The sequence below is a fragment of the Alcanivorax jadensis T9 genome (assembly GCF_000756655.1).
GTDB lineage: Bacteria > Pseudomonadota > Gammaproteobacteria > Pseudomonadales > Alcanivoracaceae > Alcanivorax > Alcanivorax jadensis.
The window spans coordinates 458,339-516,009 of the sequence record NZ_ARXU01000001.1 but is presented as its reverse complement, the minus strand read 5'-3'; the positions used below and the strand labels follow the sequence as shown (position 1 = coordinate 516,009).

Here is a 57,671-nt window from a genome sequence, read left to right as displayed (position 1 = left end):
AAAAGTGGACACCTTGTGTGGTCTATTTGCAGCAAAATCATTCGCTTACAGATTTTCGGCCTATTGACCTGCTTTAACCTAGCGTTCAAGATAGCGGCTCTTTCGCGGGGGTGGACCCGGCAACGGCGTCAATTATCGCCTCCTTCTACATGTCACCCAATGGAACATTCCGAGGATCCTATGAAGGTTCTTGTACCCATCAAGCGAGTCGTTGATTACAACGTCAAGGTTCGCGTGAAGGCTGACAACACTGGTGTTGATCTCGCCAATGTCAAAATGGCCATGAACCCCTTTTGTGAAATCGCTGTAGAAGAAGCGGTACGTCTGAAAGAGAAGGGTGTGGTTACCGAAATCGTTGCTGTTTCCATCGGTCCCAAGACCGCTCAGGAACAACTGCGTACTGCCATGGCTCTGGGCGCTGACCGCTCTATCCTGGTAGAAACTGACGAAGACGTTCAGCCGCTGGGCATCGCCAAAGCGCTGAAAGCCATCGTTGACGAAGAGAAGCCTGAGCTGGTTATTCTGGGCAAGCAGGCTATCGACGGCGACAACAACCAGACCGGCCAGATGCTGGCTGCGTTGACCGGTATGCCGCAGGGCACTTTCGCGTCTGAAGTGGACGTGGCCGACGGTAAAGTGAAGGTTACCCGTGAAATCGACGGCGGCCTGCAGACTGTTGAGCTGAACCTGCCGGCAGTGGTTACCACTGACCTGCGCCTGAACGAGCCGCGTTACGCGTCTCTGCCAAACATCATGAAAGCCAAGAAGAAGCCGCTGGATACCAAAACAGCCGCTGATCTGGGCGTTGACCTGACTCCGCGTGTGACCACTGTCAGTGTGGAAGCTCCGGCCGAGCGTCAGGCTGGCATCATCGTTGGCTCCGTTGACGAGCTGGTCGAGAAACTGAAGAACGAAGCGAAGGTGATCTGATGAGTGTATTAGTTTACGCCGAACACGATAACGCCGCGCTCAACAAGGTCACCCTGAGTGTGGTTGCTGCTGCCAAAGAGATCGGCGGCGACATCACTGTGCTGGTAGCCGGTAAAGGCTGTGGCGCTGTTGCTGAAGAAGCGGCCAAGATTGATGGCGTTTCCAAGGTACTGTGCGCTGACAACGATGCTTACGAGCATCAGCTGGCCGAAAACATTGGCGATCTGGTTGCCGAAGTCGGCGCCGATTACAGCCACATCCTGGCTGCTGCCACCACCACCGGCAAGAACTTCGCGCCCCGCGCCGCTGCTCTGCTGGACGTGGCCCAGATTTCCGAAATCTCCGACGTGGTCGACGCTGATACCTTCAAGCGCCCGATCTACGCCGGTAACGCTATCGCTACCGTTAAGTGTGGCGATGCGAAGAAAGTGATCACCGTACGTGGTACTTCCTTCGATGGCGTTGCAGCAGAAGGCGGTTCCGCCTCTGTTGAGAACTTGGACGTTGTTAAAGACGCTGGCATCTCCTCCTTCGTGGGTGAAGAGCTGGCCAAGTCTGACCGTCCCGAGCTGACCTCTGCCGAGATCGTGATCTCCGGTGGTCGTGGCATGGGTAACGGTGAGAACTTTGAAATCCTGTACAAGCTGGCTGACAAGCTGGGCGCTGGCGTGGGTGCATCCCGTGCTGCCGTCGACGCAGGTTTCGTACCCAACGACATGCAGGTCGGTCAGACCGGTAAAATCGTTGCGCCGAACCTGTACGTTGCTGTGGGCATCTCCGGTGCCATTCAGCATCTGGCCGGCATGAAAGACTCCAAGGTCATCGTTGCTATCAACAAGGACGAAGAAGCCCCCATCTTCCAGGTGGCGGACTACGGCCTGGTGGCTGACCTGTTCGAAGCAGTACCGGAGCTGGACGGCAAGCTGTAAAAAGCCTGCTTCCCGCACCAACAAAAAACCCGGCCTTGTGCCGGGTTTTTTGTTTTCAGGTACAAGCTGCGCTCAATGGAGTGGCGAAAACCCAAACGTTACGCGAAATAATGAACTCCTACGAAGCCGCTGTAGGAGTTCCTCTTGAGGGACGAACCGAGCGACAGCGAGGAAAACGGTTCAGATGCCGCAAACGTACCTGGACCTGTCTTTGTCCCTTGGGAATTGTAAATCACTCCCTTCGGTCGTCTCGCTTCGAGAGGTTCGTCCCCTGGAAGGGAATTATTCGCTGCGCTCACCCTGCGGGCCGCCCTGGCGGGCGTTACTCCGCTACGCTACGTTCCTACTGGTGTCTTGAACTTCGTCAGGACAGACAAAGCTGAAAGCGGGAGCAAAAAATGTTTTCGGGAAAAACCGCGTTAATTACCGGCGCCTCCAGCGGCATCGGTGAACAGATGGCGAGGCAACTGGCTGCTGTGGGCTGCAACCTGATTCTGGTAGCACGGCGCACTGAGCGGCTCGATTCTCTTGCCGGGGAGTTGGCGTCGGTCACCGTTGATGTGATTACCGCTGATCTGTCTGATCCGCAAGCGGCCGAGGCGGTGTATGCCCAGACGCAGGCAGCCGGGCGGCAGGTGGATATTCTCATCAACAATGCGGGTTTTGGTTTCCAGAAGCCGCTGTTGTCTCTACCGGTAGCGGATCAGCTGGGCATGGTCGATGTAAACGTGCGCAGCCTGCTGGCGCTGACTCAGCGGTTTGCCGCGCCCATGGCGCAACGGGGCCAGGGCTGGGTGCTCAATGTGAGCTCGGTGTCTGCCTGGTTTCCGATCCCGGGCATGGCCACCTATGCAGCCAGCAAGGCCTGTGTGCTGCATCTGAGTCGTGCTCTCCACGAAGAACTCAAGCCAGCGGGCATTGTGGTGACGGCACTGTGCCCCGGCGGCACCCGCACCGAGTTTTCGTCCATCGCCCGTGAGCGGATGGACCCGGATCTGGAAAAAGCCATGATGCCTGCGGACGTAGTGGCAGCGGCCGGGCTGAAGGCGCTGGCCAGTGGGAAAGCGGTGGTGGTTCCCGGTGCCTTGTATCGAATCATGGTCTCTTTGGTGCGGGTATTGCCTGCTAGCTGGGTGACGCGTTTGGCGGGAAGGGTCATGGGGCGTCATCACTGATGCCGCTCTCAATTTCCGCTGAGCGTAGGGTGCACTGAGCCTACGTAAACTTAACCGAGGTTGGCGATATCTTCCGCAATGGCCAGTGCCGCCGTCAGCCCGGGTGATTCAATGCCGAGCAGGTTGATCATGCCTTTGATGCCGTGCTCCTTTTCTCCCTGTATCAGAAAATCCCGATAGGGTTCTCCTTCCATAAACAGCTTGGGGCGGATGCCGGCGTAGGCAGGGGTGAGTCTGTCGGCGTCCAGGCTTGGCCAGTAGCGTCGTATCGCTTCTTCGAATTGCGGTAGCCGGGTGATGTTGACCTGGTAATCCCTGTGCTTGATCCATTCCACATCCGGGCCGAAGCGGGCATTGCCGGCCTGGTCTACGGTGAGGTGAATACCCAGTCCGTCTGCTTCCGGTAGCGGGTAGACCAGCCTCCGGGTGGGGCTGCCCCCGCTGAGGGAAAAATAGTTGCCTCGGGCCAGCCGCTGTTCGGGAATCTTTTCTGCGGGAAAGCCGTTGCAGTCTTTCAGCAAGGGAACGGCATGGAGGCCTGCGGCATTGATCAAGTGCTGGCAACGGAGTTCAAAGGTTGTGTCGTCACTTTCTACCTGCAGCAGGAAATCCCCTGGGCCACAGTCAATCCGCTGCACCCGGTGCCGATAACAGAGCAGGGCATGCTGGCGCTCCGCTTCCTGAGCCAGTATTGAAAGGAAGGCATGGCTATCAAGGATGCCGCTGTGCTCGCTGAGCAGGGCTTCACTGGCCTGTAACCATGGCTCCTGCTGACGCAGCCATGACTGGTTGCACCGATGCAGTCCTGTGGCGCCACTCTCCATCGCGTTACGGTACAGATTGTCCAGCGCCTCTTGCTGGCTCTGTGAGGCGACGATCAGCTTGCCGCACTGCTGATAGGGAATCTGTTGTTCCTGGCAGTACTGGTACAGCAGGGCGTTGCCACGCAGGCACAGGCGAGCTTTCAGGGAATCTGGCGGGTAGTAGAGGCCAGCGTGGATGACTTCGCTGTTGCGGGAAGAAAGATGTTCGCCGAAACGGCTTTCCTGCTCGAGCAATACAACAGATCTGGAGGGTGCAAGTTCACTGGCGATGGCCAGGCCAATGACGCCAGCGCCGATGATGACGGTGTCGGTGGTTTCCCGTGGTTGCACTTAGTTTAGCTCATAAATAATGACGCCCTCAGTCTGAGGGCGTCATGGGTAGCGAACAAGGGCCTGTGGCTTAATCGTCCACGTTGTCGTAGAACATGTAGCGAGACGTTTCGTATTGCCCGCGAGCCAGTTTGAACAGCCGCTCGAAGACTTCCGGGTGCTTTGCAGCCACGTCCTGTTTGGGGGTGTCGCTATGCAGATCATGCAAGGTGGCGTTGCTGCCATCCGCATTCATGCGGACCAGAAAATCTTTCGTGACCATGCCGTAGATGGGGCTGGGGCCTTCTTGCAATACCACAAAATTGGCGCGGTCTCCTTCCGGAGCGGGAATCTGGAAATCCCGACCCAGGGTGGTGTTGCGGTAGTTGAGTCCCAGCATACCGGCAACGGTGGGTAGCACATCAACCAGGCCCACCGACTCCTCAATCACTCTGGGTTTCAGGTAGCGGGGAGCATAAATGATGTGCGGCACATGATGACTTTCCAGCCCCAGCTGATCCATGGCCGGCATGTGGGGCAGGGTGGTGATGCGGTTGCTGTGATCACCAAAGAACACAAAGATGGTGTTGTCGAAATAATCACTTTCCCGGGCCCATTTCATGTACTCGCCCACGTTGTAATCCAGTAGCCGTACCGCGTTGAACTGGGCGGCGCTGCGGAAGCCGTATTTGGCCAACTGCTCATCGGACAGGTCCGTGCGTGGCTGGAAGTCACCGTTATTGTCCGGGATGGTGAAAGGCCGGTGGTTACCGGCGGTCTGGATGAAGGCAAAGAACGGCTGATCATCCGGCAGGTCGGCGAGAATCTGGTTGGATTCGCGGAACAGGTTCAGGTCGGAAATGCCCCACACGTCCACGTCCGGCGATTGCCAGTCACCTTCCTGATATAGCTCCAGATCATCAATGGTTTGTTGCACCAGGCCGTCAATGTTGGCCCAGCCGGCATTGCCACCAATGAAATAGAAATTCCGGTAGCCCTCGAATTCATTCAGCACCGTCCGCTGGTGGCTCGTAAGCGGGTTGCGGCTGGCGCTTTCGGTGGGAGCCACATCAGGGATGCCGGTAAAGGTGGCCCAGATAGTCTTGGCGGTGCCAGTCACTGGCACATAGAAATTTTCGAAGCGCCAGCCATCACGTCCCAGCTGGTCCAGATTGGGGCTGCTTTCCACCGGCAAGCCGTAGCTGCTGACACGGCTTGCACCCAGAGATTCCAGCATCACAAAAACCACATTCGGCGGGCGCTCATGGTCAAGCTTGTGACTCTGCACCTCCACCGTTCGTACGAAATTGAGATCCTGACGCTGATCCTCGGGAATGCCGAGATGATCAGCAATGAGCGGGTAATACTCGGCGACCTGTTCCTTGTCGAAAGGGGACACGGGAATCAGCAGGGTGTCGCGAAAGTAGAGGACCGGGTTCAAACCCAGGGCGCCGATGGCCCGGTCGCCGGACACAAAGGCTTCACTCCAGCGCAGCGGAATGGGGTTAAGGATGTTGATGTTGCTGACCCGGCCAAGAATGGCAAAGAAGAACAGGGTAAAGCAGACCAGAAAACCGACGGTGGCCTGGAATCCGGAGATGCCGGCAGCCGTCCGCTGCAGCAGTTTGCGTTCGGCGATACGAGCGAGCCAGTAACTGCCGGCCACGCCGGCAACCAGGCCAAGGGTAATCCAGATCACCGGGTAGCTTTCCCACACCATCAGGGTGGAATCCCGAGTGTCCTGCATGAAGCGCAGGGCGGTAACGTTTAGCCGTTCACCGAGATAGGCGTAATGGCCAAAGTCGAGAATATAGGTGAGACCTAGCAGAGCCAGCGCAATGATCAGATAGCCATGGGCAAGGAGACGCATCAGGCGGCTGTTAAGCAGATTGAAGCGCGGCAGATAGGCCAGTGCAGCCAGGGGAAGCATCAGCAGCAGGGCCAGACGCAGATCAAAGCGCAGACCGATACCCAGGGCGCTGAGAATGGCGCCGGTTTCATAATCCGGGTTACCCGGTACCTCGGAGAAGCCAAAATAGAAAATGGCCCGCAGGATGACCATCAGGCTGAAGAAGAGCGCTGTCATGGCCAAAAGATAGTGCAGACGTCGGGATTTCAACCAGGTCATGCCGATTACTCCGTACTGGCGGAACTGAAAAAACAGGCGCCTATGCTACCGGGAAGGGCCAGTTCGCGCATGGCCAAATCACCACTTTTGCCGGATATTTGCACAAATTCCAGCAGGATGTCTTAGCCGGCTTGGCCAATGACGGGTTAATGGCTTTCACCCATCGCGTTGCAGTGTTATTAAAGGCATTCGCTGACGGGAGACGGAAATGAATTTTGACGAGATCCTGGCCACGGTGGATGGCCAGGGGAATGGCATGATGCCGGAAGGTTGGGGCCAGGGCCGTGCCCTGTTTGGTGGGCTGGTAGGTGCCGTGTTGTTTGATCACCTGGAGAAAACCGTCGCCGCGGGCAGAACGTTGCGCAGTTTTTCCCTGTCCTTTGTGGCGCCCATGGCGCCGGGGCCGATCAGTCTACACAGTGAGGTGTTCCGGGAAGGAAAATCGGTGATGCAGGCTATGGTGTCGGCCCGTCAGGAAGGGCAGGTGGTGGCCGCCATGCTGGTGAGCCTGGGCGGGGCCCGGGAGTCTCGTGTGATCGTGGCGCCGCCGGCAGCGCCGACCCTGCCGGCGCCGGATCGTTGTATCGAGCTGCCCTTCATTGCCGGTCTGACGCCGGATTTTCTGCAGCACTTCCAGATGCGTTATGCCGATGGCATGCCTCCTTTCAGTGGCAGTGAAGTGCCCGATTTTAGTGGCTACATGGGCTTTCGCACGCCACCGCAGGTCATGAGCACGGCGGCGTTGATCGCGCTGGTCGATACCTGGCCGCCGTCGGTGTTGCCCATGTTGAAGAAGCCGGCCCCGGCCAGTTCGTTGACCTGGACCATGGAGCTGCTCGACGATCCGCTCTCGCGCCCTGCGGATACCCTGTGGCAGTATCGGGTAAAGACGGACCAGAGCAGTGACGGTTACGGTCAGAGTCAGGCGACAATCTGGGACGGGGAAGGCAAAGCGGTGGCGCTGAGCCGCCAGACATTTACGGTATTTGCATGAAAACAGAATTACCGCCGATCAAGGCGAGAACCCTGGGTGAAAGAGTGCCACGACGGGGGCATTGGCTGCTCGCCGGCCTGGGCCGGGTGATTCTTTCGGCCATGGGATGGCGGATCGTCGGCACACTGCCCAATGTGGAGCGCGCGGTTCTGGCGGTAGCGCCGCACACCTCCAATATGGATGGTGTGGTGGGTATCAGTGCGATTCAGTGCCTGCGAATCCATGTGAAGTTCATGGCTAAACACACCCTGTTCGAGGGGCGCCTTGGCAAGCTGATGGTCTGGCTGGGCGGGATACCGGTAAACCGGGACAGTGCCGACGATGTGGTGGATCAGACTACCTCTGTGATGCGGCAAAAACCGTTCTGGCTGGGCATTGCACCGGAAGGGACACGGGAAGGGGCAGAGCGTTGGAAAACTGGCTTCTACCGGATAGCCGAACAGATGCAGATCCCCATTGTGGTGATCGGTTTCTGTTACCAGCGTCGTCAGGTTCGCATTGTTGGCAGCTTCATGCCCACCGGTGACATGGAGCAGGACATGGCCAGGATTGTGCAGGCACTGGCGGATATCGTGCCGCGCCGCCCGGAGCGCTTGTCCGCCCCGTTGCTGGAGCTTCGACAAAAGAATCAGGCCTGAGCAGTGTTGTCTTGCTCGTCCAGGCGGCTGAGAAACTGTTGGCGGCGCTGGGCCGATTGCAAGGCAAAGGCCAGTGGCCGGTGCAACTCGTTGAGCAGGGCCTCATCGGCGTCAGAAAACGGTTGAGAGCCGGCCACTTCCACGATACCCAACGCAAACTCTCCCTGATGTATTGGCCACAGTAGCAGGGTGGCGGGTTTGCGTTTGCCTTCCCCGACTTCCAGATCCAGATAGCCTTCCGGCACGGTATGCTGCTGTATCAGCAGTTTCTGGTTCAGCGCTGCGCCGAGCAGGGTTTCATCCTGGGGGAATTTGCGGCGTTCCGAGGCGCTGGCATTGAGCCCCCAGCTAGCCTGCCGGACCAGTTCCTGCTCTTCCAGGGTGTAGGCGGCGCCGGCTTTCGCGCCGATCTGTTCTATCAGATAGCCAAGCACCCGTTCGAGAAGCTGCGCCGGTGTCAGGTTGCCGGCAATCCGTTCCAGAAACAGGTTGAGCTGCTGTTGGCGCAGGGTGTCCTTTTCCGCCTGTTCCCGCCAGCGGGCCAGCTGCGAGGATTCACTTTCCAGCAGCAGATTGTTGGCAAAATTGCGTCGGGCACTGACATCCAGAATGTAGCCATTGAGCGCACAGATAATCAGCGGAATGACGAAGTAAAGCAGCATGGATAGCAACGGCAGAGGTAGTTGTTGAAACAGGGCAGCAAGCAGGGTTACCGCCAGGGCACACAGGCAACTGATGAGCGTTTGCCGCGGCGGCAAGCGCAAGATGGAAAAACCGATAATCAGGATATAGATGGTTTCAAAGGCGGAAATCTGCCCGGGGAAAAGACCGTGAAAGCGGATGGCGCCGAGCAGAGTGCCGGCCAGGGCAATGCCGAGGGCCAGATACATGACGCCGATGGTGTGGGCTGTGAGCCAGGACAGCCGGGTGCTGCACCACAGAGCCAGCAGTGACACCGCGATCGGATAGACCCCGTAATTGCGCCAGGCGACCATCTCAGCGGTATCTACCAGCAGCATTACCGGCAGCACCACCACCAGGTACAACAGCCCGAGCAGATAGACCGAATGGCTTATCAGGTCCCGGGCGCGCCGATGAGCATGTTCCCGGTAGCGGGCTTCCAATTCCCCATCAAAGGTGACCAGAAGGCTGTCGAGTGCGTTGCGCAGGACGCCTTCCTGGTTTTTGCTGATCGCTGCTTCCGATGCTGCGGGCATGGCGTTACCTGATTATTATTCCGTTTGAGGAGCCTCTGAATAACTCCTTGCGTGCTCAGCGTGGCCTGAAGGGTGCAGCTGTTGTGGTTTGTCGCGACGGGCAGGGTGGGGTCCCTTTCCTAGCGACAAAGCGCAGCAGATGGGCCCTTCAGGCCGCGCCCTTCGGGTCTCCCAGGCTGGCCCGCACTCGTTGTTGCAATATCTTGATGGGTCGACACACACCTTCAACATTGCGCCTAGATTGCAGGCCAGCCTGAAAGACTGAGCATGCAAGGAGTTATCCAGAGGCTCCTTGATTCGCAGGCTGTGACAGCGCAGTATTTTGACAGCCTGATCGCGAATAAAGCCTGTCGCGATATTCAATAATGATCACAACCAACAGGAAGCATCATGACCGATACTGCCCGTTTTGAACAAGCCCAAAAAGATGTGAAAACCCTGGATCGCAAGCCCGGCAACGATGATCTGTTGTTTCTGTATGCCCACTTCAAACAGGGCAGTGCTGGCGATGTGAGTGGCAAACGTCCGGGCATGCTGGATATGGTGGGCCGGGCCAAGTATGACGCCTGGGCCAAGCTCAAGGGCATGTCTGCGGACGACGCCAAGCAGAAGTACATCGACAAGGTGGATAGTCTGCTGAAAAGCCACAAGGGCTAAAACCGCATTCCGGGCTGATGATTCACCCTCTTGCCTGCAGCAGTTGGGCCTTGCCCAGCTGCGCTTCCCCGGCCAGGTTGCGGTAAAACCGTTGTAGCTCCGGTAGCTGGGCTTTCAAGGCCTGGCGCACCTGCTGCCTGGCATCCTCAATCTCCGTTTCCACCCGCTGTTTGTCCTTCTGCATCTGTTTCTTTCGTTTTTCCAGTGCTGGAGGCAGGGCCGTGCTGCCCAGTCTTTCCAGGCGGTCTTCAATACGTTGCAGGCGATCCCGGGCGTCTGTCAGACGGGCCCGGAAGTCTTCCGCATCCGGTGCATTGACCAGAACCCGCTGCAGATCCGCAATTTCCTGTTCGGTGGCGGTTCTTTCCATCTTGGCGGCAGTGCGAAAAGCGCCATTCGAGAGGTCCCGGGCGGTGGCGTGCTGGATAGCGTTACGCAAGGTTTTTTCCTGCTCACGAAGGCATTTGCGGACATTGCTGGCATTGATCAGCTTGCCGGTGGCATCCAGAACCTGGCTGTCGCGGTCGCGGATCATGGCCAGTACCAGCTGGTCCATCACGGTGGTGCTGTTGCCGGCAACACTGTTGGTCAGCGAGCGATACAGGCGATCCGGGTCGTCGGCAAGGGTTTGCAGCGCCTTCATGTTTTCCGCCACCTTGTTCAGGGCCAGGTTGTAGACCGGCAGGGCCTGCTCAACGGCTCCTTGTTTGCGCCAGTCATCGCCGGCCAGTACCAGCCCGGAGACGGCTCTGGGATTACCGGGGAAACGCGCGGCAATACGCACGAACCAGGTCCTGGCCCGCTCGCGGTCCCCGTCACGGCGATAGCTTTCCGCCAATAGCAGTGCCGCATCCACCGCCGCGGGACTGTTCTGTTCCACCTGATTCAATTGCTGCCGGGCGAATTCGGTATCGCCATCGCGCAGAGCCATGGCTGCCAGGCGCAGACGGGCATAGTTGCCCAGAATTGGCTGGTTGATGCCAGGAGTCTGGTCGTTGTAGCGGATCAGGGTAGGGGTGTGGCTGTTACTGGCATGTCCTCCCAGTATCTCCAGCAATTGCTGGTCCTGGCTGGAGAGAACCAGGGGGCGTGACGAATCTGCCCCGCAGTCAGCAGGAGCCGCCTGCAGACTGGGGGTCAGCAATGTGCCGAGAAGGCAGAAAACTGCCAGGTTGATTGCTCTCATTGTCCCATCGTTTTGTTATTGGTTATCAGGGCTGAACGCTCAGGCAATACCAGTAACCGGTATTGCGATGGCAGTGCAAATGATAAACGGTGATTTCCTGCCAGAAACAAATGGTGCGCCAACTGGGGATGGAGAGAAGGAACTGGGTCACAGCGCGATACACAAATGTGCATACAGTGAATGGCTGTGGCATTACCGCGATGGTTTATGGAAACCGCCCCGAGCTTTTGCCTGGGCCTGCGAGCAAGAATCAGAAGCCCCGGAAGTTGGCGGCAATAATGCTGATTACAGCCATGGCCACCAGCAAACCGACCACCATCAGGACAGTGGCAATGATGCCAAGCACCTTGCCGGCGGTGGTCATGCCTTCCCCTGACGGGTCCATGTTACCGCTGCCCATGGCGTGGAGATCCTTGTTGCCCAGTATCCAGGCGACGATGCCCAGCGGCGCAAACAACAGGACACCCAGCAGGCCGAAGGTCAGCACCAGCCCGCCTCGATGGGCGGGGAGATTACCTTCGGGACGGGGCTCGACCTGAGGAGCGGTGGATCTGGGCGCGTTGAGAGACTGGCGACCGGCAAAGGCAGCAAACAGCAGCAGGGCGCTGATGACAAGGTAGAACAGGTTGTAGGCGGCGGTTGCGATGAGTGAGTAGGTATCCGAGCTGATAACGTCATCAAACATCCATTCCAGCAATACGGTCTGGTTGAAGATGATCCAGCCATTCTGCAGCAGGGTGAGCAGGCCGGCGATCATCACGAGCATGGCCGCAGTGCGGGCACGCTGCATGAATATTCCGGCGAGCACAAAGGCGGTAATGGCCACCAGAGTGCCGGGGGCGATAGCGGGGATCAGGGAGAGAATATCGGGTCCCATAAGACATCCTTTTCGTCGGGAGTGAGCAACTTAATGGTGAGTGGAAACGCGTGACAGAGCCTGTTTGAGCAGGCTTCTCACTGCCCGCCAGCGATTGACCAGCAGTGACAGGAAAATCAGGGCGCAACCGGCTAGCTGCATCAGCGTCATCTGCTCGCCGAACCAGGCCGCCGCCATCAGTGCGGTCCACATGGGTTCCAGAACCATGATGACAACGCCATGGCTGTGCAGTGACAGGCTTTGCGCATAGGTTTGCACAAGAAAGCGCAGGGCGGTACCCACGGTGGCGCTGAGGATGACCCAGATTGCCAACTCGAAGGTGGCGTTTGCCGCGGCCTCGCCCCAGGGCTCGAAAATGGCGGACAGGCCGCCCGTCAGCACACCGACCACCGCCAGTACTACCGTGGTCAGCGCCAGAGCCGGAATGCGTGGGTGTTCAATGGCGTTGCCGCTGCGGTCGGTGGTGGAAATGGTGTTGGCGGCGCGGGTGTTGAGGTTGAAATAGAGCGCGAAGATGGTGGCTGCCGCCACAAAGAACAGCTGTCCGGCCTCCAGATGCAGTCCTTGTTCCAGTGACAACAGAGCCAGACCCGCAGCAGCCACCGGCAAAGCCAGCCAGGTACTGCCGGGCACTGGTTCGGCAAAGATCAGCCGGGCGATCACGGGTACCAGAACCACGCCCAGGCTGGTGAGAAAGGCCCCTTCGCCAACATGTTCGGCCATGGCCAGCCCCATGACCCAGCAGCTCATGGCAATGCCGAACACGGCGCCCACCCGCACACAGCGGACTAGTTGCTGGCCGCTGAGCCGGCGCAGCTGGCGGTGGGCGACCATGGCCAGCAGGCTTGCCGCCAGCAGGAAGCGCAGCGACATGAACAGCAGTGGTGGCATTGCCAGCACCGCCTCTCGGGAGAACATCCAGCTGATGGCGGCCAGCAGGGTGACCACCAGAAGCAGCAGGTCGGCTTTGTGAGCTTGGTTAACAGGCACTGAACAGGATTCGCATGGCAACAGAGCTGGCGATGGTAGCACAGGGCCTGTGCCGGGTAACGACTGTTCAGGCGACATAGATCAGGTCAAAGTAGACACGCATTATCCTGAGCGCGGGTCGATTCATGGTACAGACATTGATTCGGGTGAATCGCTTCAGGGCAGGAGCGAGTTGCGAGTTGAAAGTAGCGAATAGATCAGAATCCGCATTGTTATATGCCTGTCGTTACTTTCAACTCGGTACTCGCAATGTGAAGAGCGCCAGCAGCGATAACAGCTGTTATGCCCGAGCGCTCCAAATTGTGCGTGGCCTTGAATAGGGTGTGGTGTTTGACGTTGAGGTAACAATGTTTGCAGCCTGGCGAAACTGGCGCGACAAGCGCCGGGTCAAGAAGATGGGGTATACCGAAGCAGAATGGGAAGCGGCGGTGGCCGACTGGCCGGTGTTGCAGCGGTATCAGGGCGATGAGCGGGCTCGACTGCGGGATCTGAGCTTTCGCTTTCTGGCGCGCAAGAGTGTCGCACCGGGGAACAACTTCGCCATTACCGATGCCATGTGTCTGCGTATCGCCACCATGGCCTGTGTGCCCATCCTGGAACTGGGGCTCGACTGGTATGACGGCTGGTATACGGTCATTCTCTATGAGGGAGATTTCATTCCCAATCGGCCCTGGCAGACTGAGGATGGTGTGGTCCATGCCAGTAGCCCGGTGCTGGCCGGTGAGGCCTGGCATCAGGGCCCGGTCATACTGTCATGGGAATCAGTGCTTGAAGCCGGGCAGGGCAGCAATGTGGTCATCCATGAGATGAGCCACAAACTCGATATGCGCCGTAACGGTGCCAATGGCGCGCCGCCGCTGCATCCGGGTATGAATCCGCGCCAGTGGCACGATACCTTCACGGCGGCCTGGGACCGGCTATTCGATGATTATGAACAGCATCGGCCCCTGTCTATCGATCCTTATGCACTGACCGGGCCGGGTGAGTTCTTTGCGGTTTGCAGTGAAGCCTTTTTCGAGGCGCCGGACTCGTTGCACCGGGACTGGCCGGATCTGTACCGGCTGCTGGGACAGTTTTACCGACAGGGAGAACAGCCATGAAATTTATCTTCGAAGTTCGGGTGAAACCGGGCTTTACCGTAGAGGAATATGCTCAGGGCTGGGTGGAAGCCAGTGAAATCATTCAGCAGACTCCGGGCGCACGGGGTACCTACCTGCACCGCAAGATCGGCGAACCGGACAAGGTGCTGGCCATTGCCCACTGGGACAGCAAGGCTCACCGTGATGCCAAGGACGACAGTCGCAGTGAAAAGGTAAAGGCGATTCTGGCGAAACACGCCAAGGTTTGCGAGGTTACGGTGATCGGGGAATTTGACGAACCGGAATGGCAGGTGCTGCCGGAATAGTCCGGTCCGCCGTAGGGGTGTCGGCCCTCACGTTTATAACGAAGCCGCTGTAGGAGTTCCGCTTGAGGGACGAACCACCCGTAAGCGTGGAAATCATCCGCAGAGTCTGCCCCCGGATGCGGTCCGAAGCAGCAGAGCAACCGGGCTCACTTGAGTGACCAGGTGACACTCGCATCGCCTGCTTCCTCGCCAAGCCTCTGATTCGTCCCTCAAGCGGAGTTATTCGCTTCGCTCACCTTTCGGGTCGCACGGAAATACGTGCGTTACTCCGCTACGCTCGTTCCTAGAGTGGCTTCGTCGATGTCACGGATCGCGTCGCCAGCGACGCTCGTGGTGCCAGGTTGAGAGAAAGCAGTGTTCGCTTACAGGTATACGCATGGGGCACAGAGAGTGCCGGTAGCGGGACGTGGTAGATGTGAGGGGAAATAGGGCAGAAAGAAAAAAGCCGCCTTGCGGCGGCTTCCGGTGCCAGCTCAGTACTGCTGCTGGGCTTCTTCTTCCGGCAGGGTGATGTTCAGCTCGAGAATTTCGCAGCCTGAATCACGATCCACCTGCACATTCACGGCGTCTTCCCCCACGGGGACATACTTGCGTACCACCATCAGCAGCTCTTGCTGCAGCTGCGGCAGATAATCCGGGCCGCCACGCGTGGAGCGTTCGCGGGCCACAATGATCTGCAGGCGTTCCTTGGCCACTGATGCGGAAGTCTGCTTCTTGGGAAGCAGGTAACTGAAGATGCTCATCCCTTAGCCTCCAAAAAGACGGCCGAACAGACCTTTCTTGTTAACGTTGACGAAACGATGGGGCAGCTGGTCGCCCAGGAAGCGGGCTACCGCATCGCTGTACGCCTGACCGGCATCGGAATCGATATCCAGGATTACCGGGCTGCCGGCGTTACTGGCGTTCAGTACCGCCTGGGATTCGGGAATCACGCCGAGCAATTCGATGGCGAGAATTTCCTGCACATCCTCCACGGACAGCATCTGGCCGTTCTCCACGCGCTCCGGAGAGTAGCGGGTGAGCAGCAGACGGGCGGGGATATCCCCGTCACCTTGTTCGGCATGGCGGGTCTTGCTGGCCAGAATGCCGATGATGCGGTCGGAGTCACGCACACTGGAGACTTCCGGGTTGGTCACTACTACTGCCTCGTCGGCGAAGTAGGCGGCCATCAGGGCGCCTTTCTCGATGCCGGCCGGGCTGTCGCAGATGATGTAGTCCATCTTCATGTCATCGCGCAGGGCGTTGAGCACGCCTTCCACCCCTTCGGTGGTGAGAGCGTCCTTGTCACGGGTCTGGGACGCGGGAAGGATGAACAGATTGTCCACCTTCTTGTCCTTGATCAGCGCTTGTTTGATGTTGGCATCGCCACTGATCACGTTCACCAGGTCATAAACCACGCGGCGTTCACAACCCATGATGAGGTCCAGGTTGCGCAGGCCCACATCAAAATCAATGACAGTGGTTTTGAAACCGCGCAGGGCAAGGCCGGTGGCCAGCGCTGCACTGGTGGTGGTTTTGCCGACGCCACCCTTGCCGGATGTCACGACCACAATCTTCGTCACGCTCTTTCTCCTTACCTTCGTCTTTCTGTGGCGCTAGCTCAGCGCGGTAAATTGCATGGCGTCACCTTCCAGGGACAGATAGACAGCCCGGTTGCGGTGCGCTTCGGGCAGATCTTCGGCTACCCGGTAATGGCCGGCAATGGATACCAGTTCGGCATTCAGTTGCTGGCAGAAAATACGTGCGCTGCCGTCCCCGCGGACGCCGGCGAGGGCGCGGCCACGCAGTTTGCTGTAGACATGGATGTTGCCTTCCGCCATCAGCTCGGCGCCGGTGCTCACCGGGGCCAGCACGATCAAATCGCCACGGCTGTAGACCTGCTGGCCGGATCGTACCGGTTGGTCCACCACCAGCGTCTCGATGCGCTGGGTGGCGGTGGGGACTTTTTCTGCTTCTACCTGTGGCGCAGGCTCGCTGCGGCGCGGCACATCGCGGCCACCGGACAGGCTCAGGGTGCCCAAGCCAAGCATGCCGGCGGTATCGTTATCGATGCCGGTCGTGCGGGCCAGGGCCACCAGGTTCACGCCCAGGCTGCGCAGGGTGTCCACCGCGGCCATCAGGGCCACCGGGTCCACCTCCAGGTCCTGACTCACGTCAATCACCACCGGGGCTTCCTGCAGCCACTGGGCGGCATCTTCCAGCCGTTGGCTGACTTCCTGATGCAGCAGGTTGGCATCCAGGTTTTTCAGTTGCAGGACCGTCATCATCAGCATGCGGCCCTTGAACTCGAGAACGGTATTTTCTTCGACGACTGCTGTCATTCCTGACCTGTTGTCCGAGGGGCAAAGGGCGAGTGGGAGTCTCTGGATAACTCCTTGCATACTCAGCGTGGCCTGGAGGGTGCAGCTGTTGTGTTTTGTCGCGACGGGCAGGGTGGGTTCCCTTTCCTAGCGGCAAAGCACAACAGATATGTCCTCCAGGTCTCGCCCTCCGGGGCGTACAGGCTGGCCCACACCCGTTGTTGCACTTTCTCGACAGGCAACCAGCATGCCTTCAAATGTGCGCCTAGATTGTGAGCCAGCCTGAAAGCCTGAGCATGTAAGGAGTTATTCAGAGACTCCCTGATACGCCGGGCCCAGGTGGGGCGTAATTTTGGCAAAGCCTAGACGAAAGCGGCGATCCGTAAAAGCGCCAAAAGGGTGATATGAATGTTAAATCTGCGTGATATGGGGATGACAGCGGAATAACTGGTGGAAAAAGCAGCATTTTCACCGCTGACGAGGCTTTGTGGCTTTTTGTGAAACTGTGGACCGGTTGGCGACCTTGCCAATAATTTACAGTAGGGGCTTCGTAGTATAGGGGAAGGAAAAGCGGAGGGGCCTTGCGGCCACCTCCGCCTGGGTGGGTCACATCACCGGACGTTCTGCGTGCACGTTGACGTCCTTCAGGTCCATATCGAAGGCGTCAGTGAGCAGGCAGTCGTAGCGCATGGCATCGTACTCGTTCACCGGGTCTACCTGGTCGGCGTCGATGATGCCTTTGCTGGCCGCGTCCTGGAGTTTTTCCAGCACACTGTTGCCTTCCAGTTGTCCCTTGCCGTCGGCTTTCAGGAACGCCAGGTAGGCCGGCTCCACTTCCAGCAGCTTGTTGAAAGTGGCTTCCACGCGACCGATAGCATCTTCCGGGTCCTGGGAGATATAGGCGGGCTCTGCCAGTGCATCGCGCACCGAGCTGGGTGCCATGATCATGTCACCCAGCGTGCGGATCTGGTCGTCGCTTGGGGCTTGGGCCTTGCAGGGGCGACCGAACGGGAAGAACAAGCCTTTCAACGCATACCCCACACCAAAGAAACCGAAGTTGCGGTAGAAGGCATCCAAGGCGTCGTGGGCCTTGCTGAACGACCGGCGCAGCGCATAGCTGGCATGGGCGTCGTTGGCCTCGTCCCGTGGCAGGGTGGCGTGGTATTTGAGAATGGAACAGGCGATCAGCAACTGGCTGTGCACATCACCCAGCCGGGCTGAGAGCAGCTCACGACGTTTCAGATCGCCACCCAGCAGGGCCAATGCCATATCTGCAGTACTGGAGAGCACCGCACTATAGCGGTTCACCAGCCGATACCAGGGGGCACTGAAGGCGTCCGCATTGCCCGGTGCTTCGGACAGGTAGGGGCCGGCAATAGCCTGCATGATACCGCTACTGATATTGCCCAGGGTGTGGCCGGCATGGGAGAAGAACAGGGCGTCGAAATCCTGTAGACCCTGCTTCTTGTCTTCTGCCTGGATCGCCTGCAATTCGTCATACAGGTATGGATGGCAGCGCATGGCGCCCTGACCGAAGATCATCAACGAGCGGGTGAGGATATTCGCCCCTTCCACGGTGATGGCGATGGGGGTGGACTGATAGGGCAGGGCCAGGAAGTTACGGGGGCCCAACTGAATACCGCGCCCGCCGGCGATGTCCATGCCGTGGTTAATCAGCTCACGCATCATTTCTGTGGCGTGGTACTTGGCCATGGCGGTGACCACTGAAGGCGCACCATCTTCCAGTGAACGGGTCACCAGGTGACGGTAGGCTTCCAGGGTGTAGCCAATGGCGGCGACTTCGGCAGAGGCTTCCTGCACGCCTTCGAACTGGCCTACCGCCGTGTTGAACTGGCGACGGATACGGGCGAAGGCACCGGTCATGCGGTAACCGACTTCGCCGCTGGCAGTGGCCAGGGCGGGCAGGGAGACACCGCGACCGGCACCCAGGCATTCAATCAGCATGCGCCAGCCACGACCGGCCATGTCTGGCCCGCCAATGATGGTATCCAGCGGTACGAACACATCCTTGCCGTTGATGGGGCCGTTCATGAACGGAGAGCCAGGGTAGTGGCGACGGCCGATTTCCACCCCGGGAGTGTCAGCAGGAATCAGCGCACAGGTGATTCCAAGCTCTTCCTTGTCGCCGAGCAGTTTCTCCGGGTCGTAGAGTTTGAAGGCCAGACCTACCACCGTGGCCACCGGGGCCAGGGTGATCCAGCGCTTGGCAAAGTTCAGGCGCATGCCCAACACTTCCTTGCCGTCGATTTTGCCTTTGCAGATAACCCCTGTATCGGGGATGGCGCCAGCATCAGAACCCGCTTCCGGGCCGGTCAGGCCGAAGCAGGGGATCTCGTCGCCCTTGGCCAGGCCGGGCAGCCAGCGATCTTTTTGTTCCTGGGTGCCGTACTCGGCGAGCAGTTCACCGGGGCCCAAGGAATTGGGGACCATGGCGGTAACGGCGGCGGTCAGTGAGCGCGTGGCAATCTTGCTCATGATGCGACTTTGGGCATAGGGGGAGAATGCCTTGCCGCCGTATTCCTTGGGGATGATCAGGCTGAAGAAGCCCTTGTGCTTGAGGAAATCCCAGACTTCCTCTGGCAGGTCTCTCAGCTCGTGGAAAATTTTCCACTCATCCAGCATGTCGCACAGTTCCTGGACCTCATTGTCCACAAAGGACTGCTCTTCATCGGTGAGGGTGGAAAACTGAATATGGGCGAATTTTTCCCAGTCCGGGCGACCGGAAAACAGGTCGGTCTCGAACCAGGTAGTACCGGCTTCAATGGCCTCGCGCTCGGTGTCGCCGATGGCGGGCATGACCTTGCCAAGAGCATTATAGACCGGCTTGCTGATGAACTTCTGGCGCAGATCAACGTGGTTGAGCAGAGCAACGCCGGCGGCCAGCAGGATCAGTGAAACCGGGTGAACCAGCCAGGGGGCCAGGAAGGCGCTCAACAGCCAGACAACTACAAAAACCGCGCTGCCGATGCCGCGACTGATGCGCTGATAGAACAAGGTCATCAGCGTGGCAATTAACACTACAATAGCCAACAGGCTAAGCATGGTGATCTCCTTTGCCGTGAACCCGAGCCTGTGAACTCAGGTAAATTTGAATACGGTCCAGCGTACTCATGTGTCATGTACATGGCGTGAAGCCTAATTGACTCAGCCTCTTTGAGTCTAACCCGTGAAAGTGATCAGTTGCACAGGATTTAACCGGATTTAATGGCGGTCATACCTTACAATTGTCACAGTTTTAGGGCTTTCAGGAGCAAGGCGTTGCAACCGAACAACTACATCATTGAAGCAACTGAACAGAACATTCAGCAAATTCTTGAGCAGTCCCGGCAGGTGCCGGTGATTGTGGATTTCTGGGCCAGCTGGTGTCAGCCCTGCCAACAGATGGCACCGATACTGGAGCGCCTGGTCAATGAGTACCAGGGCAAGGTGATCCTGGCCAAGGTCAATGCGGATGAGCAGCAAATGCTGGCAAGCCAGTTCGGGGTGCGCAGCCTGCCCAGCCTGAAACTGGTGTATCAGGGGCAATTGGTCAGCGAGCTGGATGGTGCCCAGACAGAAGGGGCGTTGCGCCAGTGGCTGGCCCCGGTGGTGGACCCGGAAGCTGCCGAGCAACAGCAGGAAGAAGGGTTTATCGAGCAGATCCGTATGGCCATCGACGCCGGCCATGGTGAGCAGGCGGAAGCTGCACTACGCCAGACCTTACAGCAGAGCCCTGACAAGCACGCGATCCGGGCTATGCTGGTGGAGTTCTTGTTGGGTGAAGGACGTTTGGACGAGGCCCAGTCGGTGCTGGCGGAGGTCACCGAGGACGTGGAGCCATTACGGCCGTTCCGTGCCCGCTTTGCCCTGCTGGAAAAACTGGAGGGCGAGAGCCGTTCTCTGGCGGAGCTGCGTCAACGCATCAGCGATGAGCCGAACCCGGAAGATCTCTATGCCTTTGGTTTGCAGGCCGCGGCAGCCGGCCAGTTCCAGGCTGGCCTGGAGGCGTTGCTGCAACTGTTGAGCGAGCACCGGGATTTCCGCGACGGCATTGCCCGCAGCGCGCTGCTGGAAGTATTCGAATGCCTGCCCAAGGGTGACCCGCTGGCCAGCGAATACCGTCGCAAGATGTTCAATTACCTGTATTGATCTGCCGCCACGCTTTCCCCGGGCTGGGGAAAGCGTGATATTTCCTTCCTTAATCCCTTCGTATGTCGATGCGCTGCGTCTTGCTGGTGCATATTGCTTTCTGCTTTCCTGAATTTTCCCTCGCTGCATCATCCTGGAATGCTTTAATGCATTAAATCTGTGCATCTGCGTGGTGCAACGGTTCTATTGTGGTGCATATTTGGGGTGTTATGCGGCCAAGTCACTGAAATTAAAAAGTAATATTACTGGCCTGATTCTTGTATGCCCTATGCCGGTGCAAACTTTTCGGCACGTATTGTGTTGGTGCATCAGAGATGCACGTGGATCAGGAGACAACCATGAAAATGCTGACAGCGGTGATCAAGCCGTTCAAAGCGGACGAAGTCCGCGATGCGCTGGCCCAGGTCGGGGTGCAGGGCATGACCATTACTGAAGTCAAAGGCTTCGGTCGCCAGAAGGGCCATACGGAGCTGTACCGGGGGGCCGAGTACGTGGTCGATTTCGTGCCCAAGGTAAAGCTGGAACTGGCGGTGCGTGAAGAGGACCTGGATCAGGCCATCGAAGCGATCATGAAGGCCGCGGGCACCGGCAAGATTGGTGACGGCAAGATCTTCGTCAGCGATCTGGAGCAGGTAATTCGTATCCGCACCGGTGAAACCGGCAACGAAGCTATTTGAGGGGGCGATGATGAAAAAACTGCTTGCTGTACTGTTGATGCTTCCATCCCTGGCCCTGGCCGATGGCCTGGATACCGGCGACACCGCCTGGATTCTGACGGCCACCGCGCTGGTGCTGTTCATGACCATTCCCGGCCTGAGCCTGTTCTATGGCGGCCTGGTGCGGAGTAAAAACGTACTCTCCGTGTTGATGCAGTGTTTTGCCATTACCTGTGCGGTATCGCTGGTATGGCTGATCTGTGGTTACTCGCTGGCGTTCTCCGATGGCGGCAGCATGAATGCCTGGATCGGTGGTCTTGATCACGCGTTCTTTGCCGGTATCAGTAAAGACACTCTGGAAGGCACGCTGCCGAAAAGCCTGCACGGCCTGTTCCAGATGACTTTTGCCATTATTACTCCTGCGCTGATCGTGGGTGCTTTTGCCGAGCGCATGCGTTTCGGACCCATGCTGGCGTTCTCCGTGCTCTGGCTGCTGGGTGTGTATGTGCCCGTCTGCCACTGGGTGTGGGGCGGCGGCTGGCTGGCTGACCTAGGTCTGTATGACTTTGCTGGCGGCACCGTGGTGCACATCACTGCCGGTGTGGCGGCGCTGGTGGCGGCACTGGTGCTGGGTGGCCGAAAGGGTTTTCCCGGGCAAGGCATGATGCCGCATAACATGACCATGACCGTGACCGGTGCCGGCATGCTGTGGGTGGGCTGGTTCGGTTTCAACGGTGGCTCTGCACTGGCCGCCGGCGGCGACGCTGCCATGGCCATGCTGGTCACGCACATTTCCGCGGCGGCAGGCTCGCTGGCCTGGATCACCATGGAGTGGAAGAAGTTCGGCAAGCCCTCGGCACTGGGCATCGCCACCGGCATGGTGGCGGGTCTGGGTACCATTACCCCGGCATCCGGTTTTGTCGGGCCGGCAGCAGCGCTGGTGATTGGTCTGTCTGCAGGTGTGATCTGTTTCTACTCGGTCATCTTCATCAAGCACAAGCTGAAGATCGATGATTCCCTGGACGTGTTCCCGGTGCACGGGGTAGGCGGCATTCTCGGTACCTTGTTTGCCGGTATCTTTGCGTCCACGGAACTGGGGCTGTTCTCCGGTTACGGTTTTGCCAAGCCGGAATTCACCATGCTGGATCAGTTCGGGGTACAGGCATTGGGCGTGGTGGCCACGTTCGTTTATACCGCTGTGGTGACCTGGGTGTTGCTCAAGCTGGTTGGGTTGTTCTCGGAGCTGCGTGTGGACAGCGACGAAGAAACCCAGGGTCTGGATATTGCCCTGCACGAAGAGCGTGGTTACGACCTCTGATTACCACTGCATGACAACGACCCAAAAGCCCGGCCTTGCGCCGGGTTTTTTTGTCCCCGATAGACGCTTGTACGGCTATTGCCACCCTCTGGGCCTTTCTATAAGGTACGGGTAAGTTTCGAACGCTTGTTTGAATGGTGATGCCTGATTACACGGGGTGTCGAAGCCACAACGATAGGTTAAGGAGATATAAGAATGAGCCTGGAATTTTTGTCTGACGAGTGGTTTGCGAAAGTAAAAGAGATCCGTGACGGTGCCGGTGATGTGGAAACTCCGGCTGCCCTGGCAGATCTGGTAATCAACATCACTGTGTCCGGCGATGGTGGCGACAAGGAGATGGCGTTGGTCGGAGGCATGATCGAAGAAGGTCATCACGCTGACGCGCCGACTACCATGATCCTGCCGGCTGATCTGGCCAAGCGTATCTTCATCGAAGGTGACCAGTCCGCCGGTATGCAGGGCTTCATGAGTGGCCAGATCCGTATCGAAGGCGACATGAGCAAGCTGATGGCGCTGCAAACCGCCCAGCCTTCTGCTGACCAGGTTGCCCTGATGAAGCAGATCCAGGAAGTGACTGCCTGATATAACGACACTGTCGTTTATCTGGAGTCTTTCCCCAATGCCCGCCTTGTGCGGGCATTGTTGTTTCTGGGGGAATCAGTTTCGAGGAGCGTGTTACGAGTTACGAAAAGCAGAGCCACGACGGGTTGTTTTGGTTAATCTTTTCGCTCCTCGCTCCTCGCTCCTCGCTCCTCGCTCCTCGTTACTTATATCTCTTTGTGATTCAGGTTCTGCAGAGGCGAGGCCACGGCCACCGGGTGAACCGATACCTGATCCAGCCAGCCGTAGGCGCTGCGGCCACCACTATCCAGATAGGTGTGCAGGGAGTCCCGCCAGTGCTCCGCATGCAACGCCAGGCAGAGAGGTTGGCGGCGGATCGGATCCTGGGCCACGCAGATGTGCTCCGGGCCGGCTTTTTTCAGCAGGTCGCCGGGCAGTGAGGTGGGAGCCTGCACCAGATCGCAGGGCAGGCACAGGCAGAGCCCCTGGCTGGCATTCAGTGCTGCTTCCAGGCCGGCCATGGGCCCCTGAAACCCGTCCCGTTCATCACTGACCACCTGGTCGGCCCAATGCCGGTAGGTGGCCTGATTCCGGTTGGCACTGATTACGATACGGGTCGGGGAGGGTGCCACGTGATCCAGCAGGTGAGCGATCAGCGGCTTGTCATCCAGCTCCACTAATCCCTTGTCGGCGCCGCCGACCCGTTTTCCCTGGCCGCCAGCCAGAATGATCAGGGTGTAGTCCATGGGGTGCCTCCGTTGGTGTGGGATGCCTGAGCACAGAAACCGTCCGTTGGCGGGTTTTCCGCGTTGCGTGAGGCGTGCTGCTTGTGGCGTCTAATGCTATGCTCTGTGGCTTGCTTCCTTTCTGTCATCCTCAGGACATCGTGTGACCAGCGCCCGTAACCATCTTACCGATCTGACGCGCTTTGCGCCGCTTTTGCCGGGCTATCAGCCCCGTGAACCGCAACTGGCCATGGCGGACGCAGTGGATGCGGTGATCGGCACCGGTGGCACCCTGATGGTCGAGGCGGAAACCGGTACCGGCAAGACCCTGGCGTACCTGGTGCCGGCCCTGTTGTCGGAGGGGCCGACACTGGTGTCCACCGGCACCAAGAGTCTGCAAGATCAGCTTTTTTTCAAGGATGTGCCGCTGGTCAAGAAAGCTCTGGGGCTGCCGCGCAAGGTGGCGCTGTTGAAAGGGCGCGCCAATTATCTCTGTCCCTACCGGATGACCCTGCATCAGGAAGAGGCCCGTTTTCTGACTCGGGAAACCGCCGAGCAGTTGCAGATCGTGGCCCATTGGGCTGGTCGTACCAAAACCGGTGACATCGCCGAGCTGCAACAGATTCCCGAAGACGCGCCGGTATGGCCCTGGGTAACCAGTACTGCCGACAACTGTCTCGGCACAGATTGCCCCAACTATCAGGAATGCCCGCTGATGAAGGCCCGCAAGGAAGCCCAGGAAGCGGACCTGGTGGTGGTCAATCATCATCTTTTCTTTGCCGATGCGGCCTTGCGCGGTAACGGCTCGGCCTCGGAACTGCTGCCCAGTGCCAACACGGTGATCTTCGACGAGGCGCATCAGCTGCCGGAAATCGCTGCTGCTTTTTTCGGCGATACCTTGAGCACCCGACAGGTCCAGGAACTGGGCCGTGATAGTTTGTCCGAAGCCGGGCAGACCGCTGCCGATCTGGCGCGTCTGAACCAGTTGATTGCAGCGGTGGAAAAGGGCTGCCTGGATCTGCGCCTGAGCCTGGGCGACGGCGAGCGTCGGGAGCCCTGGTCCGAGGTGGCGGAGAAAGAGACTGTCATCGAAGCGGGCGAGACCCTGCTAACGGCCCTGCGCGATCTGGAAATGTTCCTTGGCCCCCTGGCCAAGGCCAGCCGGGGAATGGAGGCCTGTGCCCGTCGTGCCAGCGAGCAAGTGGACTGCCTGGCGGCCTACCTGAAAGGGGAACAGCCCAACCGGGTGTACTGGTTTGAAACCTTCAAACGGACTGTGGTGCTGCACAGCACGCCCCTGTCCGTGGCAGCCCAGCTGCGTGCCCAGCGCGAGCGTCAGCCGTGCAGCTGGGTGCTTACCTCGGCGACTCTGTCTGTGGGCGGGCGCTTTGAGCATATCCAGAAGCGCCTTGGCATGGACGCGGCTACCACCCTGCGGCTGGAAAGCCCGTTCGATTTCAAACGCCAGGCGGTGTTTTATGCCCCTGACGGCCTGCCGGCGCCGAACGATCCCGGCTATACCGCGGCGCTTTGCGATGCCATGGTGCCGGTCATCAATGCCGCCAAGGGTCGCACTTTTTTCCTTTTCACCAGTCACAGAGCATTACGGGAAGCGGCCCAGTTGCTACGCCCCCGTCTGGACTATCCGTTGCTGGTGCAAGGGGAGTCCGGTCGACGGGAGTTACTGGACAGCTTCCGGGAAAAAGGTAACGCGGTGCTGTTGGGCACCAGCAGTTTCTGGGAAGGCATTGATGTGCGTGGCGAGGCACTCAGTTGCGTGATTATTGATAAACTGCCGTTCGGCTCGCCGGGTGACCCGGTGGCGGCGGCACGCATTGAACATATCAATCGCAATGGTGGCAATGCCTTCCGCGATTATCAGTTGCCCCAGGCGGTGCTGGCATTGCGCCAGGGTGCCGGCCGACTGATTCGTGATCCCAAGGATACCGGCCTGTTGGTGGTGGCGGATCCCCGGCTGCTGACGCGCAGCTACGGAAAACTCTTTGTGAACAGTCTGCCCAACATGACCCGCACCCGGAAGCTGGACGTGGTACAACGGTTTTTCGATTACCTGGCCCGGCAGCAAGAAGGGCAGACAACGGAACAGATGGAATCATGACACGAATTCTGGCTCTGGAAACCGCCGGTGAAACCTGTTCGGTGGCCATCATGGATGGCGACGAGGTGCTCGAATATTTCGAGCAGGCGCCACGTCGTCAAACCGAACGGGTGCTGCCGATGGTGGAAGCACTGCTGGCGGAAGCGCAACTGTCGCTTCGCCAGCTGGACGGCATTGCCTTTGGCCATGGTCCCGGTGCCTTTACCGGTGTGCGGGTCGCGGCTGCGGTTACCCAGGGGCTGGCCTTTGCGGCGGACTTGCCGGTGATCGGGGTGTCTACTCTGGCGGCCTGTGCACTCAGCGCCCAGGAGACGACGCCACACCGGGATGTGATCGCGGTGTTCGATGCGCGTATGGGAGAGGTCTATCTGGGTGCCTATGCCTGTGAGGATGGCGTTGCCAGCCCCGTGCTCGGTGACGGCTTGTTTCACCCGGATACCTTGCCATCTCTGCCACAAAAAGACTGGATGATTATCGGCTCCGGGCTGGTCTATCGTGAGGCCCTTTGCCAGGCCTATGGCGCAAGTCACTGTGAGGCTGACGTGCATCCTCATGCGAAAGCGGTGGCGCAGCTGGCATTATCCGGTTTCCAGCGCGGGCAGGGTGTCAGTGCAGAACTGGCGCAGCCGGTCTATCTTCGTGATCAGGTAATTCAGGGAGCTGTACGATGATCAACTGGGACCTTCCCAATGTCCATGAACTGGCGGTGACTGTGCCGGCCGAAGCCATCGACGTGATGGGGCATGTGAACAACACCGAATATCTGCGTTTCATGGAGAAAATTGCCTGGGATCATACCGCCAGCCTTGGGTTGGGCTGGGATCTGTACCAGAAGCTCAACCGGGGCATGGTGGCCCGGCATACCGAAGTGGATTACCTGGCGCCGGCCTTTGAAGGTGAACACCTGAAGATCGGTACCTGGATCGTGGAAAACGACCAGCGCATCAGTATCACGCGCCGTTACCAGATTGTTCGCGAATCAGACGGGCGAACCCTGCTGCGCGGCCGCACCCGTTGGGTGTGTGTGGCACTGGATTCCGGTAAGCCCCGCCGCATGCCCCCGGAATTTTTGCAGGGTTACAAAATCACCGCCACAGAAGAGTAAAACGTTGCGATAGACGGGAATCGCGCTTCAAAGCGCTTCACCCGTCTTGATTATCGCCCCTCGCAACTCGTTCCCGTTACTGACGTTCCATTCAATAAGGACATTCCATGGATTGGTTCCAGGCCCTGGTGCTTGCCCTGATACAGGGACTTACCGAGTTTCTTCCCATTTCCAGTTCTGCCCATCTGATTCTGCCGTCTCAGGTACTGGGCTGGCCCGATCAGGGGCTGGCCTTTGATGTGGCCGTGCACCTGGGCACCCTGATGGCGGTGATGGCCTACTACCGCCGGGATCTTTTTGCCATGGTCGGCGGTGCCGGCAAAGCGGTGACCCAGCGCACCATGAACGACGACCTGAAACTGGGACTGCTGGTGGTGTTGGCTACCATTCCTGCGGTGGTGTTCGGCTTTGTTGGTGATGACTGGATTGAACGGGAGTTGCGTTCTGCACTGGTGATTGCCGTTACTACCCTGGTGTTTGGCGCGTTGCTGTGGGCTGCCGATGCGTTCGGCAAGCGCCAGTTCAGTCTGGTGAGACTGGGGGTCATTGGCGCCATTTTTATCGGCCTGGCCCAGGCTCTGGCACTGATTCCCGGTACCTCCCGTAGCGGTATTACCATCACGGCGGCACTGGCGCTGGGTTACAAGCGCGAGGACGCTGCCCGCTTTTCCTTTCTGCTTTCCATTCCAGTCATTCTTGGTGCGGGATTGCTCAAGACAAAGGATCTTGTCGAGCAGCAGGTAGCGGTGGACTGGGGACTGATGGCCCTGGGTGCGGTGGTCAGTGCGATTACGGCGTATCTGACCATTGTGTTCTTCATTCGTCTGCTTGAGCGCATCGGCATGCTGCCGTTTGTGGTGTACCGCCTGGTTCTTGGCGTTGCGCTACTGGCGTGGCTGGCCTGATTCCATGCTGGCTACGGTGCTGGGTCTGTTACCCGGGTGCCCTGACGGGCTTCCCGGTACGCCGGTAGAAGAGGCGGACAGAGCGGTGGAACTGGGCCTGCCGCTGGTGCTGGGCTGGCATGAGGAGCGCCTCAGCCTGTGGCGACCGCAAGGGCGGGAAACTCCCTTGAGCGTCAGCTTTAATGATGGCAAACAGGGCTACCGACTGACGGCGGAGCGGGTTCGCCACGAGCGGTTGATCAAGGCGCTGGGAAAACCCCGGGAAGAAACCTTTACTGTTCTGGATGCCACCGCTGGCCTGGGCCGGGATGCGGCCCTGATCGCCATGGCCGGGTTTCCGGTATTGCTGGCGGAACGCTCGCCGATTCTCCATGCCATGCTGGCTGATGGCTTGCGGCGGGCGCCTGCAGAGCTCGCTGCCGCCATGCAGTTGCTACCCTGCGCGGATGCTGGCGCGCACACCTTGCCGCCGCTGCATGCGGTCTATCTTGATCCCATGTTTCCATCGCGGGACAAAAGTGCGGCGGTAAAAAAAGACCTGCAATGGCTTCAGCAATTGGCAGCCTATCCCGATCAGAACGAAGAAGCGGCGTTGCTGGAATGGGCGCTTGGTCTTGATCCGCATCGGGTGGTGGTCAAACGGCCCGGCAAGGCTGAACCGCTGGCAAAACGCAGCCCTCATCATCAGATTGCCGGCAAGGCTATTCGTTTTGATGTCTATGAGTAGCCCGAATCGCTGAGCAACTAGTCCATCCTGTAACGCATTCATGAATTGATCATAAAATAGACACAATGATGTCGCTTTGATAGCGTCAAAGGTGCACCTGATGTGTTGCTGTTAAGGAATGACACTTTAAGCATGAGGATAAGATAATGAATACCTTCCGTTTGCTTGCGTTGACTGCGGCATTGCCTCTGGTTTTGCCGGCATCTGCCATGGCCGATAACTACCTGCGGTTTGCCTATAGCCTTGCCGATTACGATGAACAAGATATGGATTTTACGGTTGCGAGTCCTTCAGAAGAGACTCTGGCCATCGATGGGTACGATCCGGGTGGTACGGATTATCTTAGCGTAGCAGGTGGTACCTGGCTTTCCCCCAACTTGCGCGCAGAAGTTGCACTGGATTTCTCTCTGGCGTCCAAGGAAGACGATGGCGTTACCGTCAGCTCCGGCGGGGCTTCAGAGGCGGGGACGTTCGAGGCCAAGACCACCAGTCATCTTCTCATGATCAATGGCTACTACCACTTCATGAATGACCGTGGCACCGGGGCCTTTGACCCCTATGTAGGGGCGGGTATCGGTCTTGCCGATAACGAACTGGAGGATATGACCGTTTTCGTTAGTGGCGCATCTGCAACCATTGAAGACGGTGGCAGCACCGAATTTGCCTTCAAATTTGGTGGGGGTGTTGCCTACTGGCTCAGTGATGCGGCCTCCGTGGATTTCTCCATTTTCTATGTGGATGCCGGTACCGTGGAAAGTGGTGATACGGCCAATGGGGTTGGCGGTACGGTGGCACTGTCCCGGGAACTGGAAATGGATCTGGAGAGCATCAACTACAGCCTGGGTGTTTCCATTGCCATCTAGCGGTTGGCTGTGTGCCCGGAAATAAAAATACCCGCCATTTGGCGGGTATTTTTTGTCAGCTACGGTTGCCGGTCTCAGGAAGCAGAGGAGGCCGGCTCCACCAGGTGCTCAATGTCTGTCACCCGCGTCACCCGTTGAATGGCGTCGCTGATATCCGGGCTGAGGATACGGCGGGCTTCATCGTCAAGCGATTCCAGTTTCTCGTCAAACACCAGGGCGCCGGCATCGTTCGTGGTGACCAGGCCGGTACCGTACAACTGGCTGATAAAGTTTTTCAGCACCACCTTGTCGAAAAATTCTGGAGAGTTGAACTCGTAGAGCAGCGACAGTCGTTGCGCGGTCTGGTGAGCCAGTTCCCCCAGCTGGTCGGCGGTGAGCATGCCTGAGCCGTACTGAACCAGCAGGCGAATGGTCAGATAGTAACGCTCCAGAGACGGCATGACCGTCTGGCCTAGATGGTCCAGCATGTCGGATTCATGGGTGTGGATAGGGGCGCCGTGCAGACAATGGTCTTCGCGGCTGATCAGCTGTTCCTTCTCCAGCACATCCACCGTCTTGCTGACCGCCCGGGACAGGTCGTCGCCGTCCTGCCAGTGGAGATAGTATTCATTGCGCAGGAAGGGGTAGAGCAAATGCACCATGCTCTGCAGGGTGTCAATGCTGATAGAGCGAGCGTTCATCACCAGCGAGCAGATCAGACCGGGGAGAATAAACAGGTGCAGGCTGTTGTTGCGGACATAGGCCATCTGCAGGGCCGTTTTTTCATCGGTGGTGACCACATCGCCGAGCTTGTGCTCGATGCGCTCCAGGAACTCGTTGTCCAGCCCATACTGGATGATGGCTGAAGCATCATCCGTGGCGATGGAGGCGCTGTCACTGTAGGGAGCCTGTTTGAGCAGGGCGATGTAGAGGTTCAGCTGCTGGCGTAACTGGGCCACATCCATGGTGTGTTTGGGCGACGCCAGCAGGGCCAGGCTGAGCAGGTTGATCGGGTTGGCGACGGCGGCGGCATTGATGGATTCCACCACTTCCTGTCCGAGTTCATTGACCACATGCTTGAACCAGGCTGGGCTTTCATCGGCAGCCAGGTCTTCGCTGCGCCAGGCGGTGTGATGCTCGTCGAGGAAGTCCACCAGCTTGATGGGCTCACCGAAATTCACGTGCACCTGGCCGAAGTGACTGCGCAGCACCGCCAGGGATTTCATCAGCCCGCCGACAGATTCCTTCTGCTTTTTCTTGCCGTGCAGCTCGCCGATATAGGAGCCTGATTCGATCACTTTCTCATAGCCCACATAAACCGGCACAAAGGCAATCGGCTTGCGGGCATCACGCAGAAAGCTGCGCAGAGTCATGGCGAGCATACCGGTGCGCGGCTTCAACATTCGGCCGCTACGGCTGCGCCCACCTTCCACGAAGTACTCGATGGAGTAACCACGTACGGTGATGGTATGAAGGTATTCGCTGAAAACGGTGGCGTACAGGGGGTTGTCACGAAAGCTGCGGCGCATGAAGAAAGCACCGCCCCGTCGCAGGATAGTCCCGACGATGGGCATATTCAGGTTGATGCCGGCGGCGATGTGCGGCGGTACCAGGCCATTGCGGAATACCACAAATGACAGCAGCAGGTAGTCAATATGACTGCGGTGGCAGGGCACATAGATCACTTCGTGATCACCGGCTACCTTGGTCAGGTTGTCCATGTTGTACAACCTGACCCCGGCATAAAGCCGGTTCCAGACCCAGTTCAGGAACAACTCCAGAGACCGAATGACGGTATGGGAGTAATCCGCGGCGATTTCCATGGCGTAATGGCGAGCCTTGGCTTCCACCTTCTCGATACTGGTTTCCTGGCGCTGGGCCTCGGCGCGGATGGCTTCCTGTACCGGGATGGAGTCCACCACGGTATTGGTGAGGGTGCGACGGTGCGACAGATCCGGGCCGATGGCGGCTTCCTGCTGACGGCGAAAATGCACACGCAGAATGCGGGAGGCCTTGCGCACGGTCTGTTCGTCCGTGGGGCACTGATCCACCAGGGTGCGTAGGGACATGGGCTTGCTGAAATGGACGTACAACTGCCGGCCCTGGGTGACGATGATAAAGAATTTCTTGATGAAACCCGCCGGCGACCAGTTGTCGGAAAACAGAATGCGCCACAGAGAGCTTTCCTTTTCCGGACGGCGGCCCCAGAACACCGATACCGGCACCAGCTGTACATCGGCTTCGGGATTGGCGCGTAGTGCGCTGACCAGTTTTTCCAGCCGTGGCGGTGACACGGGGGTTCGCTGCCGGCCATTACTGAATTTGCGCCGGTACAGCTGGAAGTAACTATGGCTCAGGTGGCTTTTGCCCAGCGTCAACCCATGCAGTGCAGATGCAAGGCCCAATTGTCGTGCGGATTGATCCGCTGCTGCTGCATCGGCGGCAGAGCGATCACGCAGCACATAGACCACCGGGGTATTGGGGGCAAGTTGCAGTTCGTCAGGGTTGGAAGGCAGCGCGTTAGCACGTGTGCACAAACGCAGGAAAATGCGGATCAGGAAGAAGCCCAGGCGATCCAGGCCAAGCCAAGGTGTCATAGTCGGATTCAGTTAACTAGTGTGCCGCAAGTGTAGCGAAAGCCCTGGGCAGGGAACACCAGCGCATATTTCAATTTGTTTCAGAATTGCGTCTGCCAACTCGTACCATGGTCCAGTATACCGTTATATTCACGGGAACAAGTCAGGTAGCCTTGCTAGACTGTTGGCAGTTTATTGATAAGGACTAAGGAGTTAACGGTGTCGACACCGCAAACGGGGATTTTTGATCGTAGTTATCAACATCATCTGTTCTTCGAATTCTGCCTTGGCAGTGGCCAGGAGATGCAGGCAGTCAGAGCCGCTTTGCACCAGCTGAATTCGCTGAAAAGTGAAAAGACACCGGTGTTGATGGCGTTCGGGCCAGCCCTCTGGGAGCAACTGGACACCCGCTTCAGCTTCCCGCCGTTTTCCTTGGAAGGCCATGTGCCGGCAACCCAGGGGGATCTGTGGGTCTGGGTGCAGGCGAAAGAGCGCGGTGATCTATTCGATACCGGCATGCAGGTACGCGATACCGTGGGCGAGCTGCTTTCCACGCAGCTGGAGCTGAACAGCTTCGTCTACCACGACATGCGTGACCTGACCGGGTTTGTCGATGGCATTGGCAATCCCACCGGTGAAAAGGCAGAAGAGGCCGCCTTCATTGCCGAGCCACACCCCGGTGCCGGTGGTAGTTGGGTGCTGACCCAGAAGTGGGTTCATGACCTGAAGAAATTCAACCAACTGCCGGTCAACGAACAGGAAAACGTGTTCGGCCGCACCAAGGAAGATGCAGTGGAGTTTGACGAAGAACGCATGCCGGCGAATGCCCATGTGGGCCGCACCGATGTGGATCGCGATGGTGTTCCCCAAAAAATGTGGCGCCGCTCGGTCCCCTACGGCGACAGCAGTGAACACGGCCTGTACTTCCTGGCCTTCTGCTGCGAACTGGATCGCTACGACTACCTGCTTCGCCGCATGTACGGCATCGCCGACGATACCGTCAAAGACCGCCTGCTGGACTACACTCGCCCGGTGATGGGCTCGTGGTGGTATGCGCCAGATCAGGAGTGGCTTGATAAGATCAGTGAATAGTTAATAGTGAACAGTTAACAGCGGCGCGGTTTCGCGCCTTCTGGACTGAAAACAAAGAGGCCGCGTCCATGATTTGGACGCGGCCTCTTGCGTTTCAAAACAGTTCAAACCTGTTCCGCGAAACTGTTCACTATTAATTGTTAACTATTCACTGCCTCAATCCGTTTTCCATTTGGTAAACATTTTCTTCACCAGGAACGGGGTGAGTTTCAGTGAGGCGCTGAGCATCTGGCCGAGGCCTTTGGGGAAGACGAAGTGCAGGGCGTTCTTGATGCCGTTGTAGGTGGCTTCGTCGAAGGGGTACCAGAAGATGTTTCGCTTGGAGGGCAGGATGTCCCAGTTGACCGCTTTGGCCTGGGTCATCTCCTCCAGGCCTTCCGGGCCGTGGGTGCGGCCGATGCCGGATTCCTTCCAGCCGCCCCAGGGGGTTTCGGAGAGGCCGTGGCTGTAAAGGTGATCATTGATGGTGGTGACCCCGGACTGCAGACGGGCAGCAATGGCGCGGCCACGCTTGTTGTTCTTGGTCCACACGGAGGAGGTCAGTGCCAGCTTGGATTCGTTGGCCTTGCGGATGGCGTCTTCTTCGTTAGCCACGCGTTGCACGGCAATCAGGGGGCCGAAGGTTTCATCGCACATGGTGAGCATGTCGTCGGTGACATTGGTCAGCAGCGTCGCCGGGTGGAAGAAGCCGTTTTCCACGTTGCCTACCGGGCGGGACTGGGCTTCGATACGGGCGCCTTTGGCCAGGGCATCTTCCAGGTGTTGCTGCACGGTGCGAAGCTGGCCGGCAGTGGTCAGGCTGCCGATATCTACATTGAAATCGTTGCAGCCTACCCCGTGACGCAGCTGGCGGGTCTTCTTGGCGAGTAGATCCACGAACTGGTCGTAGACCGCGTCCACCACATACACCCGTTCCACACCGCCACAACTTTGACCGGCATTCTGGTAACCGGCCCAGGCGGCACCGTTGGTGGCCCGTTCCAGGTCCGCATCTTCCAGCACCAGCATGGGGTCGTTGCCGCCCAGCTCCAGGGATACCGGAGTGAGGGTTTCAGCGGCCTGGGCCATCAGGGTTTTGCCGGCGGGGACGCTGCCGGTGAAGAACAGCTTGTCCACGCCATTCTCAAAGTAACCAGTGGCCACTTTGGAGCCGGAGCCGACGATGTGATGGAACAGACCCTCAGGCAATTCACCGGCGGCGATGATCTGCTCGATGGCGCGCCCGACTGCCGGGGTGGCAGCGGCCACTTTCAGCAGTACGGCATTACCCGCCATCAGGCCCATGACGATTTCACCGAAGGGGATCGACAGCGGATAGTTCCAGGGGCTGATAATGCCCACCACGCCCAGTGGTACACGCAGCATGTGGGTCTTCTTGTTGAAGAACAGGATGCTACCGCCGGGGCGGTTCTTCTCTTTCAGATATTTTTCCGCGTTGTTCGCATACCACTTGCAGGCCAGGGCGCAGGGCAGCACTTCGGTGGCCAGGGCATCGGTAAGGGTCTTGCCGTTGCTTTCGCTGACGGTGCGAGCCAGGTCGTCGGCGCGGTCGACAATGTAGCTGCGCATCATGGTGATATGGCGAGCCCGTTCCTTGAACGATTTGGCCGCCCAGATCGCCTGGGCTTCACGGGCCCGGGTCATGATCTCGGGCAGTTTGGCCAGATCGGTTTCATTCAGCTCGGCCACGGCGGTGCCGGTGGCCGGGTTGGTGTCCAGTACGGTTTTGCTATCCAGTTTTTCTTGCGCGGTCATGTGAGGAAGTCTCCATCACGGCAGGTCGCAAAGGCGGCCTGCGGGCTGTTCTGAGAGGGCCAGTGTCTGACTCCGGGAAAGGCACATAGGTAAACACAGAGTAGACATTGTGGCTAGTGCTGTTCGGGCCGATTTCAGGCGGTGACGCCACGGCTTTGCTGCGCTTCCGTCAGCCGGAACGCCATGCGCTCGAAGGTCAGGGCAATGCGTTCCAGGGCGCCGGCAATCAACTCACGGTCACGCTGAGCCAGGTTGCCAGCATCGTCCATAGCCAGTTTGAGCCTTTCCGATTGCTGGCGAAAGCCCTGGTCGACGGCGCCACGGGAACAGGCCTGGTAGGCCGCAGCCAGGGCCAGTTGCCAGCGATCGGCGCTGTCGAGCAGCGCGGGTGTTGCATTGCTGCGCAGGCGACTTTGAATCCACAGGGAAACCTGGCCCAGGTTCAGTCCGGTGAGGCCCAGGTCCGTGAAATGGCGCTGGGCCTCGGGCAGGGCCTTGTCACAGATGGTCAGCCAGCGCAGACGGTCGGCCATGCGGGCATTGAACCATTCCTCATTGATGTTGGCGGTGCCCGTCGTGGTCGCAGAGGTATTGCCCATCAAGGTCAGGTCGGTGGCGGTCTGGCGGATCAGTCGGCGGCGCAGGTTGGGGCCATTGGGGGGCGTAATCAGCCGGAACATGAGGAAGGCGATGGCGATTCCTGCGGTGATTGCCAGGCCGTTACTGGCCACCCGGGCCACGTCAAAATCCATGGCGTTGCCCGGCTGCACCAGAATGATATAGGGCGTACAGAAGCCCAGCCCCAGGGGCAGGGTCAGGCGTTTGCTGATGGCCAGCAGGCCGACAAACAAAGGCGCGCCGAGAATCAGGATGAGCAGGGGAAAGTTGCCGTTATTGAGCGCCAGCAGGGGGAGGGTGAAAAACAGGGCCACCGGGGTGGCCAGCACAGAACTGAAGGTGGCCCGTTTCAGCACCTGATCCGGCTCTGGCAGACGTGCAAAGAGAATGGTGAACATGACCGGCATGATCATCAGCATGATGGCCATGGGACTGGCAGTGCCTACCCAGAGACCGGCGGCAAGGGCAAACACCAGCGCACTGCGCAGGCCCACGGCGGCGGCGATCTGCAGATCCCGGTAAGGCCGCAGGCCCTGTGGCCGCAGTTGCACTTCATGGCTGAAATGCAGGGCACGGTTGGCCTCCAGAGCCAGGATCAGGTCAGCGGTCAGGTTCTGGCTGACCTGGAAGAAGCGCCGCTGCAGAGGCGGGGCATCCTCGGCTTGCTCGCCGCGGGCTTCGCGCAGTTGCTGGCGCAGGGTCTGGGCTTCTTTCATGGCCTGCTCGGCGGAGCGGGTTTCGCGCATGCGCTGGAAGGCGGTGCGCAAGGCATCAAGCAGGTCGCGCAAGGCCGGGGTGAGCAGATCATCATGGTTACGCATCAGGCGCCCGATCACGCGGATGCGGGCTACCAGTGACAGGGTTTTGTGGCAGATCACGGTAGCCGCCCGGGCCCGCCCCGGGCCATGGCTGCCCTCGTAGTGAACGGCGCTGCTGTCATCACTGAGCGCAAAAATACCCTGCAGCAGGGTATCCACCTGGTTGTGGCGTTTGGCGTGAGTGCCCGTCGGGTCCAGTTCCAGTTCCAGATAGGCCAGTGTCTGGTTGAGGGCGGTGCGGGCATGCTCCTTGAGCAGACCGCTGACTCGTACTGGCCACAGCAGGCTGCTTACCAGAGTGGCGCAGACGGCGCCGAGAATGATCTCACTGACCCGGGCGTTGGCAATGTGGAATATGCCCAGGCTGGAGGTATTGGCCGGGTCGGCGATGGCCAGCACCACGATGAGGGTGGCGGTGATGCCCGCCATGGCGAAACCGTAGATGAAATTAGCCTGGCGCACCCAGGCGGAGGCGCCGGCATTGAGGCCGATCCACAGGGTCAGTGCGCCAATGGCCAGGGCCGGGTAGGGGAGTAGCCAGGCCAGGATCAGTAGGCCCATGGCGCCGCCTACCAGGGTGCCGCCGATCTGGCAGAAGCCTTTTTCAATCACCAGCCCGGTTTCCGGGCGGACTTGCAGGAACACGGCGGAGATCAGCGCCCAGTAGGGCCGGTCCAGTTGCAGCAGCATGGACAGATAGAGTGCCAGGGCCATGGCGATGACGCCCTTGGCGGCGAACAGGACAGACTGGCGGTCAGGAGTGAGCAGAACAGCCAGTCGCGGATCCAGTTTCATTGCTCGCTCTTGGTGTCCTGCTCGTGGAGGCGCACGGTGGCAGTCATGCCAGCGGCCAGCAGAATGTCATCGGGAATGTGGTCCAGCTCGATATGCACAGGAATGCGCTGGGCCAGGCGCACCCAGTTGAAGGTCTGCTGGACCTGGGGCAATAGCTGGCCGTCAGTCTGAGTGTTGGCATTGGCGATGGCCTGGCCCACGCTGGTGACCTTGCCGCGCAGTTTGCGGGCGCCGTTCATCAGTACCACTGTGGCCCGCTGGCCCACTTCCACCATGGGCAGCTTGGTTTCCTCGAAGTAGCCGGTGACATAGAAGCTGCCAGTCTTGACCATCGACACTACCGGCGTGCCCTGATTAACGAAGTTACCCTGCTGCAGGGTCAGGTTGACGATAGTGCCGTCTGCGGGAGCTTCCACACGGGTTCGTTCCAGGTTGATTCTGGCGCTGGCCAGTTCTGCCTCGGCCAGCGCCACATTGGCGGCAGCAAGCTGGGCCTCGATACGGGCACTGTCCAGTTCTTCACGGCTGATGCTGTTGCCGGCGTGCAGGCGTTTGCGCCGTTCGTATTGATGTTCCGCCAGGCGCAGGGACTCCTGCTCGTGGAGCAGTTGGGCTTCGGCCCGGGCAAGTGTGGCCCGGTAGCGGATGTCATCAATCCGGAACAGGGGATCGCCCTGTTGCACGGTCTGGTCGTCACGAATGTGCAGCTCGCTGACCCAGCCGGACACATCCGGGGATAGCGTAATGATCTCGGCGCGCACCTTGCCGTCGCGGGTCCAGGGAGCATAGAGGTAATAATTCCACACCCAGTTGCCGGCCAGCAGGGCCAGAATGACCAGAACTACGGTGAGCAGAATGCGTAGCGGTTGTTGCATGAATTGTCCCTAACTCAGCGCTCTCAGGAAAAGGGCTACAAAGCAGATAAACAGTGACAGATAGACCCAGGCACTTTTCCAGAGTTGCTGATGCCAACCCAGTTTGCGCAGCAGCAGGAAGGTCAACAGGGTGAGCATCATGCCCAGCAGCACGAATAGCACCATGGGGCTGATCAGCAGTCCGCCAACCGGAATTTCATGCAGCCACATCGTCGTTCCCTGGCAGTGTCACGTTACCGAGCATGGTAACGGATAATCCGGGGCACCTGTAGGAGAGGTCGGCTTGATGCCTATTTCTGCTGGCGATTCACTGCATCAGCTTTTCGAGCAGGCGGGTGTAGATTCCGGTCAGCGTATCCAGCTCACTGATGCTGGTGTGCTCGTCCACCTTGTGGATGGTGGCATTGGTGGGCCCGAGCTCCACTACCTGGCTGCCGGTGGGGGCAATAAAACGTCCGTCGCTGGTGCCGCCGGCGGTGGACAGTTCCGTGTCGAGGCCGGTGACATCACGGATAGCGGTGACGGCAGCATCCACCAGGGCGCCGCGATCGGTGAGGAACGGCTGCCCGGACAGGGTCCATTGCAGGTCGTAATCCAGGCCGTGTTTGTCCAGGACCGCCTCGGTACGCTCGCGCAGCAGGGCATCGGTCAGTTCCGTGGAGAAACGGAAGTTGAAAATGACCTCGCAGGTGCCGGGGATCACATTGGTGGCCCCGGTGCCGGCGTTGATGTTGGAAATCTGGAAGCTGGTGGCCGGGAAGAAATCGTTTCCTTGATCCCATTCGGTGCCGGCCAGCTCGGCCAGGGCCGGTGTCGCATCATGGACCGGGTTGCGGGCCAGGTGCGGGTAGGCAACATGCCCCTGAATGCCTTTGACGGTGAGGCGTGCGCCCAGGGAGCCACGGCGACCATTCTTGATCACATCGCCCACGGTGTTGGTGGAGGAGGGTTCGCCCACCAGGCAGTAGTCGATGTGTTCATTGCGGGCCTGCAGATGCTCGACCACCTTGACGGTGCCGTTCACTGACGGCCCTTCCTCATCGGCTGTGATCAACAGGGCCAGGCTGCCGTTGTGGTCCGGATGCGCCGCCACAAAATCCTCAATGGCCACCATGATGGCGGCGATGGAGCCTTTCATGTCCGCGGTGCCGCGCCCATAGAGCAGATCACCTTCTTCGGTGGGTGTGAAAGGGTCGTACTTCCACGCCGACACATCCCCGGTGGGCACCACGTCAGTGTGACCGGCAAAGGCAAACACCGGCCCTTGCGTACCGCGCCGTGCCCACAGATTGCGCACTTCCTCGAACCACAGGGTTTCGCACTGGAAACCAAGCGCTTCCAGTTTTTCAATCATCCAGTCCTGGCAGCCTTCGTCCTCGGGAGTGACGGAGGCACGGCGGATGAGTTCTTTGGTGTAGTCGAGGGTGCGGGACATGGGTATTCCAGTATCGGTGATTCAAAGCCGCTGTAGGAGCACCTCTTGAGGTGCGAAGGGTGGTTGCGAGTCACGAGTTACTCGCTTCTGGCCTTTGTTCGCACCTCGAGAGGTGCTCCTACAGGTGGCCCGGTCGGGGCTTGGTGCCTCAGTTGTGCTTGTGCAGTTCTTCGTTCAGGGCGATGGCGCTCTTGTTGGTCAGACACTGCACGGCACCATTGGTGGTGTTGCGGCGGAACAGCAGGTCGGACTGGCCGGCCAGATCGCGGGCTTTGACGGTGTCCACGATCTCGCCCTTGTCGTCCAGCAGCTGCACCTTGGAACCGGATGTGATGTAGAGGCCAGCTTCGATGGTGCAGCGGTCGCCCAGCGGTATGCCGGTACCGGCGTTGGCGCCCAGCAGGCAGCCTTCACCCAGGGAAATGATGATGTTGCCGCCGCCGGACAGGGTGCCCATGGTGGAGGCGCCACCGCCGATGTCGGAGCCCTTGCCGACGAAGACGCCAGCAGAGATGCGACCTTCGATCATGCCCGGGCCTTCGGTACCGGCGTTAAAGTTGATGAAGCCTTCATGCATGATGGTGGTGCCTTCGCCCACATAGGCGCCCAGACGGACGCGGGCGGTATCGGCGATACGTATGCCCTTGGGCACCACGTAGTCAGTCATCTTGGGGAACTTGTCCACGCTGTTCACTTCCAGCACCTTGCCATTCAGACGGGCCAGCAGCTGACGCTCAGGCAGTTCGTCCAGGTCCACGGCCCCTTCGTTGGTCCAGGCCACATTAGGCAGCAGCGGGAACATGCCGGACAGGTTGACGCCGTGTGGCTTCACCAGGCGGTGAGAGATCAGCTGCAGCTTCAGGTAGGCCTCTGGTGTGGACGCGGGCTCCGCATCGGTTTCCAGTACGGTGAGAACCACCGGACGGTCCGACTCCTGGAAGGCAACGCCATAGCTGGCTTCGTGCTCGAAGCCGGCTTCGCGCCATTCGCGGGCGATGTGCTGTACCTGGCGGTGGGTCAGCTCGATGGCGGCATTGCCACCCTGGTAACCCAGTTCTTCACGGATGACTTCGACCAGTTTGTCATCCGGATTGAGAGCCGGATCCGGATAAAACACTTCCAGCCAGTTGTCATTGCGGTTCTTGGTGCCGCAGCCCAGGGCGATGGCGAAAAAGTTGCTCATGGTGTCCTCTCTTCAATGCGTCGGACGTCAGGCGTCTGACGTTTCTTAATTCAAAGTGTCTTTCCACTCGTCGGCCTTGAAACCGGCGAGGATGAAATGGTCGTTTTGCAGGATCGGGCGCTTGATGATGGACGGATTCTCCGTCGCCACGGTAATGGCCTTTTCCGTGTTCATGGATTCTTTTACCGCGTCATCAAGCTTGCGCCAGGTGGTGCCGCGTTTGTTGATCACGGTTTCCCAGCCCAGCGCTTCCAGCCACTGACGAAGACGTTGCTCGGGCACGCCTTCCTTCTTGTAGTCATGAAAGTGATAGCCAACGCCGTTGTCATCCAGCCACTTTATGGCTTTCTTCATGGTATCGCAGTTTTTGATACCGAAGATGGTCAGTTCCATGTGTATTCCTCTTCGAGCCTTTCCGTAGGAGCCTCGCTGGCGGTGCGATAGCCCATAACCTGAAAAGCGCTGTTTACCACAGAGGGCACAGAGATCACTGAGGAAAAGACGGGTTTTACTCTGTGTGCTCTGTGCCCTCTGTGGTGAAATCGCTTTTGATCCTGGTTTTTGATCGCGCCGCCAGCGACGCTCCTACGGCGATGTTATAGCGTATCCAGTAACGCCTTGATGCGTTTCGCCCCTTCTACACACTCTTCCAGCGGAGCCACCAGCGCCATTCGTACCCGGTTCTTGCCCGGGTTTTTGCCATTCACTGTGCGTGACAGGTAGCGGCCGGGCAGTACGGTGACATTCTGCTCCGCTTGCAGACGCTGGGCGAATTCCTCATCGGAGATCGGTGTTTTCGGCCAAAGGTAAAAGCCGGCAGCCGGGGCGGATACCTTAAGTGGGCCGCCGAGAATGTCCAGTACCGCGTCGAATTTTTCCCGATAAAGGGCCCGGTTCTTTTCCACATGGGTTTCATCATTCCAGGCAGCGATGCTGGCCAGCTGGTGATGAATGGGCATGGCGCAGCCGTGGTAGGTGCGGTAGCGCAGAAAACCTTTGAGGATTTCGCTATCGCCGGCCACAAAGCCGGAGCGCAGCCCCGGCAGGTTGGAACGCTTGGACAGGGAGTGGAATGCCACGCAGCGGCGGTAATCATCCCGGCCCAGTTCCGCACAGGCCTGAAGCAGGCCGGCGGGGGGCTTGTCCCGGTAGATTTCCGAGTAGCACTCATCCGAGGCGATGACGAAATCATACTTGTCGGCGAGCTGTATCAGGGCCTTGAGCTGGGCCTTGGTAAGCGTGGCGCCAGTGGGGTTGCCGGGAGTGCAGATAAACAGCAGCTGGGTACGAATCCAGGTGTCTTCGCTGACCGCGTCGAAATCCGGCTGCAAGCCGGTGTCGTCGGTGCAGGGCAGGTACATGGGCTCGCCACCGGCCAGCAGGGTGGCGCCTTCATAGATCTGGTAGAAGGGGTTGGGCATGAGCACCAGTGGCTGACGCTGACGGTCAATGACGGCCTGGGTGAAGGCAAACAGGGCCTCCCGGGTGCCGTTCACCGGTAGTACCTGGCTGCTGGCATCCACGCTGTTGAGGTGGAAGCGGCGCTTGAGCCAGGTCGCAATGGCGTCGCTCAACTCCGGAATGCCGGCAGTAGTCGGATAGCGCGACAGCAGGGCGGTGTTGTCGCCCAGCACCTGTTGTACAAAGTCTGGCGAGGGGTGCTTGGGTTCGCCAATGGACAGGGCAATGGGCGACTTGTCCGAGGTGGGCAAATCCTTGAACAGGAGTTTCAGTTTTTCAAACGGGTAAGGGTGCAACCGTTCCAGATCTGGATTCATAGGGTCAGGAGTTTCCGTTGTTCTTGTCGTCGAGTTCTTTGATGAGGGTTTCCTGCAGCTCCTGACACAGGGCCGGGTCGGAAACCGGATCACCATCGAGATCGGTAATAAAAAAGACGTCTTCCACGCGCTCGCCGAGGGTGGCAATGCGGGCATTCTGCACCAGCAACTCGAAGCGCATGAAGATGCGGCCGATATGGGCGAGCAGGCCGGGGCGATCCAGGGTCTGGATATCCACGGCGGTGCGGTCGTTGACGATATCGTTGCTGATCAGTACCTGGGTAGGTACATCGAAATGTTTGTGTCGACGAGGCATGCGTCGGCTCACCGTGGAGGAGAAGCGTTCTGGATGCTTCAGGGTCTCGGTGAGCATTTTGCGAATCTGTTCAATGCGCGGCCAGTCCTCGCCAATGGGGGTGCCGTTCTCGTCAAGAACGATATAGGTATCCAGGCTGAAGCCGTCGGCACTGGTAATGATGCGCGCGTCCATGATGGTCAGGCCCAGGGTGTCCAGGGCGTTCACCGTGGCGCTGAACAGGTTGCGGGTGTCCGGGGTGTAGATAAAGATCTGCGAGCCGCCGGCCAGCACGCTCTGGCTGGATTCGCGGATCAGCACCAGGGGGTCTTCCGGATCATCCCGGTCCAGCAGAGCTTCGGTATGCCAGGAAATATCCCGGGGGGTTTCGCGCAGGAAGTATTCGTCGCCGATGTTCGCCCACAGGGATTCGATCGCTTTGGGATCGTGGTCACGCTCGGTGAGCATTTTCATTGCTGCATCGCGGGTTTCGTCGATCCAGTCCTGTTTTTCCACCGGGTTGTTGAGGCCCCGCCGCAGGGCACGCTTGGTCTCGGTATATAGCTGACGCAGCAGGGAGGCGCGCCAGGAGTTCCACAGGGTGGGGTTGGTGGCGTTGATGTCGGCCACGGTCAGCACGTAGAGATAATCAAGGTGCACCAGGTCGCCCACCTTGCGGGCAAATTCGTAGACCACGTCCGGGTCGGAGATGTCCTTGCGCTGGGCGGTCACGCTCATGGTCAGATGACTTCTCACCAGCCAGGCCACCAGCTTGCCATCCCAGGCGGTAAGTCCGTGGCGCTGGCAGAAGGCAATGGCGTCTTCGGCGCCCAGTTCGGAATGGTCGCCGCCACGGCCCTTGGCGATATCGTGGTAAAGGCCGGCGGCGTAGAGCAGTTCCGGCTTGGGCAGGCGGTAAAATACCTCGCTGGCCAGCGGGAATTCCTCGCGCAGATCTTCATAGCGCAGCCGGCGCATGTTCTTGATTACCAGCAGGGTATGAGCATCCACAGTGTAGATGTGGAACAGGTCGTACTGCATCATGCCGATGATGCCGCCGAACTCCGGCAGGTATTTGCCGAGAATACCGTAGCGCTTCATGCGTCGCAGCTGCGAAAAAAGGGCGTGGGGGCTGCGCAGCAACTGCATGAACAGGCCGGTGTTTTCCGGGTCGTTGCGGAACGCCTCGTTGATCTGCCTTCGATTGTAGATAAGGGCTCGCACCGTAGAAGCACGAATCCCTTTAAGCTGGGGGTTCTGGGCCATCAGTACAAAGGCTTCCAGCAGGGCGCTGGGGTGTTTTTCGAAGACTTGCGGACTGGTCACTTCCAGGTAGTCGTTGCGTACCTGGAAGCGGCGATTGAGGGGGCGCACCTGATCCGGCTTCTCGTTGTGCAGGATTACCTCGTCGAACAGTTGCAGCAGCATCTCATTGAGTACCGACAGGGCCAGCGCTACCCGATAGAAGCCTTTCATGAAATGTTCCACCGCCAGATTGGCGCTGGAATCCTCGTGGCCCAGACGGGTGGCGAGCTGGCGCTGATGATCGAATAGCAGCCGGTTTTCGTTGCGCTCGGTATGTACGTGCAATTGCCAGCGCACTTCCCAGAGATAATCCAGGCATTTGCGCAGCACGCCGTATTCTTCGGCGGTCAGAAAGCCCACATCCACCAGGGCTTCCAGGCTGTCGGCATTGAAGTGGCGTTTGGCTACCCAGGCGATCATTTGCACGTCGCGCAGGCCGCCCGGCGCATTCTTCAGATCCGGTTCCAGGTTGTATTCGGTGTCATTGAAGCGCTTGTGGCGGGCCACCTGTTCCTGCCATTTGGCGGCGAAGAAGGCAGCGGAATCCCACATGTGCTCGGGGCCGGTACGCTCTTCCAGTTGCAAGCGAAGGGTATCGCTCCCGCCCAGGGTGCGCGCTTCCATGATGTTGGTGGCAACGGTGATGTCTTCGCGGGCCAGCTCCACGCATTCATCCAGAGTGCGCACTGCATGGCCGATTTCCAGGCCCATATCCCAGAGGAAGGCGACGAAACGCTCCAGGCAGTCGCGCAGGGTCTGATCCGGGCTGTCGGCCATCAGTACCAGCACGTCCACATCAGAACAGGGGTGAAGCTCGGCCCGGCCATAGCCGCCCACGGCTACCAGTGCCACGCCATCGCGTTCGGCGAGTCCAAACAGGGACCAGGCGGCAATCATCACCTGGTCTACCAGATCAGCCCGGTCGCGGACCAGCTCGGTAATGTCGGTGGAGGCAAAGGCCTGGTTCAGGCGCTCCTGACCCTGCTCCAGATACTGGCGGGCATACTGGCCCGGTTGGGCGCTTTCCTGGAGGGCCTCAAACAGTTGTTCCTGGGGCAGGGCAGGGGAGAAGGTCATGAATGTCCTGTGGTGGGGTTGCGGGCAGGCCAGCAACCGTAACGGTTACTGGCAGGAAACCGGTTGGCGGCCCGTGTCAGTACAAATCGGTCTCTTCGCCTCGGGCGGTGAGAACTTCGTAACCATCGGCGGTTACAGCGATGGTGTGCTCCCACTGAGCAGACAATTTGCGATCCTTGGTGACCACGGTCCAGTTGTCCGGCAGCAGCTTGTTTGCCGCCTTGCCGGCATTGATCATGGGTTCGATGGTGAACACCATGCCTTCCTGTAATTCAAGACCCGTGCCAGGCTTGCCGTAATGCACCACCTGGGGCTCTTCATGAAACCCTTCACCGATGCCATGGCCGCAATATTCGCGGACCACTGAGAAGCGTTCTCCCTCGGCCATTTTCTGGATACGGTTGCCGATATCACCCAGGCGGACTCCGGGTTTGACCATTCTGATGCCGGCCATCATGCACTCGCGGGTGATTTCTACTAGCCGGCGGGCCAGTACCGAGGGCTCTCCTACATAAAACATCTTGGAGGTATCGCCGTGCCAGCCATCCTTGATCACGGTGACGTCGATATTGACGATGTCGCCGTTCTTAAGCGCTTTACGGTCATTGGGAATGCCGTGGCAGACCACGTGGTTCACCGAAGTACAGACGGATTTCGGGAATGGAATGCGACCCGGCGCGCCGCCATAACCCAGACAGGCGGGGATGGCATGCTGTTTGTTGACGATATGATCGTGGCAGATGCGGTCCAGTTCCTCGGTGGTGACCCCTGCCTTGACGTGCTCGCCGATCATTTCCAGGACTTCGGCGGCCAGTTTGCCGGCTTCGCGCATTTTGGCGATCTGTTCGGGGGTTTTGATGACAACATTCATGAGACTTGAGGAAACTCCAGCTATTTCAGTGGGTTGAGCGGGTGTGAGACGGCGCTCTCTGTGCCGGCAATGCGCCTTTGGCGTTGCTCGCAAAGGGCATCTGTGGTATAAAGCGCGCGCTTTCCCGCTCACCGACGGCCATGTGGCAACAAGTGCCGCATTGTAACCGCCGTTGGGTGGGGAAGGAAATCACACATGCCCCGTCACATAGCTCCGGGTGCTGGTATTCCTGTTTACAGGGTGCTGGTTGGGTTTATGCGGGGGCGTGGAGGCCTAACCCAAAGTGGAGTATTAACAATGTCCAGCGTAACTATGCGCGATATGCTGAAGGCCGGTGTGCACTTCGGCCACCAGACCCGTTACTGGAACCCGAAGATGAACGCTTACATCTTTGGCGCCCGTAACAAGATTCACATCATCAACCTGGAACAGACCCTGCCCCTGTTCAATGACGCCATGGCGTTTCTGAACAAGCTGGCTGCCAGCAACAACAAGATCCTGTTTGTTGGTACCAAGCGTGCAGCGCAGAAAGCAGTGAGCGAAGAAGCTCAGCGTTGCGGTATGCCCTACGTTGATCACCGTTGGTTGGGCGGCATGCTCACCAACTGGAAAACCATCCGTCAGTCCATCAAGCGGTATCGCGAGCTGGAAGCCCAGTTCCAGGACGGCACCTTTGACAAGCTGACCAAGAAAGAAGCCCTGATGCGCAAGCGTGAGATGGACAAGCTTGAGCGTTCCATCGGCGGTATCAAGGACATGGGCGGTCTGCCCGATGCCCTGTTCGTGATCGACGTGGATCACGAAGACATTGCCCTGCAGGAAGCCCGCAAGCTGGGTATTCCGGTTGTAGCGGTAGTGGACACCAACTCTAACCCCGATGGCGTGGATTACGTGATCCCGGGTAACGACGACGCTATCCGTGCTATTCAGCTGTACGTGACAGCGGCCGCCGACACCATCCTGGAAGGCAAGCAGTACGCCCAGAACCAGACCGGTGGTGAAAGCGAATTCGTCGAGGTAGCCGACGAGGCCCAAGGCGAGAAAGCCGAAGGTTGATCCGTCGAGGCAGGCCCCTGCGGCCTGCCTGTATTACCGAAACTTACCAAATTGAGAGGATAATCATGGCTGCTGTAACTGCTGCAATGGTTAAGGAGCTTCGTGAGCGCACCGGTCTTGGCATGATGGAGTGCAAGAAGGCGCTGGTGGAAGCGGATGGCGATATCGAAAAAGCCATTGATGATATGCGTAAGTCTGGCCAGGCCAAAGCGGCCAAGAAAGCCGGCCGTACCGCTGCGGAAGGCGGTGTCGTGGTTGCGACCAACGACGCCAACACCCTGGCTGTAATGGTGGAAATCAACTCGGAAACCGATTTCGTTGCTCGCGATGACAATTTCCTGGGTTTCTGCGACAAAGTCGCTGGCGCAGCACTGGCTGCTGGCGAAACCGACGCCGCCAAAATTGGCGAGTTGAAGCTGGAAGATGGCTCCACCGTTGAAGAAGCCCGTCAGGCGCTGGTTCAGAAAATCGGTGAGAACATCCAGATCCGTCGTGCTGCCAAGCTGGAAGCGGAAGGTGCCATTGGTGCTTACGTCCATGGCGGCCGTATCGGTGTGCTGGTAGCCCTGAAGGGTGGCGATGCCGAGCTGGGTAAAGATGTGGCCATGCATGTGGCTGCGGTTAACCCGATGGTGATCAGCGGTGATCAGGTTCCGGCGGAAGTGCTGGAAAAAGAGAAAGAGATCATCCGTGCCCAGCCTGATATGGAAGGCAAGCCGGCTGAGATCGTCGAGAAGATGCTCGGCGGCCGGATCAACAAGTACCTGAAAGAGGTTAGCTTGTTGGATCAGCCGTTCGTGAAAGATCCCAATACCTCTGTAGGTGCCCTGGTGAAGGGTGCTGGCGCCGAGATCGTCGCTTTCGAGCGTCTGGTTGTGGGCGAAGGTATTGAGAAAGAAGAAGTCGATTTTGCTGCCGAGGTTCAGGCTGCGGCCAAGGGCTGAGGTTGAGCACTGATCGATGACCAAAGAACGCCTTGCTGGCGAGATCAGCAGGGCGTTTTTTTCGCCTGTTGACCGGCTGTTACGGGCGATTCAGGGAAAAGCGCTTGCAACCATCGTGCGGGGCGGTACTGTGCTAGCAGGCCATATACCGACGCGAGATGAGTGCAGCGTAAAGGCCGGGCTGGCAGCTGCTGCCAGCCCGGTAACAGTGTAAAAGCGGGTATTCATGGGTGGCGCTTTCTTATGAGTGGTGGAGAACAAGACATGCCGACGAACAAGGAGCGCTCGCCGCGCTATAACCGGATTCTGCTCAAGCTGAGCGGTGAAGCGCTGGCGGGTGAAGAGGGCTTCGGGATTGATCCCAAAGTGCTGGATGCGATTTCCCTGGAAATCGGTCAGCTCGTCGGTATCGGGGTCCAGGTGGGCTTGGTAGTAGGTGGTGGTAATCTGTTCCGCGGTGCGGCATTGCAAAGCGCGGGTCTTGACCGGGTGGCAGGCGACCATATGGGCATGCTGGCGACCGTGATGAACGGCCTGGCGCTGCGTGATGCACTGGAGCGGTCCAATATCCGCACTCGCCTGATGTCGGCGATCCCCATGAGCGGGGTGGTGGAGCATTATGACCATCGTAATGCCAATCGCCATCTCAAGAATGGTGAAGTGGTGATCTTCTGTGCCGGTACCGGCAACCCCTTCTTTACTACCGATTCCGCGGCGTGTCTGCGCGGTATTGAGATCAGTGCCGATGTGGTTCTCAAGGCCACCAAGGTGGATGGAGTCTATAGTGATGATCCGCAGAAAAACCCGGCGGCCATCAAATATGACACCTTGACCTATGACGAGGTGCTGGATAAAAAGCTTGGAGTCATGGATCTGACGGCTATCTGTCTGTGCCGCGATCACTCCATGCCTCTGCGTGTCTTTGATATGAACAAGAAGGGTGCGCTGCTGAACCTGATGCTGGGTGGCAGCGAAGGGACCCTGGTGGAAGCCGGGTAATCTCCGGCTGGCCGCTGTTGGAAGTTTTTGTTGTCCGCGCTGCGGACGTTGCATAACAAGGGTCTGGTTGGCGTCTCGAGGCTTTCCAGACTCTGCTGAAAAGAAAGGCGAGGAATTACGGTGATTGACGATATTCGCAAAGATGCAGAATCCCGCATGAAAAAGAGTCTGGCTGCGCTGGATACCGCGCTGAAGCGTGTGCGTACCGGTCGTGCCCACCCCAGCCTGCTGGACAATATCACGGTGGATTACTATGGCGCGGAGACGCCGCTGCAGCAGCTTGGCAATATCTCCGTGGAAGAGGGGCGCACCCTGACCATCTCTCCCTTCGACAAGAGTCTGATTCCGCAGATAGAGCGGGCCATCATGACCTCTGACCTGGGTCTGAACCCGTCTACTTCCGGTAGCCTGATCCGGCTACCGCTGCCGCCGTTGACCGAGGAAACCCGCCGGGACCTGGTCAAGGTGGTTCGAGCTGAAGCCGAGCAGGCACGGGTTTCCGTGCGCAGCGTTCGCCGTGATGCCAACAGTGACTTGAAGGAACTGCTCAAGGAAAAGGAAATTTCCGAGGACGAGGAGCGCCGCGGGGAAGAGCTTGTCCAGCAGCTTACCGACAAGATGGTGGTGGAAGTGGATCGGGTCTTGAAAGAGAAGGAAGAGGAGTTGATGACCGTTTAGCACAACCGGTCATCATTCACGGATGCGGGCTGTGACCTGAATCCCTGACTTCATCGCGGCGCTTGACGTAAGCCTTTGTCGCCACAGAAAATTTGTCCTCAGTCGATCGTATTCCCTGATACGATACTTCTTCGGAAAATCCCCTGTGGCAACAAATTCTTGCGCCATGCGTCCACGCTGAAACCACGGATTCAGGTGCACGTCAGCCCGCTTTTTTGTTATTGGCGGATGCAGTATGGCCAGCGAAAACATCCACTCCAGTGCCCCGGACATCGATTCCCATCAAGGCGAACTGCCCCGGCACGTAGCCATTATCATGGACGGTAATAACCGCTGGGCCCGCAAACAGGGTCTGCCCGGCGAAGAAGGGCATCGTGCCGGTGAAACCACGGTGCAGACTATTATCCGCAGTGCGGCAGAGCGGGGTATCGAAGCGCTGACCCTGTTTGCCTTCAGCTCGGAGAATTGGCGTCGCCCACAAGGGGAAGTGGATCACCTGATGGCGTTGTTCCTCAAGGCCCTTGGCGGTCGTGTGGAAGAGCTGCATGGCCATGGTGTGCGTATCCGTTTTATCGGTGATCGTAGTGCCTTTGCCGAGGACCTGCAGAAAGGCATGGCCGACGCCGAGGCGCTGACCGGCGATAATCCTCGCATGACGGTGGTCATCGCAGTGAACTACGGCGGTCAGTGGGATATTGCCCAGGCAGCCCGTCAGCTGGCTATTCAGGTGGAGCAGGGTGGCATCACGCCCGATCAAATTACGGCCGAAGTCCTTGGGCAGCATGTGGCCATGGCCGATTTGCCTCTGCCCGACCTGCTGATCCGCACTGGCGGTGACCAGCGCATCAGCAATTTTCTGCTGTGGCAACTGGCCTACAGCGAACTGTTTTTTTCCCCGCTGTTATGGCCTGATTTTGATGCGGACGCCTTTGCTGCCGCCTTGCAGGATTATGCCGGCCGCCAGCGTCGTTTTGGACGCTCAGGTGAAGAAGTGGCCGGATTGAAAGGAGAATAAGAATGCTGAAACTGCGCGTGATTACTGCGCTGATCCTGCTGCCCATTGTGTTGGGCGCCGTCTTCGGACTGGATCGTTTACCGTTTGCCCTGGTGGCAGGTGCGTTCTTCCTGACGGCAGGCTGGGAATGGGCGGCCATGATGGGCAAGGTGTCAGCCGCGGTTCGCAGCGGTTGGGTCATCGGTCTTGGTGTGGTGATGGCCCTGGCAGAGATCTATCGCCCTGCCTGGTTGCTCAATGCTATTCCTGTTTGGTGGTTGCTGGCACTGATTCTGGTTATCGGTTATCCGGGCAATGCCCGTGTCTGGTACCGCCCGGCCCTTATGGCAGTGGTCGGGTTGCTGTTGCTGGTGCCTTCCTGGGCAGCAATCGTACAACTCCAGGACGACGGCGCGCTGGGTCTGGCGGGCCCCTGGGCATTGATGTTCATCCTGCTCTGGGTGTGGGCAGCAGATACTGGCGCCTATTTTGCCGGCCGAGCCTTCGGTAAACACAAGCTGGCGCCGCTGGTCAGCCCCGGCAAGACCATTGAAGGGCTCGCCGGTGGTGTGGCCCTGGCGCTGGCAGTGGTGGCTGGCGTCTATGCAGCCGGTCTTCTCGATGCCAAGTTGCTGCCACTGATGATTGTGGCGCTGTTGACGGTACTGGCTTCCGCTTTGGGTGACCTGTTCGAGAGCATGGTCAAGCGTGAGCGTGGCTTCAAGGACAGTGGCACCATCCTGCCCGGCCATGGCGGCATGCTGGATCGCATCGACAGTGTGACTGCGGCCCTACCCATCGCTCTGGCCGGCTTCAACTGGTTTTCCCTGCCGGGAGGCAGTCTGTGACACCTCCTGCCAGACAGCGTCTGACTATCCTGGGTGCCACTGGCAGTATCGGCCAGCAGACCCTGGATGTGGTGCGCCGGCATCCGGAACGCTATGAGGTGTTTGCCCTCACGGCCAGTTCCCGCTGGCAGCTGATGGCGGAGCTGTGCCAGACAGTCCGGCCCCGTTTTGTCGCCATGTCCGACCCGGCGGCGGCGGCGGCACTCAGGAACCATCTGGCTGAGGCCGGGTCTCAAGTTGAGGTATTATCCGGGCCCAAGGCCCTGGCGGATTTGGCGGCTCATCCGGATGCGGATACGGTGGTTGCGGCCATCGTCGGTGCGGCTGGTGTCAGGCCTACACTGGCGGCGGTGGAAGCCGGCAAGCGAGTGCTGTTGGCCAACAAGGAAGCCCTGGTGGTCACGGGTTCCTTGTTTATGGATGCGGTAAAGCGTCACGGTGCCACGCTGCTGCCACTGGATTCCGAACACAACGCCATCTTCCAGTGCTTGCCGGATGAGGGAGTCAATGCCGGCGTGGAGCGCCTCTTGCTCACGGCTTCCGGCGGCCCGTTCCGTGAATTCAGTACCGCCGATCTTGCGGCGGTGACGCCGGCGCAGGCGGTGAAACATCCAAACTGGGACATGGGCCCGAAGATATCGGTGGATTCCGCCACCCTGATGAACAAGGGCCTGGAATTCATCGAAGCCTGCTGGTTGTTCGATGTGTCCCCGGACATGATTGATGTGGTGGTGCACCCGCAGAGTGTGGTGCATTCCATGGTGGCCTACCGGGACGGCTCGGTACTGGCGCAACTGGGTACACCGGATATGAGAACGCCGATTGCCTGCGGCTTGTCGTGGCCGGAGCGGGTGGAATCCGGTGCCCAGCGCCTGGATTTTTCCGCCCTGATAGGACTGAACTTCGAGGCGCCGGATCTGCAGCGTTTTCCCTGTCTGGGGCTGGCGAGGAATGCCATGCGCGCCGGAGGCACTGCCACGGCGGTCTTGAATGCCGCCAATGAAGAGGCGGTTGCCGCCTTCCTGGCTGGCAAGCTGGACTTTATGGGCATTCCGGCGGTCGTGGAACTGACATTGGAAAAGCAGGCCTCACCCGCCTGTATGGATGTGGATGCTGTGATGGAAATCGACCGCCAGGCCCGTGAAATGGCCTGCCAACTGATCAAGGAACGCGGATGCTGACGCTTCTGGCTTTTGTTGTCACCATCGTCATTATTGTGGCCTTCCATGAATGGGGCCACTTTCTCGCCATGCGTGCTTTTGGCGTTCGCGTGCTGACTTTTTCTGTGGGCTTTGGCCCCAAGCTGTTCCGGTTCACTGACAAAAAAGGGACTGAATGGGTAATCAGCGGGATCCCTCTGGGGGGCTACGTAAAGCCACTGGATGCCCGTGAAGATGAAACTGCCGAAGGTGACCCGGGCGAGTTCTCCAGCAAACCGGCCTGGCAACGGGTGATCACCTATGCCGCTGGCCCGGTATTCAATTTCATTCTTGCCATGCTCATTTACTGGCTGCTGATGGTCGGTTTCGGCCAGAGTCGCATGCAGGCGGTGGTGGGGCCGGTGGCACCGGGGACGGTGGCGGAACAGGCCGGCTTTGCCCACGGAGACCGCATTCTGGAGGCGGGTGGCACCGCTGTTGAGGGCTGGCGTCCTTTCTACAACGAATTGATTCTGCATCTGGGAGAAAAGGAAAAACTCCCGGTAACGGTAGCCACCGCATCCGGTGATACGGCGGTTCGCGAGCTGGATACGTCGCCCTGGTCTGCGGACCTGGAGAAGTTGCCACTGGATGCACTGGGTATCAGTCAGGCGGTGCTGATTGGCGAGGTTGTCGAGGGCAGCGCCGCAGATCAGGCAGGCTTGCTCGCCGGTGATCAGGTGATTGCACTGGACGGCGAGCCGGTCAGCGGCTGGCAGGCCTGGCAAGAAACCATCATGGTGTCTGCGAACCAGACTCTGGAGCTGACTGTGCTGCGAGACGGGGCAATGCGGCGTTTTGCTGTCACCCCGGAAACAGTGACTGAAGGAGAGCAGAGTTTCGGCCGTATTGGCGTAGCCATGGGCGGCATTTACCAGCAGCAATTCGGAGCCGGCGGTGCCATTGTGGCGGCCGCCGAACGTTTTGCGGAACAGAGCGAAGTGGTCTGGGCAAGCTTGGTAAAACTGGTAACGGGCAAGTTGTCCCTGGATAATCTGGGCGGCCCCATTACCATTGCGCAGGTGGCCGGGGAGAGCGCGTCCTATGGCATCGCCAGTTTTCTGGCGCTGCTGGCCTATCTGAGCATCACTCTCGGTATTATCAATCTTCTCCCGGTACCCATGCTGGACGGCGGCTGGATTTTCTTTGGAATCATTGAAATGATTCGCGGTCGCAGTTTACCGGAGCGGTTTCTTATGGCCGCGCAAGGGGTAGGGCTGACGCTAGTCATCAGCTTTATGCTACTGGCCATTTACAACGACTTGGTGAAGCAGTTTTCATGATATTTGGGGACAAACTAAACCGCCCCCTGAAGGGCCTGTTGGCGGTAGCCTGCCTGTGTCTGGCACCTTGGGCGAGCGCGGAATCCTTGGTGCCGTTCAAGGTGCACGATGTGCGTGTGGAAGGGCTTCAGCGCCTGCCGGTGGAGCGGGTCTATGCGGAATTGCCGATTCAGGCAGGTGACACGGTGGACCGGGATCAGATCGTTGATGCGGTACAGCGTCTGTTTGCCACCGGCAACTTCGAGGATGTGCAACTGGGCCGTGATGGCGATGATCTGGTAGTGGTTGTGGCTGAGCGCCCCAGCATTGCCCGCATTGAACTATCCGGCAACAAGTCCATCGACGAGGAAAACCTGCGCAAGGGGCTCACTGAAGCCGGTCTTGCCGAAGGTGAAGTCTTCCAGCGCTCCACATTGCAGGCGATCGCCGGTGAGCTGGAGCGGCAATACGTTAGCCAGGGTCGTTATGGGGCCGATATCAAGACCGAATCTGTGCCGTTGCCTCGCAACCGGGTAGGACTCAAGATCGAGATCTACGAAGGTAAGGCCGCCCGTATTCGTGATATCAATATTGTCGGCAACGATCTGTTTGATGATGAAGAGTTGCTAAAGGATTTCGAGCTGAATTCCACCGGGTTCTGGTCCTTCATCAAGGGTGATGACAAATATTCCCGGCAGAAACTGAGTGGCGACCTGGAGCGGCTGCGCTCTTATTACCTTGATCGCGGCTACATCAATTTTTCCATCGAATCCACCCAGGTATCGGTGACTCCGGATCGTCGCAGTGTGTTTATCACGGTCAACGTGGCGGAAGGTGAGCAGTACACCGTCAATGAGGTGAGCCTGGCGGGTGATCTTGTGGTGGGCGAGGAACAGCTTGAGCCGCTCTTGATCGTCAAAAAAGGGCAGGTGTTCAGCCAGCAGCTGGTGACCTACACCAATGACCTGCTCAAGCGCCGTCTTGGCAATGAAGGTTATACCTTTGCCGAGGTCAACGGCCGCGACCACAACGCCAATGATGAAGACAACACCGTTGATGTGACGTTCTACGTGGAGCCCGGGCGCAAAGTATACGTGCGCCGTATCAACTTCAGCGGCAATGCTAAAACTGATGACGAAGTGCTGCGTCGCGAGCTGCGCCAGTTTGAACAGGCACCCGCGAATACCTCCCTGGTGGACTTGTCTCGACAGCGTTTGCAGCGTCTGGGTTACTTCAGTGTCGTGGAAGCTGACACTCCCCGTGTGCCGAATTCCGAAGATCTGGTAGACGTGGAATACAAGGTGGAAGAGCAGCCTTCTGGTTCCATCGGCGCTAATGTGGGTTTTTCCGATGCCTCAGGGTTTATCTTTGGTGCCAATGTCACCCAGAACAACTGGCGTGGCTCCGGTAATCGGGTGTCTTTCGCTCTGAGCCGTTCGGATATCCGGGATTCCTACAGCTTTTCTCACTACAACCCCTACTACACCTTGGACGGGGTAAGCCGTGGTTTCAGCCTGTTCTATTCCAAGATTGATTTTGATGAAACCTCTGTAGCCTCCTATGCGGCGGATCGCCTGGGTGGCTCGGTGACCTTTGGTTATCCGATTTCTGAATACTCACGGCTGAGTTTCGGCGGCACTTATGAGAAAACCGATATTACGAGCGGTGATTTCGTGGCCGTGGATATTTTCAATTTCCTGGAGAAGGAAGGTAGGGAGTTCAATGAATACAAGTTCAATGCCTCCTTGCAGACCAGCACGCTGAACAGAGGTGTGTTGCCAGATCGCGGTTGGTCCAGCAGTCTTGGACTGGAAGTGGCAGTCCCCGGATCGGACTATGGCTTCTATAAATTGAACTGGAACGGCCAGAAATATTTCCCGATCACTCAGCGCTGGACATTGCGCACCCGTGCAGATGTGGCTTACGGGGATGGTTATGGCGACGATGCCGTACTGCCGTTCTTCGAGAACTATTACTCCGGCGGCATCGGTTCGGTGCGTGGCTATGAATCCCGCTCCTTGGGCCCGCGTTCTGAAGGATTGGCGTTTTTCCTCAACGGCACCCGTGACCCGGACCCGGATCCCATCGGTGGTAACCTGCTCACCGAAGCCAGCCTGGAACTGATTTTCCCGACGCCGTTTGCGCCGGAATCCCGAAGCGTGCGAACCTTCCTGTTCGCCGATGCGGGCAACGTGTTTGAAACCGAACGCAGTGACATTGTGGCCGACTTCGAAGCCACAGACCTGCGTACTTCCGTGGGGGTAGGCCTGACCTGGCTGACAGCGATTGGCCCGCTCAGTTTCAACCTCGCCAAGGCGCTGAATGACCAGACTGGCGATGATACGGAAGTTTTCCAATTTTCTCTGGGACAGACTTTTTAGGAGCTTAATAATGATGAAAAAATGGATCGCTGTTTTTGCTGTAATGCTGCCGGCTCTGGCAATGGCCGAAAGTCGTGTGGGTGTGATTGATCCCATCGGTGCGCTTCAGGCGGCTGACAACGTAAAATCCCGCATGAGCGCACTGGAAAAAGAGCTGGGTGCCGATGAGCAGCGTCTCAACAGCCTGCGTCAAGAAGTGGGCAAGATGCAGGAAAAAATGCAAAAAGAAGGCATGACCATGTCATCTGATCAACAGGAGCAGATGCAGACCGAAGGTCAGCAGAAAATGATCGAAATCCAGAGCCTGCAGCGCAAACTGCAAAAGCGTGCTAACGATGCCCAGCGTGAACTGCTGCAGGAAATGGAACCTAAACTGCAAAGCGCCGTTGCCGAAGTGGCCAAGAAAGAAAACTTGGACCTGGTTGTCAGCGCTCAGGCAGTGATTTACACCAAGCCGGATCTGGATATCACTGAAGCGGTGACCAAACAATTGAACAAGATGAAGTAATGCTGACTCTCGGTGAACTGGCCCGGCAACTGGGTGCCGAGCTGGTCGGAGATCCCGACCAGCCGGTAGACGGTCTGGGGACGATACAATCTGCCACGGACAGCCAGCTGACCTTTCTGGCTAATCCCCGCTATCGCAGTTTTCTGGAACAGACGCGGGCAGCAGCGGTGTTAATCCCTGAGTCCCAGCGGGAGTTCTGCCCGGTACCTGCGCTGATCGTGAAAGATCCGTATCTGTCTTTTGCCCAAGCCAGTGCCTTTTTCGAAACCGCACCGGTAGCAACGCCGGGGGTTCACCCCTCTGCTGTGGTGGATCCCCAGGCCCGGATTGCCGATTCTGCCTCCATCGGTCCCAATGCGGTGGTCGATGCCGGGGTAACGGTAGGCGAGGGGGCCGTGATCATGGCCAATTCCGTGGTGGGCGCCGGTTCAGTGATCGGGGATCAGTGCAAGATCTGGCCAAATGTTACAATTTATCATGGTGTGACACTGGGCCCGCGCACTATCATACATGGCAATTGCGTGATTGGAGGCGATGGTTTTGGCTTCGCCTTCAATGGCGGCGGCTGGACCAAGCTGCATCAGGTCGGTGGTGTTGTCATCGGCGCCGATGTGGAGATCGGCGCCGGTACCACCGTGGATCGGGGTGCCATTGAAGATACTG

At 58.7% G+C, this 57,671-nt stretch carries 52 protein-coding genes (1 of these 52 cut by a window edge); 30 read left to right on the top strand and 22 right to left on the bottom strand.

Features of this window, described 5'->3' with window-relative positions; all coding sequences use genetic code 11:
- Positions 1–180: 180 nt before the first annotated feature.
- From T9A_RS02375 to T9A_RS02365, 3 genes are all read left to right on the top strand, one after another.
- On the top strand, positions 181–930 hold the full coding sequence (locus T9A_RS02375) for an electron transfer flavoprotein subunit beta/FixA family protein (protein ID WP_035244876.1): 750 nt from the start codon (positions 181–183) through the stop codon (positions 928–930).
- A complete protein-coding gene (locus T9A_RS02370) occupies positions 930–1,859 on the top strand; it encodes an electron transfer flavoprotein subunit alpha/FixB family protein (RefSeq protein WP_035244716.1) in 930 nt (309 codons plus the stop codon). Before T9A_RS02375 ends, T9A_RS02370 begins: the two co-directional genes overlap by 1 nt.
- 398 nt (positions 1,860–2,257) lie before the next feature.
- A complete protein-coding gene (locus T9A_RS02365; RefSeq protein ID WP_035244714.1) occupies positions 2,258–3,034 on the top strand; it encodes an SDR family NAD(P)-dependent oxidoreductase in 777 nt (258 codons plus the stop codon).
- Positions 3,035–3,084: 50 nt separating this feature from the next.
- Here the strand turns inward: T9A_RS02365 and T9A_RS02360 are convergent, their stop codons facing one another.
- A complete protein-coding gene (locus T9A_RS02360; protein WP_035244713.1) occupies positions 3,085–4,188 on the bottom strand; it encodes an NAD(P)/FAD-dependent oxidoreductase in 1,104 nt (367 codons plus the stop codon).
- 70 nt (positions 4,189–4,258) lie between these two features.
- Positions 4,259–6,295: an LTA synthase family protein gene (locus T9A_RS02355; protein WP_035244712.1), complete on the bottom strand. Its 2,037-nt coding sequence runs from the start codon at positions 6,293–6,295 to the stop codon at positions 4,259–4,261.
- A gap of 208 nt (positions 6,296–6,503) precedes the next feature.
- Between T9A_RS02355 and T9A_RS02350 the strand changes: the two genes are divergently transcribed.
- Together T9A_RS02350 and T9A_RS02345 are read left to right on the top strand one after the other, a co-directional pair.
- Entirely contained in the window at positions 6,504–7,289 is a 786-nt protein-coding gene (locus T9A_RS02350; protein WP_035244710.1) for a thioesterase family protein, read from the top strand.
- On the top strand, positions 7,286–7,927 hold the full coding sequence (locus T9A_RS02345) for a 1-acyl-sn-glycerol-3-phosphate acyltransferase (protein WP_035244709.1): 642 nt from the start codon (positions 7,286–7,288) through the stop codon (positions 7,925–7,927). Before T9A_RS02350 ends, T9A_RS02345 begins: the two co-directional genes overlap by 4 nt.
- Here T9A_RS02345 and T9A_RS02340 read toward each other — a convergent pair.
- Positions 7,918–9,144 (bottom strand): GAF domain-containing protein, encoded by a 1,227-nt coding sequence (locus T9A_RS02340; RefSeq protein WP_035244707.1) that lies wholly within the window; start codon positions 9,142–9,144, stop codon positions 7,918–7,920. The genes T9A_RS02345 and T9A_RS02340 overlap by 10 nt on opposite strands.
- Before the next feature lie 390 nt (positions 9,145–9,534).
- Here T9A_RS02340 and T9A_RS02335 point away from each other — a divergent pair, with 390 nt between their 5' ends.
- Positions 9,535–9,801, top strand: coding sequence for an acyl-CoA-binding protein (locus T9A_RS02335; protein ID WP_035244705.1), 267 nt, complete (start codon positions 9,535–9,537; stop codon positions 9,799–9,801).
- Positions 9,802–9,823: 22 nt separating this feature from the next.
- On the opposite strand, the gene T9A_RS02330 is transcribed toward T9A_RS02335, so the two are convergent.
- The 3 genes from T9A_RS02330 to T9A_RS02320 form a co-directional block, all read right to left on the bottom strand.
- Positions 9,824–10,987: a tetratricopeptide repeat protein gene (locus T9A_RS02330; protein WP_198030601.1), complete on the bottom strand. Its 1,164-nt coding sequence runs from the start codon at positions 10,985–10,987 to the stop codon at positions 9,824–9,826.
- Between the two features lie 250 nt (positions 10,988–11,237).
- Entirely contained in the window at positions 11,238–11,864 is a 627-nt protein-coding gene (locus T9A_RS02325) for a hypothetical protein (RefSeq protein ID WP_035244704.1), read from the bottom strand.
- A 30-nt stretch (positions 11,865–11,894) separates the two neighbouring features.
- A complete protein-coding gene (locus T9A_RS02320) occupies positions 11,895–12,854 on the bottom strand; it encodes a DMT family transporter (RefSeq protein ID WP_035244702.1) in 960 nt (319 codons plus the stop codon).
- 347 nt (positions 12,855–13,201) lie between these two features.
- On the opposite strand from T9A_RS02320, the gene T9A_RS02315 reads away from it, so the two are divergent.
- Together T9A_RS02315 and T9A_RS02310 are read left to right on the top strand one after the other, a co-directional pair.
- Positions 13,202–13,954: a M90 family metallopeptidase gene (locus T9A_RS02315; RefSeq protein WP_035244700.1), complete on the top strand. Its 753-nt coding sequence runs from the start codon at positions 13,202–13,204 to the stop codon at positions 13,952–13,954.
- A complete protein-coding gene (locus T9A_RS02310; protein ID WP_035244699.1) occupies positions 13,951–14,259 on the top strand; it encodes an antibiotic biosynthesis monooxygenase family protein in 309 nt (102 codons plus the stop codon). Before T9A_RS02315 ends, T9A_RS02310 begins: the two co-directional genes overlap by 4 nt.
- Positions 14,260–14,732: 473 nt before the next feature.
- Here the strand turns inward: T9A_RS02310 and minE are convergent, their stop codons facing one another.
- The 4 genes from minE to T9A_RS02290 form a co-directional block, all read right to left on the bottom strand.
- Entirely contained in the window at positions 14,733–15,002 is a 270-nt protein-coding gene (gene minE / locus T9A_RS02305; RefSeq protein WP_035244697.1) for a cell division topological specificity factor MinE, read from the bottom strand.
- Between the two features lie 3 nt (positions 15,003–15,005).
- Positions 15,006–15,821 carry a septum site-determining protein MinD gene (gene minD, locus T9A_RS02300; protein WP_035244695.1) on the bottom strand — a complete coding sequence of 272 codons (816 nt, stop codon included), beginning with the start codon at positions 15,819–15,821 and terminating at the stop codon, positions 15,006–15,008.
- A 33-nt stretch (positions 15,822–15,854) separates the two neighbouring features.
- Positions 15,855–16,580, bottom strand: a complete 726-nt coding sequence (gene minC / locus T9A_RS02295) for a septum site-determining protein MinC (protein ID WP_035244694.1) — start codon at positions 16,578–16,580, stop codon at positions 15,855–15,857.
- A 585-nt stretch (positions 16,581–17,165) separates the two neighbouring features.
- On the bottom strand, positions 17,166–19,622 hold the full coding sequence (locus T9A_RS02290; RefSeq protein ID WP_035244692.1) for an acyl-CoA dehydrogenase: 2,457 nt from the start codon (positions 19,620–19,622) through the stop codon (positions 17,166–17,168).
- A 216-nt stretch (positions 19,623–19,838) separates the two neighbouring features.
- Here T9A_RS02290 and T9A_RS02285 point away from each other — a divergent pair, with 216 nt between their 5' ends.
- From T9A_RS02285 to T9A_RS02270, 4 genes are all read left to right on the top strand, one after another.
- Positions 19,839–20,708, top strand: a complete 870-nt coding sequence (locus T9A_RS02285; protein ID WP_035244690.1) for a tetratricopeptide repeat protein — start codon at positions 19,839–19,841, stop codon at positions 20,706–20,708.
- Positions 20,709–21,046: 338 nt separating this feature from the next.
- Positions 21,047–21,385 carry a P-II family nitrogen regulator gene (locus T9A_RS02280; RefSeq protein WP_035244689.1) on the top strand — a complete coding sequence of 113 codons (339 nt, stop codon included), beginning with the start codon at positions 21,047–21,049 and terminating at the stop codon, positions 21,383–21,385.
- A gap of 7 nt (positions 21,386–21,392) precedes the next feature.
- A complete protein-coding gene (locus T9A_RS02275; protein ID WP_232221962.1) occupies positions 21,393–22,682 on the top strand; it encodes an ammonium transporter in 1,290 nt (429 codons plus the stop codon).
- A 195-nt stretch (positions 22,683–22,877) separates the two neighbouring features.
- Complete coding sequence (locus T9A_RS02270; protein WP_035244687.1) at positions 22,878–23,264, top strand: SCP2 sterol-binding domain-containing protein; 387 nt, start codon at positions 22,878–22,880, stop codon at positions 23,262–23,264.
- Positions 23,265–23,449: 185 nt separating this feature from the next.
- Here the strand turns inward: T9A_RS02270 and T9A_RS02265 are convergent, their stop codons facing one another.
- On the bottom strand, positions 23,450–23,989 hold the full coding sequence (locus tag T9A_RS02265) for a molybdenum cofactor guanylyltransferase (protein ID WP_035244686.1): 540 nt from the start codon (positions 23,987–23,989) through the stop codon (positions 23,450–23,452).
- A 142-nt stretch (positions 23,990–24,131) separates the two neighbouring features.
- Between T9A_RS02265 and T9A_RS02260 the strand changes: the two genes are divergently transcribed.
- The 6 genes from T9A_RS02260 to T9A_RS16545 all read left to right on the top strand — a co-directional run bounded on the left by T9A_RS02260 (position 24,132) and on the right by T9A_RS16545 (position 29,687).
- Entirely contained in the window at positions 24,132–26,087 is a 1,956-nt protein-coding gene (locus T9A_RS02260; protein ID WP_052042437.1) for a DNA repair helicase YoaA, read from the top strand.
- Positions 26,084–26,758, top strand: a complete 675-nt coding sequence (gene tsaB, locus T9A_RS02255) for a tRNA (adenosine(37)-N6)-threonylcarbamoyltransferase complex dimerization subunit type 1 TsaB (protein WP_035244685.1) — start codon at positions 26,084–26,086, stop codon at positions 26,756–26,758. Before T9A_RS02260 ends, tsaB begins: the two co-directional genes overlap by 4 nt.
- Positions 26,755–27,192: an acyl-CoA thioesterase gene (locus tag T9A_RS02250; RefSeq protein ID WP_052042436.1), complete on the top strand. Its 438-nt coding sequence runs from the start codon at positions 26,755–26,757 to the stop codon at positions 27,190–27,192. Before tsaB ends, T9A_RS02250 begins: the two co-directional genes overlap by 4 nt.
- A 107-nt stretch (positions 27,193–27,299) precedes the next feature.
- Entirely contained in the window at positions 27,300–28,097 is a 798-nt protein-coding gene (locus tag T9A_RS02245) for an undecaprenyl-diphosphate phosphatase (protein WP_035244684.1), read from the top strand.
- Complete coding sequence (locus T9A_RS02240; RefSeq protein WP_232221961.1) at positions 28,072–28,824, top strand: class I SAM-dependent methyltransferase; 753 nt, start codon at positions 28,072–28,074, stop codon at positions 28,822–28,824. Before T9A_RS02245 ends, T9A_RS02240 begins: the two co-directional genes overlap by 26 nt.
- Before the next feature lie 146 nt (positions 28,825–28,970).
- Positions 28,971–29,687 carry an outer membrane protein gene (locus tag T9A_RS16545; RefSeq protein ID WP_052042435.1) on the top strand — a complete coding sequence of 239 codons (717 nt, stop codon included), beginning with the start codon at positions 28,971–28,973 and terminating at the stop codon, positions 29,685–29,687.
- A gap of 74 nt (positions 29,688–29,761) precedes the next feature.
- On the opposite strand, the gene plsB is transcribed toward T9A_RS16545, so the two are convergent.
- Positions 29,762–32,263 carry a glycerol-3-phosphate 1-O-acyltransferase PlsB gene (plsB, locus tag T9A_RS02230; protein ID WP_035244683.1) on the bottom strand — a complete coding sequence of 834 codons (2,502 nt, stop codon included), beginning with the start codon at positions 32,261–32,263 and terminating at the stop codon, positions 29,762–29,764.
- Positions 32,264–32,461: 198 nt separating this feature from the next.
- Here plsB and T9A_RS02225 point away from each other — a divergent pair, with 198 nt between their 5' ends.
- The gene (locus T9A_RS02225) at positions 32,462–33,334 is read left to right on the top strand and encodes a Dyp-type peroxidase (RefSeq protein WP_035244681.1); all 873 of its coding nucleotides are present in this window, start codon (positions 32,462–32,464) and stop codon (positions 33,332–33,334) included.
- A 156-nt stretch (positions 33,335–33,490) separates the two neighbouring features.
- Here T9A_RS02225 and T9A_RS02220 read toward each other — a convergent pair whose 3' ends face one another.
- The 10 genes from T9A_RS02220 to map form a co-directional block, all read right to left on the bottom strand.
- Positions 33,491–35,089 (bottom strand): aldehyde dehydrogenase family protein, encoded by a 1,599-nt coding sequence (locus tag T9A_RS02220; protein WP_035244680.1) that lies wholly within the window; start codon positions 35,087–35,089, stop codon positions 33,491–33,493.
- A 134-nt stretch (positions 35,090–35,223) separates the two neighbouring features.
- Entirely contained in the window at positions 35,224–37,320 is a 2,097-nt protein-coding gene (locus tag T9A_RS02215) for an FUSC family protein (protein ID WP_052042434.1), read from the bottom strand.
- Positions 37,317–38,195 carry an efflux RND transporter periplasmic adaptor subunit gene (locus T9A_RS02210; RefSeq protein ID WP_035244678.1) on the bottom strand — a complete coding sequence of 293 codons (879 nt, stop codon included), beginning with the start codon at positions 38,193–38,195 and terminating at the stop codon, positions 37,317–37,319. Before T9A_RS02210 ends, T9A_RS02215 begins: the two co-directional genes overlap by 4 nt.
- Positions 38,196–38,204: 9 nt before the next feature.
- Positions 38,205–38,405 carry a DUF1656 domain-containing protein gene (locus T9A_RS02205; protein ID WP_035244676.1) on the bottom strand — a complete coding sequence of 67 codons (201 nt, stop codon included), beginning with the start codon at positions 38,403–38,405 and terminating at the stop codon, positions 38,205–38,207.
- A gap of 97 nt (positions 38,406–38,502) precedes the next feature.
- On the bottom strand, positions 38,503–39,630 hold the full coding sequence (gene dapE / locus T9A_RS02200) for a succinyl-diaminopimelate desuccinylase (RefSeq protein WP_035244675.1): 1,128 nt from the start codon (positions 39,628–39,630) through the stop codon (positions 38,503–38,505).
- Positions 39,631–39,778: 148 nt separating this feature from the next.
- Entirely contained in the window at positions 39,779–40,813 is a 1,035-nt protein-coding gene (gene dapD / locus T9A_RS02195) for a 2,3,4,5-tetrahydropyridine-2,6-dicarboxylate N-succinyltransferase (RefSeq protein ID WP_035244673.1), read from the bottom strand.
- A 45-nt stretch (positions 40,814–40,858) separates the two neighbouring features.
- Complete coding sequence (locus T9A_RS02190; RefSeq protein WP_084573361.1) at positions 40,859–41,206, bottom strand: ArsC family reductase; 348 nt, start codon at positions 41,204–41,206, stop codon at positions 40,859–40,861.
- Positions 41,207–41,409: 203 nt separating this feature from the next.
- Positions 41,410–42,591: a succinyldiaminopimelate transaminase gene (gene dapC / locus T9A_RS02185; protein WP_035244671.1), complete on the bottom strand. Its 1,182-nt coding sequence runs from the start codon at positions 42,589–42,591 to the stop codon at positions 41,410–41,412.
- A 4-nt stretch (positions 42,592–42,595) separates the two neighbouring features.
- On the bottom strand, positions 42,596–45,268 hold the full coding sequence (locus T9A_RS02180; protein WP_035244669.1) for a [protein-PII] uridylyltransferase: 2,673 nt from the start codon (positions 45,266–45,268) through the stop codon (positions 42,596–42,598).
- 76 nt (positions 45,269–45,344) lie between these two features.
- Positions 45,345–46,139, bottom strand: a complete 795-nt coding sequence (map, locus tag T9A_RS02175) for a type I methionyl aminopeptidase (protein WP_035244668.1) — start codon at positions 46,137–46,139, stop codon at positions 45,345–45,347.
- Between the two features lie 297 nt (positions 46,140–46,436).
- Between map and rpsB the strand changes: the two genes are divergently transcribed.
- The 11 genes from rpsB to lpxD form a co-directional block, all read left to right on the top strand.
- Entirely contained in the window at positions 46,437–47,195 is a 759-nt protein-coding gene (gene rpsB, locus T9A_RS02170) for a 30S ribosomal protein S2 (protein WP_035244666.1), read from the top strand.
- 65 nt (positions 47,196–47,260) lie between these two features.
- Complete coding sequence (tsf, locus tag T9A_RS02165) at positions 47,261–48,139, top strand: translation elongation factor Ts (RefSeq protein ID WP_035244664.1); 879 nt, start codon at positions 47,261–47,263, stop codon at positions 48,137–48,139.
- Positions 48,140–48,403: 264 nt separating this feature from the next.
- On the top strand, positions 48,404–49,138 hold the full coding sequence (gene pyrH, locus T9A_RS02160; RefSeq protein WP_035244662.1) for a UMP kinase: 735 nt from the start codon (positions 48,404–48,406) through the stop codon (positions 49,136–49,138).
- Between the two features lie 120 nt (positions 49,139–49,258).
- Positions 49,259–49,816: a ribosome recycling factor gene (frr, locus tag T9A_RS02155; protein ID WP_035244660.1), complete on the top strand. Its 558-nt coding sequence runs from the start codon at positions 49,259–49,261 to the stop codon at positions 49,814–49,816.
- 235 nt (positions 49,817–50,051) lie between these two features.
- The gene (gene uppS, locus T9A_RS02150; RefSeq protein ID WP_035244658.1) at positions 50,052–50,831 is read left to right on the top strand and encodes a polyprenyl diphosphate synthase; all 780 of its coding nucleotides are present in this window, start codon (positions 50,052–50,054) and stop codon (positions 50,829–50,831) included.
- A 2-nt stretch (positions 50,832–50,833) separates the two neighbouring features.
- A complete protein-coding gene (locus tag T9A_RS02145; protein WP_035244656.1) occupies positions 50,834–51,658 on the top strand; it encodes a phosphatidate cytidylyltransferase in 825 nt (274 codons plus the stop codon).
- Complete coding sequence (ispC, locus tag T9A_RS02140) at positions 51,655–52,839, top strand: 1-deoxy-D-xylulose-5-phosphate reductoisomerase (RefSeq protein ID WP_035244654.1); 1,185 nt, start codon at positions 51,655–51,657, stop codon at positions 52,837–52,839. Before T9A_RS02145 ends, ispC begins: the two co-directional genes overlap by 4 nt.
- Positions 52,833–54,140 (top strand): RIP metalloprotease RseP, encoded by a 1,308-nt coding sequence (rseP, locus tag T9A_RS02135; protein WP_035244652.1) that lies wholly within the window; start codon positions 52,833–52,835, stop codon positions 54,138–54,140. The genes ispC and rseP overlap by 7 nt, the downstream gene beginning before the upstream one ends.
- A complete protein-coding gene (gene bamA, locus T9A_RS02130) occupies positions 54,137–56,500 on the top strand; it encodes an outer membrane protein assembly factor BamA (protein ID WP_198030600.1) in 2,364 nt (787 codons plus the stop codon). The genes rseP and bamA overlap by 4 nt, the downstream gene beginning before the upstream one ends.
- A 10-nt stretch (positions 56,501–56,510) precedes the next feature.
- On the top strand, positions 56,511–57,008 hold the full coding sequence (locus tag T9A_RS02125) for an OmpH/Skp family outer membrane protein (RefSeq protein ID WP_035244650.1): 498 nt from the start codon (positions 56,511–56,513) through the stop codon (positions 57,006–57,008).
- Positions 57,008–57,671, top strand: partial view of a UDP-3-O-(3-hydroxymyristoyl)glucosamine N-acyltransferase gene (gene lpxD / locus T9A_RS02120; RefSeq protein ID WP_035244648.1) — the 5' portion only. It continues 347 nt past the right edge of the window; the window shows 664 of its 1,011 coding nt (coding positions 1–664); its start codon is at positions 57,008–57,010; the stop codon falls past the right edge of the window. The genes T9A_RS02125 and lpxD overlap by 1 nt, the downstream gene beginning before the upstream one ends.

Bases quoted from the DNA above. Each gene is read 5' to 3' on its own strand.
- T9A_RS02375 (WP_035244876.1), top strand. From the start codon at position 181: ATGAAGGTTCTTGTACCCATCAAGCGAGTCGTTGATTACAACGTCAAG.
- T9A_RS02370 (WP_035244716.1), top strand. From the start codon at position 930: ATGAGTGTATTAGTTTACGCCGAACACGATAACGCCGCGCTCAACAAG.
- T9A_RS02365 (WP_035244714.1), top strand. From the start codon at position 2,258: ATGTTTTCGGGAAAAACCGCGTTAATTACCGGCGCCTCCAGCGGCATC.
- T9A_RS02355 (WP_035244712.1), bottom strand. From the start codon at position 6,295: ATGACCTGGTTGAAATCCCGACGTCTGCACTATCTTTTGGCCATGACA.
- T9A_RS02350 (WP_035244710.1), top strand. From the start codon at position 6,504: ATGAATTTTGACGAGATCCTGGCCACGGTGGATGGCCAGGGGAATGGC.
- T9A_RS02345 (WP_035244709.1), top strand. From the start codon at position 7,286: ATGAAAACAGAATTACCGCCGATCAAGGCGAGAACCCTGGGTGAAAGA.
- T9A_RS02340 (WP_035244707.1), bottom strand. From the start codon at position 9,144: ATGCCCGCAGCATCGGAAGCAGCGATCAGCAAAAACCAGGAAGGCGTC.
- T9A_RS02335 (WP_035244705.1), top strand. From the start codon at position 9,535: ATGACCGATACTGCCCGTTTTGAACAAGCCCAAAAAGATGTGAAAACC.
- T9A_RS02330 (WP_198030601.1), bottom strand. From the start codon at position 10,987: ATGAGAGCAATCAACCTGGCAGTTTTCTGCCTTCTCGGCACATTGCTG.
- T9A_RS02325 (WP_035244704.1), bottom strand. From the start codon at position 11,864: ATGGGACCCGATATTCTCTCCCTGATCCCCGCTATCGCCCCCGGCACT.
- T9A_RS02315 (WP_035244700.1), top strand. From the start codon at position 13,202: ATGTTTGCAGCCTGGCGAAACTGGCGCGACAAGCGCCGGGTCAAGAAG.
- T9A_RS02310 (WP_035244699.1), top strand. From the start codon at position 13,951: ATGAAATTTATCTTCGAAGTTCGGGTGAAACCGGGCTTTACCGTAGAG.
- minE (WP_035244697.1), bottom strand. From the start codon at position 15,002: ATGAGCATCTTCAGTTACCTGCTTCCCAAGAAGCAGACTTCCGCATCA.
- minC (WP_035244694.1), bottom strand. From the start codon at position 16,580: ATGACAGCAGTCGTCGAAGAAAATACCGTTCTCGAGTTCAAGGGCCGC.
- T9A_RS02290 (WP_035244692.1), bottom strand. From the start codon at position 19,622: ATGCTTAGCCTGTTGGCTATTGTAGTGTTAATTGCCACGCTGATGACC.
- T9A_RS02280 (WP_035244689.1), top strand. From the start codon at position 21,047: ATGAAAATGCTGACAGCGGTGATCAAGCCGTTCAAAGCGGACGAAGTC.
- T9A_RS02275 (WP_232221962.1), top strand. From the start codon at position 21,393: ATGATGAAAAAACTGCTTGCTGTACTGTTGATGCTTCCATCCCTGGCC.
- T9A_RS02270 (WP_035244687.1), top strand. From the start codon at position 22,878: ATGAGCCTGGAATTTTTGTCTGACGAGTGGTTTGCGAAAGTAAAAGAG.
- T9A_RS02265 (WP_035244686.1), bottom strand. From the start codon at position 23,989: ATGGACTACACCCTGATCATTCTGGCTGGCGGCCAGGGAAAACGGGTC.
- tsaB (WP_035244685.1), top strand. From the start codon at position 26,084: ATGACACGAATTCTGGCTCTGGAAACCGCCGGTGAAACCTGTTCGGTG.
- T9A_RS02250 (WP_052042436.1), top strand. From the start codon at position 26,755: ATGATCAACTGGGACCTTCCCAATGTCCATGAACTGGCGGTGACTGTG.
- T9A_RS02245 (WP_035244684.1), top strand. From the start codon at position 27,300: ATGGATTGGTTCCAGGCCCTGGTGCTTGCCCTGATACAGGGACTTACC.
- T9A_RS16545 (WP_052042435.1), top strand. From the start codon at position 28,971: ATGAATACCTTCCGTTTGCTTGCGTTGACTGCGGCATTGCCTCTGGTT.
- plsB (WP_035244683.1), bottom strand. From the start codon at position 32,263: ATGACACCTTGGCTTGGCCTGGATCGCCTGGGCTTCTTCCTGATCCGC.
- T9A_RS02220 (WP_035244680.1), bottom strand. From the start codon at position 35,089: ATGACCGCGCAAGAAAAACTGGATAGCAAAACCGTACTGGACACCAAC.
- T9A_RS02215 (WP_052042434.1), bottom strand. From the start codon at position 37,320: ATGAAACTGGATCCGCGACTGGCTGTTCTGCTCACTCCTGACCGCCAG.
- T9A_RS02210 (WP_035244678.1), bottom strand. From the start codon at position 38,195: ATGCAACAACCGCTACGCATTCTGCTCACCGTAGTTCTGGTCATTCTG.
- T9A_RS02205 (WP_035244676.1), bottom strand. From the start codon at position 38,405: ATGTGGCTGCATGAAATTCCGGTTGGCGGACTGCTGATCAGCCCCATG.
- dapE (WP_035244675.1), bottom strand. From the start codon at position 39,630: ATGTCCCGCACCCTCGACTACACCAAAGAACTCATCCGCCGTGCCTCC.
- dapD (WP_035244673.1), bottom strand. From the start codon at position 40,813: ATGAGCAACTTTTTCGCCATCGCCCTGGGCTGCGGCACCAAGAACCGC.
- T9A_RS02190 (WP_084573361.1), bottom strand. From the start codon at position 41,206: ATGGAACTGACCATCTTCGGTATCAAAAACTGCGATACCATGAAGAAA.
- dapC (WP_035244671.1), bottom strand. From the start codon at position 42,591: ATGAATCCAGATCTGGAACGGTTGCACCCTTACCCGTTTGAAAAACTG.
- T9A_RS02180 (WP_035244669.1), bottom strand. From the start codon at position 45,268: ATGACCTTCTCCCCTGCCCTGCCCCAGGAACAACTGTTTGAGGCCCTC.
- map (WP_035244668.1), bottom strand. From the start codon at position 46,139: ATGAATGTTGTCATCAAAACCCCCGAACAGATCGCCAAAATGCGCGAA.
- rpsB (WP_035244666.1), top strand. From the start codon at position 46,437: ATGTCCAGCGTAACTATGCGCGATATGCTGAAGGCCGGTGTGCACTTC.
- tsf (WP_035244664.1), top strand. From the start codon at position 47,261: ATGGCTGCTGTAACTGCTGCAATGGTTAAGGAGCTTCGTGAGCGCACC.
- pyrH (WP_035244662.1), top strand. From the start codon at position 48,404: ATGCCGACGAACAAGGAGCGCTCGCCGCGCTATAACCGGATTCTGCTC.
- uppS (WP_035244658.1), top strand. From the start codon at position 50,052: ATGGCCAGCGAAAACATCCACTCCAGTGCCCCGGACATCGATTCCCAT.
- T9A_RS02145 (WP_035244656.1), top strand. From the start codon at position 50,834: ATGCTGAAACTGCGCGTGATTACTGCGCTGATCCTGCTGCCCATTGTG.
- rseP (WP_035244652.1), top strand. From the start codon at position 52,833: ATGCTGACGCTTCTGGCTTTTGTTGTCACCATCGTCATTATTGTGGCC.
- bamA (WP_198030600.1), top strand. From the start codon at position 54,137: ATGATATTTGGGGACAAACTAAACCGCCCCCTGAAGGGCCTGTTGGCG.
- T9A_RS02125 (WP_035244650.1), top strand. From the start codon at position 56,511: ATGATGAAAAAATGGATCGCTGTTTTTGCTGTAATGCTGCCGGCTCTG.